Here is a 57,671-nt window from a genome sequence, read left to right on the forward strand (position 1 = left end):
CCCGGCCCCTCCCGCCTGCGGGAGGGGAGGAAGAAGAAGGCAGGCTTTATTCGACCTCCACCACCTCCACCGCATCGGCCTTGCCCCCGAACGCCACCGTCTCGCCCGCCATTGCACCCATCAGCGCGCGGGCCAGCGGTGCGGCATAGGCGATGCGGTCATGGGCGGGGTCGGCTTCGTCATGGCCGACGATGGTCAGCGTTCTGGTCTGGCCGTTGAGGCGGATCGTCACCACGCTGCCGATGCCGACCTCATCCTCGGCGGGTGCGGGGGCGATTTCGGCGGTGGCGGCGCGGGTGTTCCAATAACGGAGTTCGCGCTGGAGGCGGGTGCGCTCCTCCTCCTCAGTCGCGGCGGCGACGGCGGCTTCGACCTCCGCCACTTTCGCGCGGGTCAGCTCGAGCCCGCGGGCGGTGACCAGATTGGGGCCGGGCGGGATCGGCAGCTCGAACTTGGGTTCGAGATGTTCCTCATCGGATTCGCGGCGGAAAGCGACACTCATCGGGGCTGAACGTTCCAGGTCATGGCCAGGCTCCATGACGGGCGCAACGCTTCGTCGCAAGCACCGTCGGCGGGCGCTTGAGTTTTCAATGCAATCGTGTATAGGGCCACGCTTTCACGGAACGCTAATATTCACCCGTGCCGCATGGGTGTATCCGCCAACCGAGAGGGATGGGTCCCTTGGTTCGGCGGTACGCGCTCCTTTTTCTGTTGGAGTCCCCATGCCTTTTTCTGCTTTGCCGCCGGTCCTGTCGGCTGCCCTTTCCGCGCGTGGCTATACCGCGCCGACCCCCGTCCAGGCCGCCGTTATCGAGGATGACGCGCAGGGCCGCGACCTGATCGTGTCCGCCCAGACCGGTTCGGGCAAGACCGTCGCCTTCGGCCTCGCCATGGCGAGCGAGCTGCTGAATGGCGGCGACCACCTGCCCCAGCCGGGCGCGCCGATGGCGCTGGTCATCGCGCCGACGCGCGAACTGGCGCTGCAGGTCAGCCGCGAGCTGGAATGGCTTTATGCAGGGGCGCGTGCCCGCATCGCCACCTGCGTCGGCGGCATGGACGCCTCACGCGAGCGTCGGGCGCTCAGCCATGGCACGCACATCGTCGTCGGCACGCCGGGCCGTCTGCGCGACCATCTGGAGCGCGGCGCGCTGGACCTGTCGTCGCTGAAGTTCGTCGTGCTCGACGAGGCGGACGAGATGCTCGACATGGGTTTCCGAGAAGATCTGGAGCAGATTCTCGACGGCACGCCGTCCGAGCGTCGCACGCTCCTCTTCTCGGCGACCATGCCACGCCCGATCGTGCAGCTCGCCAAGCGTTACCAGACCAACGCCAAGCGGATCGAGACGATCAGCGAGGATAAGGGCCATGCCGATATCGCCTATCAGGCGGTGACGGTGGCCCCCGCCGATATCGAGGCGGCGGTAGTCAACCTGCTGCGCCTGCACGAGGCCGAAGTGGCGATCCTGTTCTGCGCCACCCGCGACAATGTCCGCCATCTGCATGCCAGCCTGGTCGAGCGCGGCTTTTCGGCGGTGGCGCTGTCGGGGGAGCATTCGCAGAACGAGCGCAACCATGCGCTTCAGGCGCTGCGCGACGGCCGTGCGCGCGTCTGCGTCGCGACCGACGTCGCCGCGCGCGGTATCGACCTTCCCGGCCTGACGCTGGTCATCCATGTCGAAATCCCCCGCGATGCCGAGGCGTTGCAGCACCGTTCTGGCCGTACCGGTCGCGCGGGCCGCAAGGGCACCGCGATCCTGATCGTGCCCTATCCCCGCCGTCGCCGGGTCGAGGGCATGTTGCGCGGCGCCCGCATCGACGCCGAATGGCGGCGCGCGCCGACGCTGGAGGAAATCCGCGAGCAGGACCGCGAGCGTCTGCTGACCGCGCTGCTCGCGCCGGTCGAGGTGGACGAGGGCGATCGTGAACTGGCCACGCGCCTGCTTGCCGAGAAGTCGCCGGAGGACATCGCCGCCGCGCTGGTCCGCGCGCACCGTGCCGCGCTGCCCCAGGCCGAGGAACTGGTCGAAGGTGACGCGCCGCCGCCGCGCGAGCGTCGCGAAGGCTTTGACGATACGGTCTGGTTCCGCATGAATGTCGGTCGCCGCCAGAATGCCGATCCGCGCTGGCTGCTGCCGCTGATCTGCCGTCGCGGGCATATCACCCGCAACGAGATCGGCGCGATCCGCATTCAGCCGACCGAGACGCTGTTCGAGGTGCCGACCGCGCTGGCTTCGCGCTTCGTCGCCGCGCTCAAGCGGACCGAGGCGGATCAGGCCGAGGACGATATCGCGATCGAGCAGGCCGATGGCCCGCCCGCCGGTGGTGCACCCAGCGGTGGCGCGCGTCGTGGTCCGGGGGGCGGTGGCCGTCCCGGTGGCGGCGGTCGCCCGAATGGCCCCGGCGGCCCGCGTCGCTATGCGCCGCGTCCCACGGGCGGGGCACCGCGCGGTCCGCGTCGCGGCTGAGCAGATTTCGGAACGGCCGGGCATGTCCCGGCCGTTTTGCTGTCAGGGCCCGACCCGATAGAGCGCGGTGTCGAAGGTCGCATAGATCGGCCGGTGACCAGGCCAGATCGGCCCCAGCCCGCGTCGGTCCAGCACCCACAGATACCCGATCCGCCCGCGCGGCAGGATCGCGATGCGCCGATGCAGCGCCCCTAGATCGACCTTGCCGCAGCCCCAGGCGGGTATCTGTTCGGACGGATCGTTGCTGATCTCCGGGGGCAGCGGATAACGAACGCGGAGCAACGGCGCGCCCAGCACCCGCCACTGGCTGTTCACCAGCGCGTCGCGCCGGTCGATCGCCAAGTCGGGCAGATGCGACCAGGCTTGCGTCGTCCAGCCCGCATGGCAACCATCGGTCAGCGTGACGGCATGGATGCGCGCACCCATGGGTACGAAATCCAGGGCCTTGAGCGCGGCCTCATAGCGCATGCCCTCGCGGTGCCAGCGCACACCCATCTCGCCGCAGCGGAGCAGGAACAGCGCGATGGCGATCGCCGCCAGCACCTGTCCCTCCCGCGCGCGTCCAGTCGAGCGGAGCGACACGAGCGCGGCCATCACCGCCACCGGCACCAGTCGCTCGTCGGCGGCCCAGCTGCCCATCAGCGTGGTCGGCATGACGAGGCAGAGCAGCGCCAGCAGCGCCGCCCCCAGGCCTATCCGCTTGTCGACCTTCACCGACCCCCGCCACCAGAGCGCACCGATGACCAGCCCCAGGATGATCGGCGTGCCGATATCGATCACCGGCGATCCGCCGCGCAGCATCGCGACCCAGCCCATCAGCTTTCGCGTCAGCAGATGGTCCTGATATAGTCCGACGGCGCTGCCGCTCCCCCCGCTCCAGGCCAGCGTCAGGACCAGAGGCGACAGCAGGGCGAGGCCGGGCGGGATCGATGCCGCCACGCTCCGCCAGCGCCGCTCGCGCGCCCAGCGCTCGCCCTCATACCCGGCGACGAGTGTGACCAGCACGACCCACCCCATGGCATGGGCCAGCCAGGTGATGAACGCCAATGGAGCCACCACGATCAGCAGTCGCCACCATGGCTCGTCGCGCAGCCTGATCCAGGCGGCGAAGCTGAGGAAGGCGAGGCCGATGGCCAGCCCGTAATTGACGAAGCCGAAATGGAAGGGATTGCCCAGTACGAAGATCGCGGCGGCCAGGGCCGAGGGCTGGATACGACCGTGCAGCGCCCGACTGACCGCTGCCACGCCGGCAATTCCCAGCACGGGCATCAGCGCGGCGGCGATGATCCCGGCGCCCTGCGCTCCTATCCATGGGCCCAGGCCCCACGCGATCAGGTCGCCGCCCAGATTGCCGACCAGATGCCAGTGGAAGTCATAATAGGCCGACAGCCAGGCCGAATGCTGGCCGCGCAGCATTACCGCATAACGGCCGATATGCCCGTACAGGTCGGTCATCACCGGCAACGGCGCGACCCAGAAGGGGATCAGCGCCGCGACCAGCAGCAATAGCAGCGGCCACGCATAGGAGCGGCCGCTCGGCGGGGTGGTATCGGGGTGGGCGCGCGGTGTCACAGCCTATGCTGGAACAGCGACGGCCCCGATGCCAGCCCCATCGCGCGCGTCAGGCGATCTCTCGCCCGGCCTTCCACAGCCGCAGGGCGCGACCCTGGACCGGGAAGCCGTCGAACGGCGTATTGCCCGCCGAGGCAAAGGCGTCGCCCGACACCATCCACGGCGTCTCCGCGTCGAACAGCATCAGGTCGGCGGGCTTGCCCGGCTCCAGCGTGCCGGTGTCGAGGCCAAGGATCTTGGCCGGGTTGGTCGCCAGCAGCGCGAACAAGCGGGGCAGGGTGATCCGCTCGTCGCGCACCAGCATCAGCGCCAGTGGAAGGAGCGTCTCGGCCCCCGCCATGCCCGCCTCGGCATCCACGAAGGGCAGGCGCTTGGACTCCGGGCCGTGCGGGTCATGGCCCGATCCGATGACATCGACCGTCCCGTCCGCGACGGCCGCCAGCGCCGCCTGCCGGTCGCTCTCGTCGCGCAAGGGGGGCGAGAGCCGGGCATAGGTGCGGAAATCGGTGACCGCGATGTCGGACAGGTGGAGATGCGCAGGCGTGATGCCGCACGTCACCTTGACCCCGCGCCGCTTGGCCGCGCGGATCAGGTCGAAGCCCGAAGCGGTCGTCACCTGCCGGATGTGCAGCCTCGCGCCCGTCTCCTCCGCCAGCATCAGGTCGCGCGCGATGGCGAGCGATTCGGCGATGGCGGGGGCGGAGGGCAGGCCCAGGCGGCTGGCCGTCTCGCCCTCGGTCGCGACCGCATCGGCGGCCAGGCCACCATCCTCGGCATGGGAAATGACGGTCAGGCCGAGATCGCCCGCATAGGCCAGCACCCGGTGCATCACGCCCGAATCGGCGATCCAGCCGCGCCCGGTGCCGACCGCCTTCGCGCCTGCCGACACGCACACCGCCATTTCGGCCAAGTCGGTCCCCGCCAGCGAACGGGTTGCCGCCGCGATGGGGTGAATCCACAGGTCCGGCCGCCCGATCAGCGCGGCGCGCTGCACCACGCCGGGATCGTCGAGCACCGGTGACTGATCGGGCATCAGGCCGATGCGCACGATGCCGCCTGCGCGGAAGGCCGCATGGTCGACCTTGAACACGCCCAGGTCGACGATACCGGGGGCGAGCATCTTGCCGCCGCAGTCGACGACCGTCGCGCCTTCCGGCGCATCGCCCATGCCGGTGACGACGCCGTTTTCGACCAGCAGCGTCTGGCCGCGAGTCTCGCCGCCGACCGGGCAGATCAGGACAGCATTGGTGAAGGCGGTGATGCTCATGCCCAGCCCTCCAGCTTGCGGGCCCGGCGGGTCAGCACGTCCAGGCACGCCATGCGCACCGCGACGCCCATCGCCACCTGTTCGGTGATCGCCGATTGCGGGCCATCGGCCACCTCCGAGTCGATCTCGACCCCCCGGTTCATCGGACCGGGGTGCATGACCAGCGCATCGGGCTTGGCGCGCTTCAGCCGTTCGGCGGTCAGGCCATAGCGCATCCGATACTCGCGCGTGGAGGGAATGTATCCGCCCGCCATCCGCTCGTTCTGGACGCGTAGCATCATGACGACATCGGCATCCTGGATCGCTTCGTCGAAGTCGGTGAAGGGGGTGACGAACATCCGCTCGATCCCCTTGGGCATCAGCGTCGAGGGCGCGCAGACCCGCACCTCGGCCGCCAGCGCGGTGAGGGCGAGAATGTCCGAGCGTGCAACCCGGCTGTGCAGGATGTCGCCGCAGATCACGACCTTCTGCCCTGCCACGCTGCCCCGGCGGCGGCGGATGGTCAGCATGTCGAGCAGCGCCTGGGTCGGATGCTCGTGTCGCCCGTCGCCCGCGTTCAGGACCGGGCAGTCGACCTTGTCGGCGATCAGGCGGACGGCACCGCTCGCCATGTGGCGGATCACGATGACGTCGGCGCGCATCGCGTTCAGCGTCATCGCCGTGTCGATCAGCGTCTCGCCCTTCTTCACGCTCGACTGCGCCGCATGCATGTTGACGACGTCGGCACCCAGCCGCTTGCCAGCGATCTCGAAGGACAGGAGCGTCCGGGTCGAGTTCTCGAAGAACGCGTTGATCTGGGTCAGGCCTGCCAGCCGCGTGTCGGGCGTATCGGTCGCGTCGCGATCGAGCCAATGTTCCGCCTCGTCGAGCAGGAACATGATCTCATGCGGTTGAAGGCCGTCGATACCGGTCAGATGCCGGTGCGGAAAAACGGCGCCACCCTGAATGAGCGTGCCGGGGCGATGATCCGAGGTCTGCATTAAAGCCGCCGGGTAGCGGCCGGGACGGCATTCGGCAAGGCTCCTGTGGTCGTCGGCCACGCCTCCAGCACATAGCCATAGCCGACGCGCCGCAGTCTTGCCCGGCCGATGGGGAAGCCTTGCTGGCGCAGCGTCTCCGTTAGGCCGTCCACCGTGACCGGCTGGCCCGCCGCATGTTCGGTCCAGAACAGGGTGGGACAGTCGCTTGCCATGTCGTGGCCGCTGCCGATCGGAAAGCCGAAATGCGCCGCGACGATCCGGTAGGCGAAGGGGAAGACGACGCGATTCTCGACCGGCGGGGCGGCCATGGCGATGCTGTTGCCTGCCGCATGGACATGGATGCGGGTGGTGGGGCAGGCGCGCCGGATCGCGGCGATGGTGCTTCCCGTACCGTACCAGCTGGGTTGAGCCACGGTCCGGGCCCAATTCTCGCGGATCGCCATCATCGCCGCCAGGGTCATCGCCGCCGACAGCAGGACAACGACCACAGGCCGCGCCCGGTCGAGCAATGCGGTGACGCCCAGCGCCAAGATCATCGCAATGGGAGGATGGAGCGTGACCAGATAGCGGCCGATGATGAAGGGCCGCCACAGATGGATCGCGACCATCACGAACACGGCGATCCCCAGCCCGACCGCCAGCGTCAGCGCCAGATCGGCCGGAGCCGTGAGGCGGCGGTCGCGCCGGCTCCGCCAGGCCAACATCGCAAAGCCGATTGCCGCCAGGACCGTCACCGCCGGATTAGCGGTCAGGCTGCCCAGCACCTCGATCTCGATCGCCCAGCGCGCGGCGTCGAGACCACCGGGTATCCAGAAGCTGCGCGTGTTGGCTTCGATCTGTCCGAACGACCAGAGCAGGTGGACCAGCATTGGGATCGCCGCCAGCGCCGCCGCCGCGAAGAGGTGGAACGCGCCTTGCCTGTCACGGGCCAGCAGGCGGCGCAGGATCATCGCGGCGGCCAGCGAGCCGACGACGATGCTCGCGGCCAGATGCACGTTGAACGCGATGAGCAAGGCGAAGGTCAGCATGACCCATTCCGCCCGCCTACGGCTGCTCTGGCCCCGGTTGAACGCAATCAGCGCGGCGACCGCAACCGCGGCGGATGCGAAAGCCAGATAATTGGAGCGCAACTCGGCCGCCCGGTCGATCGCAGGCCACGCGCTGGCGAGGGCGATGGCGAACACCCAGCCGAGCCGCCGCAGCGGATGCGGGATCAGCCACCATGCGAGTTGGACGGTCGCGCCGAGCAGGACGAACAGATTGACCCACCGCCGTTCCTCGACCGTCGCCCCCAGCCAGCTGGTCGCGCGGGCCAGCGCGTAGAAGAGCGGCGGATGATTGTCGGCCAGCCAGCGGCTAAAGGCGTAGGGCAGGGGGACGCCCGGCCGGGTGACATAGAGCGTGTAGAACTCGTCATACCAGGGCCCGCGCAAACGCATCGCGGCGACCATGGCGCTGACCAGCATGACGAGGACGATGGCCAGCATCCCGCCGGTCCATAGGGACGTCTTATTCCAGGGGCGGGAAAGCCGTGGCGACGCGATGGGCGGGTCCGATGTCATGGGACCGCGACCCTGCACGGTCGCCCCCCAGGCGGCAAGCGGCCGTACCGGATCGGAAGGTCCACACCTCCCGATCCGGTACGGCCCTTCGCTTAGAACGCGCCGGACAAAGTGATGAAGCCCATGCGCGGCGGCTGGGCATAGCTGTTCCAGGTCTTGGACGCCGCGCCGACGACCAGTTCGTAAATGCCCTTGCGGTTGGTCACGTTGGTGACGTTGACCGACAGCTTCAGGTCCTTGACGCCGAACCCGTCAATCTGCGGCAGGCTGTACCCCGCCTGCAGGTTCAGCAGGTAGCGCCCGCCGATGCCCTGGTCATTGGTGTAGGTGGCAAAGCGCGGGCCGACATAGTCGCCGATCGCCTGGATCTCGAACGGGCCGTCATTGATCGACACGACGGTCTTGTTCAGCCAGCGCGCGGTGTTGGGTACATATTTGCCTGCGGTCGCGATGGTGGTGGTGCCGCTGACATAATTGTCGCGATACTTCGAGCTGTTGTACGACAGCGCATTATAGACCGACAGGTGCGGGCCGAAGCGCAGGGTCGCCGCCGCGTCGACGCCGTTGGTCCGCACGCGACCGACATTCTGCAGGATCGACACGCCGCCGATGACCGAGGCGATGACCGGCGTTGCGCTGATCTGAAGCAGGCGATTGTCGAAATCGACATGATAGGCACTGACCTGCGCCTCGATCGCGGTCAGCGGGCCGAGGTCGAGCGCGTGGTGCGAGCGCAGGCCCGCCTCATAGGTCCACGACGTCTCGGGCGAGGTGTTCGCCTTGATCTGGTCGAATGCCTGCTGGCTGCCCACCGCGAAGGGCGACAGGCCTGCGGCGACCGAGGCTTGGAACTGGCGGACATTCTTCTGGACATGGCCGAACAGCTGGTCGTTGGTCGTGATATCCCAGATCGCGCCGATCGCGGGCAGGAACCACTTCTTCGTGTTCAGTCGTCCTTCCGGATAGCCGGTCGAGGTGCCGGGCAGCGCACCGGGCAGCGGCTGTGTCGGCACGCGACCATCGGCGAATTGCAGGCTGGACTTGAAGCCTGCCTCGACCGTCACCGTCGGGGTGATGTGCCAGCGATCCTGGATATGCGTCTGGATCAGGTCGTATTTGGTGATCGCGGCATATTGGGTGAGACGGCGAAGTGACGGATCGGCCCATTCATAGGGCGAGGGCGGGTTATCGATCGGCGCGGCGTACCAGCGGCGAAAGATCGTGTTGCGGTTATGCTCGTACCAGGCGCCCAGTTCGATTTCATGGTCGCCCGCATGGATCGCCAGCGTCGAGATCGCTCCCTTCCGATCGATGCCATATTCGGTGGTGCGCAGTGCATAGCCCGAGCCGCCGAACACGGTCTTCAGATTCTGGCCCGGATAATAAATGCGGAACAGGCCCGGCAGGCCGGCTGCCGCGATCGGGCCGGTGATCTGACCCTGGCCCTCGTCATGATGGTAATAGACCTGATTGGTCCACGTCACGGCATCGCCGAAGCGGTGCTCGTACTTGATGTAACCCAGATAATCGGTGCGCTGCGCATCGCCGAAATAATTCATGTAATTGTTGGGGTTGTTCGACGGCGGCGCACCGTTCGCGTCGACATAGGCGAGCGCGCCCTGCCAGTTCGGGTAGAGTACCGAGCGATAATAGGGCTCCAGTCCGCCCGCATTGTGCGCGACCGAATCCTGGTTGGGCTCGGCCTTGTCGGAAATGTTGAAATAGCCGGTTAGCGTGCCGTTCTCGCCCTTGTGGACGAACTTGGCATTGCCCTGCCATCCGCCCTGCTTGGCGTTGAATTCCCAGGCGCGGGCCTTTTGCCGGACGACCGAGAGATAGCCGCTGTTGGTGCCGCCCAGCCCCTCGACCTCGCCGCTGTCGATACGCAGGAAGGTGCGGCTGGCGTCATAGCTGCCCAGCGTCTGGGCGAAACGCACGCCCAGGGTGGCGGCCGGATCGCTCGAATAGGTCTCGATGCCGCCGCCCAGATTGCTGGCCGAGGCGGTGCCCAGGTCGGCGGCACCAGCGGTCAGCCGGACGCGCGCAACGTTTTCGCTGATGACCGCGCGCTGCGGCGTCAGGCCGTTGTAATTGCCATAGGACTGATCGCCGAGCGGCACGCCGTCCATGGTGAAGCCCAACTGGTTCTGGTTGAAGCCATGGACGAACAGCGCGATATTCTGTTCGTTATTGCCCCAGGGGTCGGCGGTCTCGAACTGCACGCCGGGCAGCGTCTGAATCGCCTTTACCGGATTCGCGCCGGGCAGCACCTTCTGGATTTCCGCCGCGCCCAGCTCGACCGAGGAGCGCGTGGTACGGGTCGCGGTGACGACGATCTGGTCGCCATTGGTCGCGGACTCCGTCGACGATGCACCGGATCCCTCCTGCGCCCAGACGGGCATGGCGACGACGGCCGCACCGATCATCAGCGTCGAACGAAACAGTAATGAAAACGATTGCATGAATAGACCCCCCACAGGCACCGGATGGAACGGCGCAGCTAGAGGGTGCAAATGACGATTTAGGGACCGGATAAAGACCGATCTATTACATTTCAGGCGATCAGGGTGGGTTTGCGGTCAATCGCGTCGCAAAATGATCACGCCATCACTAGAGCATCGATCGCGGCCTGCAGGATATGGGCGGCGGCCAGATTGTCGATCCGCTCGGCGCGTTTCGCGCGGCTCATATCCTGTTCGATCATCGTGCGTTCGACCGCGACGGTCGACCAGCGTTCGTCCCACAGCAGGATCGGGCCCAGATCGGCACAGTTGCGGGCAAAGCTGCGGGTCGATTGCGAACGCGGGCTTTCGCTACCGTCGAGGTTCAGCGGCAGGCCGATGACCAAGCCCTGTACCCCTTGCTGCGCGATCATCGCGATCAGCTGTTCCTTGTCCTTGGTGAACTTGGTCCGGCGGATAAGGGTGGCGGGACTGGCGAAGCTCCATCCGGCATCGCAAAAGGCAGTGCCGACCGTTTTCGTGCCGACGTCCAGCCCGATCAGCCGCCCGCCGGAGGGGAGGGCAGCGCGGAATTCGCTACGGTCGGTGGTAATCAGGCTCATCGAAAGGCTTTCAAACGGCGATCCGCATCGGCGCGGACATTCGCCCAGAACAGGCTGTAGTCATAGACGTGGTAGTTGTTGCCCGGCAGCACATAGGGCCCGACGCTCGGCCCCTCGCCGATGGTCAGGATGCCGCGCCCCTCGCACTTGGCGGGGACCTTGCCGGCCGCGATCGCGGCGGTCTTCAGGTCGGCGGACGGGTAGAGCGTACCGAGATTGGCGGTGGCGGGCGCGGCGACGCCGGGTGTGCCGGTCAGCGGGTTGGTGCACAGCATCGCGGTGTCCTTGCGGGACGCGCCCGTATAGCCGTTGGTCTTGTCGAACACGTCGAGGATCAGCGACGGGTCGGCAGGCTCGCCGAAGCTCTGCCAGCTGAGGATGCAGCCGGTCTGGTCGGGCTTCTCGCACGCCGGCAGGCCCATGGCGGGCAGGTCGGCGGTCATCGAGATCGGCCAGCCGACGACATAGGCCGCGACGATCCGCCGCTTGAGTGCCGGGTCCTTCGCCACCCGGTCGGTCAGCAGCCGCGACAGGTGTAAGCCGCCCTGGCTGTGCCCGGCCAGGATCAGCGGGCGGTTGGGATCGACCTGTTCGAGAAAGGCGGTGAAGGCGGCGTCCACGTCGCGATAGGCGAGGTCGAGCGCCTGCTCGGCATCCGCCACGCTGGTCAGAAACGCACCGAAGGTCGCCTGGCGATAGCGTGGTGCCCAGATGTCACCCGCCTCGTTGAACGCGCTTGCCTGACCACGCAGAAACAGCTCGGCACGGGCATTGGTCTCGGGATCGTCGATCGGCGCGTTCCAATGCGCCTTGTTGATGTAGGAGGTCGGGTGGATGAAGAACACCGCCGCGCCCTGGCCGGGCTGGCCGGGGGTATAGCCGGTCGGCGTCCACAGAGCCGGGTTATTCGGAATATCGGGCCGCGCCAGCCACATCACCCGCCGCTTGTAGATTTCCGCTGGCGGAGCCGCCTGCGCCTGGAACGACTCGGAGGGGACGGTCGACCAGCGGAGCAGCTGGTTGCCGAACATGCGATAGGCAAAGGCCGCCGCGATCGTCAGCACGATGAGGGTCGCCACGACATAGAGGAATTTGCGCGCCAAATCGTCACTCCGTTGTGCGGTGCAGCAAAACCGGACGGCCCGCAATTGCTATCCATGATGCCCCACTTGCCCCCATTGCAATCGCCGAGGCGGCAAAAGCGTTGCGCGAAGCCGCGCGGCGATGCTAGCCGCAAATCCATGTCCGTAGATACCGCAACCGTGAAGAAGATCGCGAGCCTTGCCCGCATCGCGATCACCGAGGAGGACGCGACGCGCCTCGCCCCCGAGCTTGGGAACATCCTGGGCTGGATCGAGCAACTGGGTGAGGTCGATACCCAAGGGGTCGAGCCGATGACCGCGGTGATCCCGAACCAGCTTCGCCTGCGTGACGACGTCGTCAATGACGGCGGCATCCGCGACCTCCTCATGCAGAATGCGCCGCAGGCCGAACATGGCTTCTTCACGGTGCCCAAGGTGATCGAATAATGACTGATCTCACCACACTCGGCATCGCCGCCATCCGCGACGGCGTGCGCGACGGCCAGTTCAAGGCGCGCGAAGTCGCCGAGGCGTTCAACGCCAAGGTCGCGGGTGCCCGCGCGCTCAATGCCTTCCTGGTCGAGACCCCGGAGCATGCGCTGGCCGCCGCCGATGCGGCCGATGCGGCGCGTGCCGCTGGCGAGACGCTCAAGCCGCTGGCCGGCGTGCCGATCGGCATGAAGGACCTGTTCGCGACCAAGGGCGTCGCGACCACCGCCGCCAGCAAGATCCTGGAAGGCTTCGTTCCGCCCTACGAGTCGACGGTTTCGCAGAATCTGTGGAACGCAGGCGCGGGCATGCTCGGCAAGCTGAACCTCGACCAGTTCGCGATGGGTTCCTCCAACGAGACGAGCGCCTTCGGCAATGTGATCTCGCCTTGGCGTCGCCCGAACGACACCGCGCCGCTCGCCCCCGGCGGGTCGTCAGGTGGGTCGTCGACGGCGGTGTCGGCGGGGCTGGCTCCCGGCGCGACCGGCACCGACACCGGTGGCTCGATCCGCCAGCCTGCCGCCTTTACCGGCATTTCGGGCATCAAGCCGACCTATGGCCGTTGCTCGCGCTGGGGCACGATCGCCTTCGCCTCCTCGCTCGACCAGGCGGGGCCGATGGCGCGTGACGTGCGCGACTGCGCGATCATGCTGGAGGCGATGGCGGGCTTCGACGCGAAGGACGCGACCTCGCTGAAGCTCGACGTGCCCAACTGGGAAGCCGCGCTGTCGACCGACCTGAAGGGCAGACGCGTCGGCGTGCCCAAGGAATACCGCGTCGACGGCATGCCCGCCGAGATCGAGGCGCTGTGGCAGCAGGGCATCGACTGGATGCGCGATGCGGGGGCGGAGATCGTCGAGGTCTCGCTGCCCCACACCAAGTACGCGCTGCCCGCTTACTACATCATCGCGCCTGCCGAGGCGTCGTCCAACCTCGCCCGCTATGACGGCGTGCGCTACGGCCTGCGCGACCTGCCTGAAGGGGCGGGGTTGCAGGACATGTACGCCGCGACCCGCGCCGCCGGGTTCGGCGACGAGGTGAAGCGCCGTATCCTGATCGGCACCTATGTGCTGTCGGCGGGCTTCTACGATGCGTACTACACCCAGGCGCAGAAGGTCCGCACGCTGATCGCCCGCGATTTCGAGCGCGCGTTCGAGCAATGCGACGTGCTGCTCACCCCGACCGCACCGTCGGCGGCGTTCGCGCTGGGCGAGAAGCAGGCCGACCCGCTGGCCATGTATCTCAACGACGTGTTCACGGTGCCCGCCTCGCTGGCCGGGCTGCCCGCCATGTCGGTGCCGGGCGGTCTGGACAAGGACGGGCTGCCGCTCGGCCTTCAGATTATCGGCAAGCCGCTGGACGAGCAGGGCGTGCTGAACGCTGGGCTGGCCATCGAGCAGCGTGCGGGCTTTACCGCCCGTCCGCAGGCCTGGTGGTAAGCGACCGCGCCTTTTCGGCCCGCAACATCGCCGTGTTGCGGGAGGCGCAGGGCGCCCTGAACGTCGCGTTCGGGGCGATCCTGAGCGCCTATGTCGGCGTGTCGCTGAGCCATATGGAAAGCCAGCCTTTCGACCATCACACGCTGGCGCGCTTCTTTCTAGGCGTGGCGGGTTTCATCCTGTGCTTGTGCGTGGGCAACAGCGTGATCCTGCGCGGTGAGGTCCGGCTGGGCATTCTGTTCCTGCTGCTGGGCGCGGGCGCGGCCTATATCGGGTTGCGGGAGGCGCGGCATCTCGGCTTCGAGACGTCCGTCCTGCGCATCCTGTCGAGCTGCTGGATCGTGGCCCTGCTGGGCAGCAACGCCGTCCTGACGGCGATCAACTATCTTCATCATCGAGATCGAACATGAGCGAATATCGCATCCAGGGCGCGACGGGGGAATGGGAGGTCGTGATCGGCCTGGAAGTTCATGCCCAGGTCACCACCAACGCCAAGCTGTTCTCCGGCGCAGCGACCGCGTTCGGCGCGGAGCCGAACACCCAGGTCTCGCTGGTCGACGCCGCGATGCCCGGGATGCTGCCCGTGCCCAACATGGAGTGCATCCGCCAGGCGGTGCGCACCGGCATGGCGATCGACGCGCAGATCAATAAGTGGTCACGCTTCGACCGGAAGAACTACTTCTACGCCGATCTGCCGCAGGGCTATCAGATCAGCCAGCTCTACCACCCGCTGGTGGGCGAGGGCGCGATCGAGATCAGCCTGGACGAGAAGAACCCCGACGGCCCCACCAAGTCGATCGGCGTCGAGCGTATCCATGTCGAGCAGGATGCGGGCAAGCTGATGCACGACCAGCATCCGACGCGCTCCTATGTCGACCTGAACCGCTCGGGCGTGGCGCTGATGGAGATCGTCAGCCGCCCCGACATGCGTTCGCCCGCCGAAGCAGGGGCTTATCTCCGCAAGCTGCGCGCCATTCTCCGCTATGTTGGGTCGTGCGATGGCAATATGGAAGAAGGCTCGATGCGCGCCGACGTGAACGTGTCGGTGCGCAAGCCCGGCGACGAATTCGGCACGCGCACCGAGACGAAGAACGTCAACTCGGTACGCTTCGTCATGGCCGCGATCGAATATGAGGCCAAGCGCCAGGTCGCGGTGCTGGAGGATGGCGGCAAGATCGTCCAGGAAACCCGCCTGTTCAACGTCGAGAGCGGCACCACCCGGTCGATGCGGTCCAAGGAAGATGCGCATGATTACCGCTACTTTCCCGATCCCGACCTGCTGCCGCTGGAGCTGACCGACACGTTCCTCGAGGAATGCCGCGCCAGCCTGCCCGAGCTGCCCGACGCCAAGCGTCGTCGCTATGAAGCCCTGGGCCTGACCGCCTACAATGCGGGTGTTCTGACCGCCGAGGTCGAGACGGCTCGCTGGTTCGACGGGCTGCTGGACGCTCTGGAGGGCACGAGCGCCAAGCCCGCGCAGGCGGCGAACTGGGTCGCGGCCGAGCTGTTCGGTGCGCTCAATCGGCTGGGCAAGGACATTACCGAGAGCCCGGTATCGCCTGCCCAGGCGGCGGAGCTGCTGGCCCTGGTCGCCGACGGCACGCTGTCGGGGAGCCTCTCCAAGCAGGTGTTCGAGATCATGCTGGAGACGGGCGATGGTCCGTCCAAGATCGTCGAGGAGCGTGGCCTCAAGCAGACCAGCGACACCGGTGCGATCGAAGCGGTGATCGCCGAGGTGCTGGAGAAGAACCCGAACCAGCTGGGTCAGTACCGGGCGGGTAAGGAAGCGCTGTTCGGGTTCTTTGTGGGGCAGACGATGAAGGCGATGGGCGGTAAGGCCAATCCGGCGGTGGTGAACGACCTGCTGAAGAAAGCGTTGGCGGGGTAAGGGCTCCCACAAGAACTCCCCCTCCCGCAGGCGGGAGGGGGTTGGGGGAGGGTAGGAAGCCTCGCAGAGCCCATCGCTCGTGGCTTTCCCTTCCCCATCCCCTCCCGCCTGCGGGAGGGGTGCGCTTTGGGCGAGCGGCGCGCGCTATCGAAAGCTTTTCGTCTTGGCGAGTGGCTTGCGATAATCTCCACACCTCACCGCGAACTGCTCCCCTCTCGCAGGCGGGAGGGGCCGGGGGAGGGCAACGGTGTCTCACCGAGCCAACCCCCTCAATCACTGCGCATCCAAATCCTGGTTACGCACCACGCCGCCGGTGCCGCCAACACCGTCATGCTCACCCGTATCGGTAAACGTCACCGGCTCCTCACCGCCTTCGCCACGCGCGACCGCGTCCGACCGCGCCTCGACGGCCTGTTCGATGTCACTGCGCGGGTCCTCGCGCGGCGGGCTGTCTGGGTTATTCTCGGGTGCCTCGCTGGGCGGGCTGTCGGGATGGTTTTCGGGATTGTTCGCCATGATCGGCTCCTCTCAAATCTGGGGCGGCTGGGCGGTGCCGGGATCGCCCGGGCCGACGCCGGGGGCGGGCTGGTCGATGTCCGGGCCGGGCGGCACGATTTCGGGCGGCGGCGCATCGGGTTGCGCCGGTTGGGTCGGCGTCGGGCTTTCGGGCGGGGGCTGGGTGGCCATTCTCGCTCTCCTTTTGGGGGATTGAGGGGCATAAACGCACCGGATACGCCGATGTTGCCTGTTGTCCCTTGCCGAAGCCGCCCAGGGTGATATAGACGCGCGCCCATCGGCGGTGTCCTCGTGCGGGCGTGGCGGAACTGGTAGACGCGCTGGATTTAGGTTCCAGTATCGTAAGATGTGGGGGTTCGAGTCCCTTCGCCCGCACCAGTCCCCGGTCACAACGGGGCGACAGCCACACGGAATTTCTCCAGATTGAAGGCCTTTAGATGCAGACTGTCGAGACGCTGAACGAGGGGCTGAAGCGCGCCTACACGCTCACCATCACTGCCAAGGATATCGAGGGCAAGGTCGATGCCGAGCTGAAGCGGATCGCTCCGCAGATGAAGATGCCCGGTTTCCGCCCCGGCAAGGTGCCGACGAACCTGGTTCGCAAGATGCACGGCCCGGCGCTGCTGCAGGACGCCCTGAACACCGCGCTGCAGGAAGGCGTGCAGTCGCTGATCGCCGAAAAGAACCTGCGTCCCGCGATGCAGCCCCAGGTCGAGCTGGTCGGTGAGTATGAGCAGGGCCAGGACGCCACGCTGAACGTCACGCTCGAAGTGCTGCCGCAGGTCCCGACCCCGGCGATCGACGCGCTGAAGCTCGACCGCCTGACCGTGCCGGTCGCTGACGAAGCCGTTGACGAGCAGCTGCAGAAGTTCGCCGATCAGCAGAAGCGCTGGGACGATGCGGGCGACAAGGCCGCCGAGCAGGGCGACCAGGTCACCGTCGACTTCGTCGGCAAGACCGCCGATGGCGTTGCCTTCGAGGGCGGCTCGGGCGAGGACATGGCCGTCGAGATCGGCGGCGGTCGCCTGATCCCCGGTTTCGAGGACCAGCTGGTCGGCGTGAAGGCCGGTGAAGAGAAGCAGATCTCGGTCACCTTCCCCGAGGACTATCCCGCCAAGAACCTGGCCGGCCAGCCCGCGACCTTCGACCTGACGATCAAGTCGGTGAAGATCGCCGGCGAAGCCAAGATCGACGACGAGATGGCCAAGAATCTGGGCCTCGAGAGCCTGGAGCAGCTGCGCGGCTTGCTGAAGGGGCAGATCGAGCAGGAGCATAACGGCCTGACCCGCACGTACATGAAGCGCAAGCTGCTCGACCAGCTGGCCGATGGTCACGACTTCGAAGTGCCGCCATCGATGGTCGAGGCCGAGTTCTCGCAGATCTGGGCGCAGCTCGAGCATGAAGCGACCCATGAGGAAGACCCCGAGGCCGCCAAGGCAGAGATGGAGAAGGAGCGCGGCGATTATCAGAAGATCGCCGAGCGCCGCGTCCGTCTGGGCCTCCTCCTCTCGGAGATCGGTCAGGCGAACGGCGTCGAAGTGACTGCGCAGGAAATGAACCGCCTGATCGCGCAGGCCGCGCAGCAGTACGGCCCGGAAGATCGCCAGCGCTTCATCCAGTATGTCCAGCAGGAGCCGATGGCCGCCGCCCAGCTGCGCGCCCCGCTCTATGAGGACAAGGTCGTCGACTTCCTGTTCGGCAAGGCCGAGATCACCGACCGCGAGACCACCCGTGAGGAGCTGGAAGCCGCGATCGAGAGCGAAGACGGCTTCGCCACCGGCACGCACGTCCACAACCATGATCACGACCACGATCATGACCACGGCGCCAAGAAGTCGAAGGCGAAGGCCAAGAAGGCCGACGTGACCGATGACGCCGCGTCGGAAGACGCGACCGCCGAGGACGCGCCGAAGAAGACGACCCGCGCCAAGAAGGCCGCTCCGGCCGAGGGCGAGGCGGCAGTCGCCGAAGAGGCGCCGAAGAAGACCACGCGCGCCAAGAAGGCCGCTCCGGTCGAAGGCGAAGCGGAGGCCGCCGAGGCTCCCGCCAAGAAGCCGCGCGCGAAGAAGGCTGCGCCGACCGAATAAGGACGGCATCGGATTTTGCGTTCGTGACAAACGGGAAGGGCGGTCGCGCAAGCGGTCGCCCTTCCTGCGTTGTGATCCTCCCCTGCAAGGGGAGAAATGGCCAACGGGCTGTCCCGCCCGGCCTTGTCGGCGCATAGGGGCATGGGCTGTGACGGGGGGCGGATCGCCCGCCTTTTGACTGAGGATAGGTTGTGAACGAACCCCGGATCGCGGTGCTGCTGCCCTGCTACAATGAAGAGGCGGCGATTGCGCAGACCATCGCGGGGTTCCGCGCGGCGCTGCCGTCGGCGGCGATCTATGTCTATGACAATAACAGCAAGGATCGGACGATGGAGGTCGCGCGCGAAGCCGGGGCCATTGTCCGGTCGGAACGTATCCAGGGCAAGGGCGCGGTGGTGCGCCGCATGTTCGCGGATATCGATGCCGATATCTATGTGATGGCCGATGGCGACGCGACTTATGACGCCGCCTCCGCCCCCAGCCTGGTCGCGCGCATGGTCGAAGAGCAACTCGACATGGTGGTGGGCCAGCGGGTGAGCGAGGCCGAGCTCGCCTATCGCCGCGGGCACCGGTTCGGCAATGCGATGCTAACGGGCATGCTCGCCAAGCTGTTCGGGCGGAGTTTCACCGATATCCTCTCGGGTTACCGCGTCTTCTCGCGACGCTTCGTCAAGAGCTTTCCCGTGCTGTCGGTCGGCTTCGAGATCGAGACCGAGATCAGCGTCCATGCGCTGGAGCTGAAGATGCCCTGTGCCGAGATCGCGACGCCCTATTATGCGCGGCCGGAAGGGTCGACCTCGAAGCTCAGCACCTATTCGGACGGCTGGCGCATCCTGCGTACGATCATCAAGCTGTATCGGATCGAGCGCCCGCTATGGTTCTTTGGGGCGATTGCCGGGCTGTTCGCGGCCCTGGCGGTGCTTCTCTCCGCGCCGTTGATCTTCACCTATCTGGAAACGCATCAGGTGCCACGCTTCCCGACCGCGATCCTGTCGACCGGGCTGATGCTGCTCGCCGCGCTGAACCTATTCACCGGCCTGATCCTCGATACGGTGGTGCGTGGGCGGCAGGAGGTACGGCGGCTGGCCTATCTGGCGCTGCCCGCGCCGGGGAACGAACGCTAATCGGATTTTCATGCCTGAAAGCGATAAACGCTGCACGGCACCATCCGCGGATGTCGCCGGGGCTTGAATATGCGCGGCCATCACGCGACATAGGGGCTCTTCTGGGCATAAGAGAGATTTCCATGCACAATCCGTTCGAGACCGGCGATTTCGCGAGCCCGCTGGCGATGGCTGGCGTCGGGCTCCGGCAGACGCAGGCCGGTCTGGTTCCGATCGTCATCGAACAGTCGAACCGCGGCGAACGCTCGTTCGATATCTTCAGCCGCCTGCTGCGCGAGCGTATCATCTTCGTCACCGGCGGTGTCGAGGACGGTATGGCTTCGCTGATCTGCGCGCAGCTGCTGTTCCTTGAATCGGAAAATCCGAAGAAGGATATCTATATGTACATCAACTCGCCGGGCGGTGTCGTCACGGCGGGCATGGCGATCCATGACACGATGCAGTATATCCGTCCGCGCGTCGGCACGCTGTGCATCGGTCAGGCCGCCTCGATGGGCAGCTTCCTGCTGTCGGCCGGTGAGCCGGGCATGCGCGTCGCGACCACGAACAGCCGCATAATGATCCACCAGCCCTCGGGCGGGGCGCAGGGCATGGCGGCCGATATCGAGATCCAGGCGCGTGAAATCCTGCGCATGCGGCATTTCCTGAACACGCTGTACGCCAAGTACACCGGCAAGCCGCTCGAGGAGATCGAGCGCGCGATGGACCGCGACAAGTTCATGAGCGCCGAGGAAGCTAAGGAGTTCGGCCTGATCGACCAGGTGTTCGACAAGCGTCCGACCCCGGCCGACGACGCGTCGACCGCTGCGTAAGGCGGATCGTTCACGATGAACGGTTTATTTCGATTGTGACTTTATAGGGGTGCGGTACGATGCGCACCCCGGCAACGGTAGCGCACCGGTATCGGGTGCGAGAGGTGATTGATGGACAAGGTGAGCGGTGGCAACTCGAAAAGCACCCTCTATTGCTCGTTCTGCGGCAAGTCGCAGCACGAGGTGCGCAAGCTGATCGCGGGGCCAACCGTCTTCATTTGCGACGAGTGCGTGGAGCTGTGCAACGACATCATCCGTGAGGAGACCAAGTCCGCGCTGGTTTCCAAGAAGGATGGTGGCGTCCCGACGCCCCAGGAAATCTGCAACGTGCTCGACGACTATGTCATCGGGCAGAAGCAGGCCAAGCGTGTCCTGTCGGTCGCGGTGCACAACCACTATAAGCGCCTGAACCATGGCGCGAAGGGTGCCGACGTCGAACTCGCCAAGTCCAACATCCTGCTCGTCGGCCCGACCGGCTGCGGCAAGACGCTGCTGGCGCAGACTCTGGCACGCATCCTCGACGTGCCATTCACCATGGCGGACGCCACGACGCTGACCGAAGCCGGTTATGTCGGCGAGGATGTCGAGAACATCATCCTGAAGCTGCTCCAGGCGTCGGATTACAATGTCGAGCGGGCGCAGCGCGGCATCGTCTATATCGACGAGATCGACAAGATCAGCCGCAAGGCCGAGAACCCCTCGATCACCCGCGACGTGTCGGGCGAAGGCGTTCAGCAGGCGCTGCTCAAGCTGATGGAAGGCACGACCGCCAGCGTTCCCCCGCAGGGTGGCCGCAAGCATCCGCAGCAGGAATTCCTGCAGGTCGATACGACGAACATCCTGTTCATCTGCGGCGGCGCATTTGCGGGGCTCGAGAAGATCATCGGCGACCGTCTGCAGGGCAAGTCGATCGGCTTCGGCGCCTATGTCGCGGCCCCTGAGGAAAAGCGGACCGGCGAATATCTGCGCCAGACCGAGCCGGAGGATCTGCTCAAGTTCGGCCTGATCCCCGAATTCGTCGGTCGTCTGCCCGTCATCGCGACACTGGAAGACCTCGACATCGCGGCGCTGGTCAAGATCCTGTCCGAGCCGAAGAACGCGCTGGTCAAGCAGTATCAGAAGCTGTTCGAGATGGAGAATGTCGAACTCGACTTCACCGACGACGCGCTGACCACGGTCGCCAAGAAGGCGATCGAGCGCAAGACCGGTGCACGCGGGCTTCGCTCGATCCTGGAGGGCATTTTGCTCGACACCATGTTCGACCTGCCTGGCATGGACGGCGTCGATGAGGTGATGGTCGACAAGGACGTGGTCGAGGGCCGCAAGGAACCGATCCGCGTCTATGCCGAAAAGGCCAAGAAGACGGACGGCGCGGCGGCCTGACCGGTCCTGTGACGTTGTGAATGGATGGCGGGCGCTTCCCTGAGGGAGGCGCCCGTTTTCATTTGGCGAATGCGGTTGGTTGGCGAAGAGGCCAAAGCCGAGACCTTTTGGCGCCCGCCGGGGCAGGCGCATGTGCCGACCATGGCCTTTGTCCGGCGTCTGATCCCGATACTCCGTGCTCTGGGGCGTTGCTGCCGCGTGCAATGCAACTGGGCTTCGAGTTGACCGGGGAATAGTCAGTGCCCAAGGGCGGTCCCCGCTTCTGGACGATGATGCGGCAGGTCGGCGGGCGCTGAATTTCCTCCCCTTGCAGGAGAGGAATGAGATAGGCGTTCGAACCCCTCTGCTTCACCACGCGTTGCCGCTCCGAACAGGAGACGTCGCGATGAAGCCCCATATGATCTGCCACATGATTTGCAGCCTGGACGGGCGCATCCTGCAAAGCCGCTGGCGGCCCAAGAGCTATAAGCCCGGGGATCTGTTTGAGGACCTGCACGACCGCATCGGTGGCGATGCCTGGATCGTGGGGCGCGTGACGGGGCAGGAATTTGCCAAGGGCGACCGCTACCCGGAAACGAGCGAAACCTTCCCGCGCGAGCCTTGGTTTGCCACCCGCAAAGCCGATGCCTTTGGCGTCGTGCTGGATGAACAGGCGAAAATCGTGTGGGGGCGGGGCGATATCGGCGGCGATCCGATCGTGGTCGTGCTGACCGAGGCGGTATCGGATGCGCATCTGGCCGGGCTGCGGGCGGATGGGGTGTCCTATATTTTCGCAGGATCGGACGCGATCGACCTGCGCGCGGTGCCCGACATCCTGAACCGCGAGCTGGGCGTGGAAACCCTGCTGGTCGAGGGTGGCGGCACGGCCAATGGCGAATTCCTGCGCGCCGGGTTGATCGACGAGATCAGCATGGCGCTCTGTCCCGCGATCGACGGTGCTTCGGGCGCGCCCAGCCTGTTTCATTCGGGGGAGGAGGATGCGGATACGCCCGCGCCGCTGACGGGGCTGACGTTGACGCATTACGAGGTTTTGCCGGGCGGTGAGCTGTGGCTCCGGTATCGCGTAGAGAATGCGGCGGGTTGAGTCTCTATCGTCTAGCGACCCTCACCCTTCCCACCCGCCAAAGCGGGCGGGCCCCTTCCCTCTCCCGGTGGGAGAGGGAGGGAGGCACGAAGCGCCGGAAGGGTGAGGGTGTTTATTGCCCGATCGCAACGAATCTCGGACGTGGCGGGACCCAACCGGGCGGTTGGGGCATTGGCATGACAGGAATGTCATTATTCCATGCCAAGATAAGGAGTCCAGACCAGCCATGAGCGAACCCGATGCCATCGTCACCGCCGGACAGAAGCGCGCGCTGCTCCAGCGCCTGTTGATGCCGTGGTGGACCTTGGTGTTCCCGCTGCTGGGCCTGCTCGCCATTGCGGTGTCGCTCTACAAAATGGGGACGGTGGGGGTCGTCGTTGCGGCGGTGATCCTGATCGGCTGCGTCCTGTCGGCGGTGCATCAGGCGGAGGTCGTCGCGCACCGGGTGGGCGAGCCGTTCGGTACGCTGGTGCTGGCGGTCGCGGTGACGGTGATCGAGGTGTCGTTGATCGTCAGCCTGATGCTGTCCGATGCGGGCGACGCCTCCAGCCTGGCGCGCGATACGGTGTTCGCGGCGATCATGATCATCCTGAACGGGATTGTCGGCCTCTGCCTGCTGGCGGGGGGCGTCCAGCATGGCGAGCAGCGTTTCTCGCTCCGGGGCGCGAGTGCGGCGCTCAACGTCTTGACCGCGATGGTGGTGCTGTCGCTGCTGCTGCCCAATTACGTTTCGTCCGCGCCGGGGCCGACCTATGCGCCGTCGCAGCTGATCTTCGTCGCGCTGGTCAGCGTCATTCTCTATGGCACCTTCGTGATGGTGCAGACGGTGCGCCACCGCGAATATTTCCTGCCCGCCGACGAAGACCTGCCCGCCGATGCCCATGCCGAGCCGCCAACCGATGCGGCGGCTTGGGCGGCCCTGGGGATGCTGCTGGTGGCGCTGGTCGGCGTGGTGCTGCTCGCCAAGGGGCTGTCGGGGATCGTCGAGGCGGCGATCCTGGGGGCGGGCCTGCCGCTGGCGATCGTCGGCGTGGTGATCGCGGCCCTCGTCCTCGCCCCCGAAAGCCTGGCGGCGTACCGCGCGGCCAAGCGGAACCGGCTGCAGACCAGTCTCAACCTGGCGCTCGGCTCCGCGCTGGCGACGATCGGGCTGACCATTCCGGCGGTGGCAATCGTGTCGCTGATGCTGGGCCTGCCGCTGGCACTGGGGATCGGGGCGAAGGAGATGATCCTGCTGGTGCTGTCGCTGTTCACGATAACTCTGACGCTGGGCAATGGCCGAACCACCGTGCTGGGCGGCGCGGTGCATCTGGTGATCTTCGCCGCCTATCTGTTCGTGACGGTGGTGCCGTAAGGCGGTCCTCCCCGGGGCGGGGAGGACCTTATTTCTCCGGCTTCTTCTTCGCCGCCTGCTCCGCCTTCCATGCGCGATACTCCTCGATCGCAACGGAGCGCTTCAGGATCTTGGCCCAGGGGTCGACCACGACATGCGCGCCCGCGGGCACGGTCAGCGTGCCTGTGCCGTCGGTCATCGGCAGCGTCTGCACCGTGTCGCCGACCTGCACCTCGACCGGCAGGGGGAAGGGCCCGCCGCCCGGCACCTTCCAGGTCAGCGTCAGCCGGTCGCCCACCTGCGTCTTGACGATCTCGGGCAGCGCCGCCTGGCGCAGATAGACGTTGAAGAACCAGCCATAATCCTTGCCCGTGACCTGCCGGACAAAGCCTTCATATTCCTTCGTCGAGCCATAGCGCGGCGTGAAATTGCCTGGCTTGGGGTCGGTGCGGCCATACACCGCCAGCCGCGTCACGTCCCAGAACGCCTTGTCCCCGATCAGATTGCGCAGGGTGTGGAGCATCCACGAGCCCTTCATATAGATGTCGAGGCCGGGGCCGCCCTTGGCCTCTTCATAGACATCCTGCTCGGTCATGCTGCGGTCGTGGACGATGGGAGCCTTGTTGGCGATCTGCCCGCGCTGCGCGTCCATCATCACCGCATAGCGCGCCTCGCCCTCGCGCCAGCGACCGTAACTGGGCTGCATGTAACTGCCATAGCCCTCGTGCAGCCAGAAATCGTCCCAGTCGACATTGGTCAGCTGGTTGCCGAACCATTCATGGCTGAACTCATGCTGGAACAGCCAGTCGAAACCTTCGGGCGCCTTGGCATACTCGTTGCCGTAGGCATTGATCGTCTGGTGCTCCATGCCCTTGTGCGGAGTTTCGACCACGCCCAGCTTCTCGTCGCCGAAGGGGAAGGGGCCGACGGTCGACTCGAAAAAGTCCAGGGTCGGGGCGAATTCGGCGAACAGCTTCTCGGCCTTTTCCTTTTCGCCCGGCAGATACCAGTAGAACATCGGGATCGTGTTGCCGAAGCGGCTCTTGTAGCTGCCCTCGACCACCTCATAGGGGCCGACGTTCAGCGCGATGGCATAGGTGTTGGGATGCTTGGTCCGCCAGTTCCAGCGGGTGCGCCCGTCGGGCAGCGTATCGACACCGAGCAGCACGCCGTTGGACGGCGCCTTCAGCCCCTTTGGCACCGTGATGTGCAGCGTGACGACGCCCGGCTCGCCCATCGGATAGTCGAGGCACGGCCAGAACAGGTCACAGCCATAGCCCTGCGAGGTGGTCGCGAACCATGGGTGGCCGTCCGGCGTCTTGGCCCAGACGACGCCGGTGTCCCAGGGCGCACGCACCGCAACATGCGGCGTGCCGCCATAGGTGATCTTCGCGCCGACCTTCTGACCGGCCTTGAGCGGGCGGGGGAGGTTGATGACCAACTGGCCTTGCGGGTTGCTCCACCGCGCGGGCGACAGCGGCTTGCCGTCGATCGCGATCGTCTTGACCGGCAAATTCTTGTCGAGATCGATCACCAGCCGGGCCAGCGGCGCCTTGGCGGTAAAGCCCAGCACCGCAATGCCGTTCAGTTCTTCGGTATCGGGCAAAACCTCGAACGACAGGTCGGCGCTGTCGAAGCGCATCGCCAGCTGTTCGGGCAGGCGGACCCCGCCAGAGATCATGGTCTGTGCGGTCAGCGGCGGCTCGCCCTTGCCCGGAAGGGCCTTGGGCGTCTGTGCCGCCAGCGGGGCGACCGAAAGAAGCGAGGAGGCGAGCAGCGCGGCGACGCAGTTCCGTATACGATCCATGATGCATGGTGTTGCGCAAGCGAACCGGCTTGGCAAGCGCTCTGGCGCATCGCCTTATCGCACCGGTGATTGATGGATCGGCAACCCTCCCCATATAAAGACCAGAATGAGGCCCCGATCAGGGCCGACCGGAGTTTGCATGAACCAGTCCTATCCCGTCCTTCCGCTGCGTGACATCGTCGTCTTCCCGCACATGATCGTGCCCCTGTTCGTCGGCCGCGACAAATCGGTCGCAGCCCTGGAAGCGGCGATGGCGGCGGACAAGGAAATTTTCCTGGTCGCTCAGCTCGATCCGGCCGAGGACGACCCCTCGCGCGAGGATCTGTACGAAATCGGCGTAACCGCGAGCGTCCTGCAATTGCTGAAGCTGCCCGATGGCACCGTGCGCGTGCTGGTCGAGGGCAAGACGCGCGGCCGCCTGGTCGAGGTGGACGAATCGGGTGCTTTCCTGACCGCGACGATCGACGCGACCGTGGTCGAGTCGGACGAATCCGCGCTCGAAGAGCAGGAGCACGACGTCCAGGCGCAGATCGCGGCGCTGATGCGCTCGGTCGTCGACCAGTTCGAGAATTACGCCAAGCTCAACCGCAAGCTGCCCGCCGAAACGGCCGTGCAGCTGGCCGAGATCGAGGATGCCTCGCAGCTGGCCGATGCGGTTGCCGCGAACATTTCGGTCAAGGTCGCCGACAAGCAGGCGCTGCTGGTGGAGACCGATCCGGCCAAGCGGCTGGAGATGGCCTATGCCCTGATGGAGGGCGAACTGGGCGTCCTGCAGGTCGAGAAGAAGATCAAGAGCCGCGTCAAGCGTCAGATGGAGAAGACGCAGCGCGAATATTATCTCAACGAGCAGCTCAAGGCGATCCAGCGCGAGCTGGGCAATGAGGGCGAGGACGGCGATGGCGACGAGATCGCCGAGCTGACCCAGAAGATCGCGACGCTCAAGCTGTCCAAGGAAGCGCGCACCAAGGCCACCGCCGAGCTGAAGAAGCTGAAGACCATGGCGCCGATGAGCGCCGAGGCGACGGTCGTGCGCAATTACCTCGACGTGCTTCTGGGCCTGCCCTGGGGCAAGAAGTCCAAGGTCAAGAAGGACATCGCGGCGGCGCAGGCGATCCTCGACCAGGATCACTATGCGCTGGAAAAGGTGAAGGACCGGATCGTCGAATATCTGGGCGTGCAGGCGCGCACCAACAAGCTGAAGGGGCCGATCCTGTGCCTCGTCGGCCCGCCGGGCGTGGGCAAGACCTCGCTGGGCCAGTCGATCGCCAAGGCGTGCGGGCGCGAGTTTATCCGCCAGTCGCTGGGCGGCGTGCGCGACGAGGCCGAGATTCGCGGCCACCGGCGGACGTATATCGGCTCGCTGCCGGGCAAGATCGTGACCAACCTGAAAAAGGCCGGTACGGGCAACCCGCTGTTCCTGCTCGACGAGATCGACAAGCTGGGCCAGGACTTCCGCGGCGACCCTGCCTCGGCGCTGCTGGAAGTGCTCGACCCCGAACAGAACGCGAAGTTCAACGATCACTATCTGGAGATCGACATCGATCTGTCGGACGTGATGTTCGTCTGCACCGCGAACACGCTGAACCTGCCGCAGCCGTTGCTCGATCGCATGGAGATCATCCGTCTGGAGGGTTATACCGAGGACGAGAAGGTCGAGATCGCCGAGCGGCATCTGGTCGCCAAGCAGGTCGAGACGCACGGCCTGAAGGACGGTGAGTTCACGCTGACCCAGGAAGGGCTGCGTGCCCTGATCCAGCGTTACACCCGTGAGGCGGGCGTGCGGACGCTGGAGCGTGAGATTGCGCGGCTTGCCCGCAAGGCGCTGCGCCAGATCCTGGAGGGCAGGACGACGTCGGTGACGATCACGCCGGAAAACCTGCACGAGTTCGCGGGCGTCCAGAAGTATCGCCATGGCCTGTCCGAGCAGGAAGACCAGATCGGTGCGGTCACCGGTCTCGCTTGGACCGAGGTGGGCGGCGAGCTGCTGACCATCGAATCGGTGACCGTGCCGGGCAAGGGGCAGGTGAAGACCACCGGCAAGCTGGGCGATGTGATGAAGGAATCGGTCCAGGCCGCCTTCAGCTTCGTCCAGGCGCGCAGCCCCAGCTTCGGCATCAAGCCGTCGCTGTTCCATCGCAAGGATATCCATATTCATCTGCCCGAGGGCGCGGTGCCCAAGGATGGTCCGTCTGCGGGTATCGGCCTGGTCACCTCGATCGTGTCGACGCTGACCGGCATCGCGGTGCGCAAGGATGTGGCGATGACCGGCGAGGTGACCCTCCGGGGACGCGTGCTGCCGATCGGTGGCCTGAAGGAAAAGCTGCTGGCGGCGCTGCGTGGCGGCATCACCACCGTTCTCATCCCGCAAGAGAATGAGAAGGATCTGGCGGACATTCCGGCCAACATCCTGAACGGCCTGAAGATTGTGCCGGTTGCTCATGTCGACGAGGTGCTGCGCCTGGCGCTGGTCGGGCCGCTTGAGGCGATCGACTGGACCGATGCGGACGAGCTGGCGGCCTTGCCGCCCGCCGCGATCCCGGCCGTCGGTGGAGAGCGCCACCACTGATGGTCGCAAGGGCGGGGCCATCGGTCGACGGATCGTTGGCTCCGCCGCCCGGATTGTCATGGAGATGACACACGCATCTGTTTGCGTGATCCTTCCATTTCAATCGATGTCGGGGTTTGACACGCTCAACCGCCTCGGCATTATCGGTCCTTTAATATTTGGACGGCACCGAGTCCCGTGCCGTTTATCGTCGAAATCATAGGGGGTTATGGAATGAACAAGCAGGAGCTGATCGCTACCGTCGCCGATTCCTCGGGCCTCGCGCGCGGCGATGCGGTCAAGGCGGTCGACGCGGTGTTCGAGTCGATCACCGCCGCGCTCAAGAAGGGCGACGAGGTTCGCTTGGTCGGCTTCGGCACCTTCTCGGTGTCCAAGCGCAAGGCGTCGACCGGCCGCAACCCCCGCACCGGCGAGCCGATGACCATCAAGGCCTCGTCGCAGCCCAAGTTCAAGCCGGGCAAGCTGTTGAAGGACTCGGTCAACTAAATCCTGAAAATGGGGCTGGACAGGCGGCGGATCGCCGCCTAAAGGCCCGTCCTCCGGTTACCGGGCGCGTAGCTCAGCGGTAGAGCACACCCTTCACACGGGTGGGGTCACAGGTTCAATCCCTGTCGCGCCCACCATTCCTTTCAAGGCTTTAGGCCGGATAGGAATGGCCAGGATAGCCGACGATTTCCCCTCAGCGATATTTCGGCAAATCCTTGCCGGATGCCTGCCGCTTTAACGGCCCCTTAGCCGCTGAGTCTTATGCTGGCTGGCGAAGGAGATCGTCATGCAGCACGGGTATCGCAGCTTTTGTCCCGAGCAACCGCCCTTTGCCATCGCCATGGCCTTTCAGCCGATCCTGGACGTCCAGACCGGCCGTGCCATCGCCTATGAGGCGCTGGTCCGTGGACCCAAGGGCGAGGGATCGGCGGACATCTTGGCGCGGGTGACCCCGGACAAGCGCTATGCGTTCGACCAGCAATGCCGCGTGACGGCGATCGAGGGGGCGGTCGCGGCAGGTATCCTCGATACCGACGCGCGGCTGTCGATCAATTTCTTCCCCGACACCATCTATTCGCCGCTCGCCTGCCTGGAGCCAACGCTCGACACGGCGCGGCGGCTGAACATGCCGCTCGAGCGGTTGATCTTCGAGTTTTCCGAACATGCCGATACTGGTGCGCCCGAGCGTCTGAAGGCCATCCTCGACACCTATCACGGCATGGGTTTCGGCACGGCGATCGACGATTTCGGGGCGGGCCATGCGGGGCTGACGCTGCTGGCACAGGTGAGGGCCGATTATCTGAAGCTCGACATGGCGCTGATCCGCGGGATCGATACGGCGATGCCCCGGCGCATGATCGTCGAAGGCGTGATCCGTATCGCCGACAAGATGGGAATCTCCGTCATCGCCGAGGGGGTTGAGACGATCGGCGAATATGACTCGCTGCGCGCGTTGGGTGTCCGTTACATGCAGGGCTATCTGCTGGCCCGGCCGGGCTTCCGCTGCTTGGCGCAGGGGCACCTGCCGGAGGAGCCCGCCTGGGCCAATATCGCTGGATAGCGGGGCACCACCTTATGGCTTGGTAGGCGGCTCCCCCGCCAGATAGCGGGCGATGGGGTCGATCATGTCCTTCGGGATGCGGCGTGCGATGACGGGCATGGTCGCATGGCTCTTGCGCGCGTCGACCACATTCTTGTCGCCCTGCCAGCGGCGCAGACGCGCGGCGATATAGCTGGCGCGCTGTCCGGCGAGGACGGGATAGAGCTTGCCGGGCGTGTGGCAGCTGACACAGGCAGGAAGCTGCCGCTCGGGCAGGCCCTGCTCGACGATCCGCGCGGCGGCGGGATCGCCGGCGGGTGTCGCGCCCAGACCCGGCATCGCCGCGAAGCGGCGCGCGGCGGCGTCCATCTCAGCGGGCTGCATCCGCATCGCCACCTGCTGCATGACCGCGCTCGACCGGGTGCCGTTCGCATAGCCCTTCAGCGCCGCAAGCAGATATTCGGGGCTCTGGCCGCCCAGGATCGGAATGTCGGGGCTCCCCCGGCCGCGTCCGTCGGTGCCGTGGCATCCGGTGCAATTGTCGGGATCTATGGCGGGCGAAGCCTCTGCCACCAGCGCGCGATACTGCGCGGGACTCATGCCGGGCAGGCGGCGGACGAAGGCGACCATGCGACGCACCTCGTCGGGGCGGTCCTGCACGGCCCAGGCGGGCATGCCGGTATATTTGACGCCGTGCTGGAGAATCCAGAACAGCTGCTTGTCGGTCCATTCGCGCGCGTTGACCGCCAGGTCCGGCGCGGGCGGCGTCGCGGCCTGCATCACGGGGGCGGGCTTCTGCCCCGGCGCGCCGTGACAGATCGCACAGCTATTGGCGAAATGCCCTGCCGCGCTGACCAGGCCGCTGGCATCGGCGGGGTCCTTGGGCGCGGTGAAGGCGGCATGGGTGCGCACCGAATTGCGCATCGTCCAGTGGAGGAACCAGTCGGTGATCGCCCAGTGCCCGCTCGACGCCGCGAGGCCGATGACGCCCGACCAGGCGACCGCCATGCCCAGCGCGGCGAGCCCGACCAGGGTTGCCAGCACGCGTTTCCAAGTGATGCGGATCGTCATGCGTGCACCTCTTCGTGCCCCTTCAGCAGGCGACCGAGCATGGCAAGCCCGCCGCACAGATAGGCGATGCCACCGACCAGCAGCATGATGACCCCCGCCAGCTGCTGATCCTCCAGCGCGCCCGCGCCGTGATGGCTGTAGAGCGGACGTGGCGCGAGGCCGATCAGCGCGCCGAGCAGAGTCATGTGCATCGAGGTGATCAGCAGCGCCGCGATCCCCGCCGCACGGTGGCGTGGGGCCAGCACCGCCGACCAGAGCAGCAGTCCGGCGGCCAGGAAACTCACCTGCTCGACCGCCAGCCAGAGCGGCGTGTGATCCGCCAAGCGGCGCAGGGCGGGCACATGCCAGCCCCAGACGATCACCGCCTCGACCAGCGCGGCGATCAGCGGCGTGGCGAGACGCGGCCAGCGCTCGGCAGGGTCGAGGCGGGTGCCCTGCACGCCGAAAGCGAGGAAGGGCGCGGCCACCGCCACCGCGATCATGTGCGCGACCATATGCCCCGTCATGCCCCAGCCACTGAACGCCCAGCCCAGCGGGAGCAGCACCAGCCCGGCGATGAGCGATCCCCGCCTCATCGGCAATCGTTCAGCAGGAGGACGGGCATGGCGGTGAAGATCACCGCGACAAAGCTCAACGCCGCCAGCAGCAGGGTGGAATAGGCCAGGAAGCGCAGGCGATCGATATCGGTGCCCTCATTATGCGGGGGCGGGTCGCCGGGCGTGCGCGATTGTTGCCAGGCGATCAGGCCCGAGGCGAGGATGACGATCAGCGCCACGGCAGTGCCAATCGCGAAGGCGGTGGGGAAGAGCGCCCACTCGCCGATCTTCTCGCAACTGATCGCCGCCCAGAGATAGGAGAACAGGAAGTGCACCGCCCAGGTCGTCGGCGGCACGATCAGCGTCCACAGGGTGACGCGTAACCGGTGCGCGCCTTTCAGCCAGCGCTTCACAGCCCGCTCTCCGGGAACAGGCCGATGGTCAGATAGGTCACGATCGCGGTCAGTGCGAAGAAATGCGCATAGACGGTGATGTTGCGGATATCGGCGTCATGGGTCGGCGTCATCCGCCCGGCGATGCTGCGCGCCAGCGTATAGAGCTGCATGATCGCGGCGATGGCGGCGTGGACGACGGTCCAGACCACCAGCACCCAGACGATGGCCGGATAGGCATTGGCGGTTGGGTCGAGCCCGTCGAGACAGGCGATCCCGGCGAAAAGGCTGGCGATGGCGGTGGCCGCGCCCGCGATCAGCAGCCCACGTGCGGCGTTGACCGAGCCCCAGCTATGCACCTCGCGCGCCGCCAGCGTCGCCGCCCAACTCGCCAGCGACAGCACCAAAGCCGTGATAGGCCCGCCGACGCCCGGCCCGTCGAACGCGTCACCAAAATCGGGATGGATGGTCCAGAAGAAATAATAGCCGAAGACCAGGCCCGAAAAGGCCGTCGCGTCCGCCATCATCGTGATGAACATCGCCCACCATCCCGGCGCGGCAGGGCCGGAGATATAGAGGGGCAGATGGATGCCGTGGCCGATCGGCTTTTCGGGTTTTTCGGGGATTTCGGCGGTGTCCCACAGCCACCACAGGACACAACCCAGCGTCACCACGCCGAACAGCGCCGCCACCATATAGAGGTGATAGGTGGTCAGGATGAACACCGCGCCCAGCGCGACGGCGGTCATCATCGGCTTGACGCTGGGCGTGCCCAGACGGATCACCGAGACGGGCCTGGCGTCGAGCACCGAGGTGATGATCGTCTCGCGACGCCCTTCCTCGGCGTCGGGCAGGAAGAAGCGGCCTTCATCGACCTTGGCGACGAAGTTCTTCTGGTCCCAGATCGGATAGCGGCTCTCGACCAGCGGCACCGAGCGGATGCCCCAATCTTCGTCATCGGGGTGAGCCAGCCATTCGAGCGTACCCGCGTTCCACGGATTGCGCGGCGACTTGGCGCGCGTCGGCGACAAGGCGAGGTCGACGACCAGCACCAGCACCCCGGCCGCAAACATGTACGACCCGGCGGTCGAGGCAAGGTTCAGCCAGCCGATGCCCAGTTCTTCCGGATAGGTGAAGACACGGCGCGGCATGCCCTCCAGCCCCGACAGGTGCATCGGGAAGAAGGTCAGGTTGATCCCGACGAACATGATCCAGAAGGCGATCCGCCCCAGCCGGTCGGACAGCTTCTTACCCGTAATCAGCGGCCAATAATAATAGAGCCCACCAAACAGCGGCATCAGCGTGCCGCCGATCAGCACATAATGCAGGTGTGCGACGATGAAATAGGTATCGTGCGCCTGCCAATCGAAGGGCGCGACCGCGACCATCACGCCGGTCAGGCCGCCGATGACGAACACGGCCAGGCTTCCCGACGCATAGAGAAGCGGCGTCGACCACTTCACCTTGCCCGCCCATAGCGTGGCGATGAAGGCGAAGATCTGAACGCCGGTCGGGATCGCGACGGCCTCCGACGCGGCAGAGAAGAAGGCGAGGCTGATTTTCGGCAGGCCGGTCGCGAACATGTGGTGGACCCACAGGCCGAACGACAGGAATGCGGTGCCGACCGCGGCCAGCACGATCCAGGGATAGCCCAGCAGATGCCGCTGCGCGAAGGTCGGGATCATCATCGCGAATAGCGCGATGGAGGGCAGGAAGACGATATAGACTTCCGGATGGCCGAAGATCCAGAACAGATGCTGCCACAGCAGCGGATCACCGCCGCGCGCGGCATCGAAGAATGGCCAATTAAGCAGCCGCTCCATCTCAAACAAAAGATCGCCCGCGATCAGTGGTGGGAAGGCGAACAGGATCATCACCGCCACAACCAGTATGTACCAGGCGTAGAGCGGCATCAGGTTCAGCCGCATCCCCGGCGGGCGGCATTTCAGCACGCCGACGATCAGCTCGACCGCGGCGGCCACCGACGACACCTCGATGAAGGACAGGCCCAGCATCCAGATATCCGCACCCAGCCCGGACAGGTCGGTGCGCGTGGTCAGCGGCGGATACATGAACCAGCCGCCATCGGGCGCGGCGTTGAAAAAGATCGAGCCGCCGACGAACACGCCGCCCAGCAGGAAGCTCCAATAACCGAACGCCGACAGGCGCGGGAAGGGCAGGTCGCGCGCGCCCAATAGCTGGGGCAGGAGGATGATCGACACCGCCTCGAACATCGGCACGGCGAACAGGAACATCATCATCGAGCCGTGTAGCGTGAACAGCTGGTTGAAGGTGTTCGCCGAGACGAGGTCGTTGTCCGGCACCGCCAGCTGCGTCCGCATAATGAGCGCCAGCACGCCCGCAAACAGCATGAAGCCGAACGCGGTCAGCGTGTACCAGACCCCGACCCGGTTGTTGTTGGTGTCGGTCCAGCGCAGGAACAAGCCGCTGGGCGGCTTCCACACTTCGCGAAGCCGTTCTTCCTGTGCCGCGCGAAGGGCGGGATCGTCCTGGGCGTGGAGGCTCATTGCAGGCCCTGAAGATAGCGGGCGAGGGCCATGGCCTTGTCATCCGACAATTGGGGGAAGGAAGGCATTCGCACGCCCGGCTTGGTCTTTTCGGGGTGGCGGATGAAAGCGGCGACATTGGCGGGCGTCATCGGCAGGATGCCCGCCGCCAGCGTACGGCGCGATCCGAAATGGGTCAGGTCGGGGCTGATCCGGCTGGGCGCGGTGACGCCTGCGACGCCGTGACAGCCGCCACAGCCATTCTCGGCGAACAGGCGCGCGCCCTCCGCGTTGCTTGGTCGGGCGGGGCGCGCTTCGTTGGCCAGCCAGGCGTCGAAGGCGGCGGGCGGCATGGCGATGACGTCGAACGCCATCAGCGCGTGGCTCAGCCCGCAGAACTCCGCGCACTGCCCGCGATAGCGGCCGGGCTTGTCGGCTCGCACGACCAGCGTGTTGGTGCGGCCGGGGATCATGTCCATCTTGCCCGCCAGCCCCGGTATCCAGAAGCTGTGCACCACATCGCCCGCCGTCAGCTGGAAGGCGACGGTGCGGCCGACGGGCACACGGATTTCGTTGGCGCTGGTGACGGCGGGGCGGCCGGGCGGTCGATAGGCGACGCGCCACCAGAATTGCTCGCCATCGACCGCAATGGTCAGGTCGGTGGGCGACACCGGCCGTGGTTTCATATAGGGTAGCGAATAGGCGAGAAGGCCGAGCAGGACGATCGTCGGGATCACCCCGCCCAGCCAAAGAACGATCCGCATTCCCCGACGATGGTCGATAGACCCTTCCGGCGCACGCACCGCGTGGCGCATCAGCAGGGCGACACCGGCCGCAATGACGACCGCCCCGACCAGCATGATGATGAAAAGATGCCGGATGTCGGCCGCATCCGCGCCGAAAGGGGCCAATGTCGACTGATGCGTGTTGCATCCTGCCAACAGACCGGCCGTGACGGCAAAAACGACGATGCTGATCCCCCGCATCGCCCCCGAACGTTTCCTACGCGGAATAGTTCATGATGGCGTCATCTGAATTTCATGTTTCGGGGGCCTCATCCCGTTCGCTCGGCAGGATAAGGCCGCCCGACGCCTTATTCTGCCGCGTTGCGCCGCCAGACCTCGCCCGCCAGTATCGTGGCAAAGCCCAGCCATGCGGCCAGTGGCAGGACGCTGACCGCCGCCGGACGGTCGACCTTCCAGGCGGTCGCGGCCAGCGCCGTCGTGCCCAGCGCCATGGCCCCGGCGGCGGCGGTGCTCGCGCCGGTCCGCCGCTCGCGGAAGAACAACTCGGTCCAGCCACCGATCATCGCGCTATTGCCCAGCCAGAGCGCGACTGCCGCGTTCCGGCGGGGCGAAGCGGGGCTGCGGAGCAGGCGATAACCGCCGACCGCTGCCAGTGTCTCCAGCACCGGCCACACCGCGCCAAACACCGCGTCCGGCGGGGTGAAGTCCGGCTTGTCGAGCCGCCGATACCAGCGGCGGATGCGGGGGTGCGAGGGATCGGGCGCGTTACGCCGTCCGATCAGCGCGCTCAATCCCAAGACCCCTGCGGCGATGCCGCCCGCGAGCAACGGCGAAAATTCCTTTTTCGTCATGACCATCATCCTTCCCGTTCGCGGGGAGATAACGGTCCTGTCTCATCCGCGTTCAACGGCCAGGCGTCGTCCCCATAGGACCAGCCGGTCGAGCAACCCGATCACGATCAGCGAGACCCCGAACAGCGGCAAGGCGATCCCCGCGACCAGCAACGACGCGATCAGGCTGCCGACCCGCGCGCCGGAGAGGGGAGGCGGCGCGCCGATCTGGCCCGCGGGGCGACGCTTCCACCACATGGCGACCCCGCTGATCGTCAGGACCCAGATGGCGATGCAGGGGAGCAGCATGACCAGCTGGTTCGCCCGTCCGAAATAATTGCCCATGTGAAGCTGCACGCCGGACTCCACCGCGCGACCGACCACGCCGTAATCGGCATAGCGGACCTCGGGACCTATGGGGCGAAAGCTGTAGCGATCGATATAGAGCGTCTTCTGCCCGACCGGCTGATCGGGATAGGTGAAGGCGGTATAGACGCCCTCAGGGCCGTTGGGCAGAAATAGCCGGTAGCTGCCCGACCAGCCATGCGCCTGCAGCACGCTCATTACCCGGTCGGTGCCGCGAATGACGGCGGGATCGCGGGTCGTGCCGGGGCTTTCGGGACCGTGTCCGGCATGATCACCCGCCATGCTCGGCATGGTGGAATGCGGCATGGGCGCATCCTCCAGCGTCCAGGGCGCGTCGCCGAGCGCGGCCTTCATCGGCACGCTGTGCGGGATATTATATTGGCGGAAGGACGGCGGATAGCCGACCCCCAGGGCGGCACTCGCCCGGTGGAGCCGCGGCCCGCTGATCCCGGCCCAGGGCAGGCCGGTGAGGATCAGGAACAGTATCAACGCGCCGCTCCACAGGCCGACCGGCCCGTGCAGATCGCGCCAGAACCGCCGCCCGCGCCCCGAAAGCCGGGGCCAGAGCGTGCCCGCCGCGCGAAACCCACCACGCGGCCACCATAAGATCAGTCCGGTGACCAGCAGCACCAGCGCCCAGGACACCGCCAGCTCGACCAGCCGCTCGCCAAACACCCCCATCAGGATCGACCGGTGCATGGCATCCGCCCAGCCGATCAACGTGCGGTCATAGACGACGCTGCCCAGCACGCGCCCCGTTCCGGGATCGACCGCGACGCGGCGGGGCGGACCGGCATCCGGCTGGACGAAGACGACCGCCGAACGATTGTCGGTGGCGGGCATGTCGACCCGCGACGCGCTACCCGGATAGGCGGTGAGCGCCGCCTGGATCATGTGCGACATCGGCACCGTTTCCCGGTGCGGCGCCACGAAGCGAAGCTGCGGATAGAGGGCGTCGTTCAACTCGTCGTTGAACAGATAGAGGGCGCCGGTCAGGCTGAGCATCAGCAGGATCGGCGCGACGAGCAGTCCGGCCCAGAAATGCCAGCGCCAGATGGTGCGGTGAAAGGCCGCACGGTGGGACACCCGCATCGGCGCGGGCGGAACGAACAGGGGCATGGAGATCGGCTTTCGACCAGAATCATGGGGACGTCGCGACCATGGCGACGCCGGATGAAGTTCGGTCAGGAAAGCGCGGGCGGCCCTCGCAGCGGCGGTCGCAGATAGGGGGCGGCGTCAAGCCGGGGCAGGGCGAGCGGGACGCGGGCGACCGCCATGACGAAGGCGATCAGCAGCGCCAGATGAACCGGATCGGTCGCCGCCAATCCGGCCGCGGCCAGCCCGGCAAAGGCGCAGGGCATGTCACGCCCATGCGAGCCACCGGAATGGCCCACCGGATGCGCTGTTCCTGCCTTCGGCAACATCTCGTGACCGTCCATCGCCATGGCGTCATGCGTCGTCGGCGCAGCCTGGGGCATCGGTCCGCCGCTAGGGCACAGGATGATCGCCGCGCGGCCCTGAACGGTCCCGATCATATAGCCCGTCGGCACGATCAGCTTGAGCAGCAGCGCCGCCGCGCAGAGCAGCACGGCGAGATGGCGTTGCGCGAGCAGGCATCGAATCGCCGTCACGCCTCTGGGGTTAGTCGCCCGCACCAGGCTTGTCACCCGGACAGATCGGCCCACCCCCGCTGCCCCGCTTTGGCGGATTCTTCGATCATGGTGCTGCGATTGCGTGGGATATTTCCTGTTTGTTCGTGTGGGGCAGTCAGATAACGGCGGCTGGCGTCGGGTGGCGTGCTGTTGCAGGATGGAATCATGGCTCACTCCCCGGCTTTTGCATTTCTGGACGGCATTTCCGGCCAAGTGGTCGATGAGATCAGGACTCTCGACTGGACGGAGACGAGCCTGGGTTGTCCCCAGACCTGGCCTGCGGCGCTGCGGTGCCATCTGGCAACGATGCTCGCCTGTCCGGCACCCATGTATCTGGTCTGGGGGGAGGAATCGGTCTCCTTCTACAACGATGCCTATCGCCCGATGCTGGGTTATCGCGCGCCGCATGCGATGGGTGCGCCGTTCCGCATCCTATGGGGCAGTATCTGGGACGACATCTCGCCGCTGGTCGATACTGCGTTGTCGGGCCGCGTGGCGAAGGTGACGGACATGCGCCTCGACCTGGCGCGCGACGGCAAGCCGGAAGAAGCCTATTGGTCCTTTTCCTACTCGCCGGTCTATGACGATCGGGGGCGGATCGCGGGCATGATCTGCGTCACCGGCGAGACGACCGACCGTGTGCTGGCCGAACGGCGGCAGCGCGAAGCGGACGAGCGGCTGGACCTGGCGCTCAACTCGGGCGCGCATGTCGGTCTTTGGGACTGGGACGTATTGACCGACTCGGTCCGTTCGGACCGGCGCTTCGCCGCGATGTACGGCGTCGACCCGGCCGCGGCGGAGGCGGGGATGCCGATCGCCCAGTTCTTCCAGGGTATTCATCCCGAAGACCGCGCGCGCGTCGAGGCGGAAATCGCCGAGGCGATGGCGGGAACGGGTGAGGGAGACAGGAGCGGGCGGTTCGCGTCCGAATATCGCCTGGTCCAGGCCGATGGCTCGATCCACTGGGTTGCGGCACGCGGGCGCTGCATCACCGACGATAGCGGGCGCTGCGTGCGTTTCCCCGGCGTCAGCTTTGACATCAGCGACCGGATCGCGGTCGAACAGCAACTGCGCGAGAGCGAGGCGCGGGCCCAGCGTCATGCCGAGCGGGTGCAACTGGCGCTGGAGGCCGGGGCGATCATCGGCACCTGGTTCTGGGATTTGCGGACAGAGCGCTTTACGGTGGACGAGCCCTTCGCGCGTCATTTCGGTCTCGATCCGGTGCTCGGTCATGACGGGCTGGACGTGACGGATGTCGTCGGGGTGGTCCATCCCGACGACCGTGCCGGGCTGTCGGAGGCGGTGCGGGAGGCCATCGCGCGGGGCGGTCCCTATGCGCACCAATATCGCGTGCGCCGGCCCGACGGTCGGTATTATTGGGTGGAGGCCATCGGCCGGGTCGATCACGCGCCCGACGGCACCCCAGTGCAATTTCCCGGCGTGATGATCGATGTCGGCGTCCGCCGCGCGCTGGAGGTCGAGCGGGATACCGCCATCGCCGAGCTGCGCGCGCTGACCGACCAGCTGGAGCAGCGGGTCGCCGACCGCACCGCCGAGTTGATGCGCGCCGAGGAGGCGTTGCGTCAGAGCCAGAAGATGGAGGCGGTGGGCCAGCTGACCGGCGGGCTGGCGCATGATTTCAACAACCTGCTCGCCGGGATTTCGGGTTCGCTGGAGCTGATGGCGCTGCGGCTGGCGCAGGGCCGGGTGGCCGATGTCGATCGCTACATGGATGCGGCGCAGGGGGCGACGCGGCGCGCGGCGGCGCTGACCCACCGGCTGCTCGCCTTTTCACGGCGGCAGACCCTGGCCCCTCGGCCGACCGACATCACCGCGCTGGTCAGCGGCATGACCGACCTGATCCAGCGTACGGTCGGCCCTGCCATCACGCTGGAAACGCAGGGGCATGACGGCTTATGGACCGTGCTGGTCGATGCGCCGCAGCTGGAGAATGCGCTGCTCAACCTGTGTATCAATGCGCGCGACGCGATGCCCGATGGCGGGCGGATCACGATCCAGATGGCCAATCGCCATCTGAACGGCGAAGACGTGCGGTTCGGCGATATCCCGGACGGCGAGTATCTGGCGCTGTCGGTCACCGATACCGGCACCGGCATGACACCGGACGTGATCGAAAAGGCGTTCGATCCTTTCTTCACCACCAAGCCGCTGGGGCAGGGGACGGGACTGGGCCTCAGCATGATCTATGGCTTTGCCAAACAGTCGGGCGGGCAGGTGCGTATCCAGTCTACGCCGGGCGAGGGGTCGACGGTCTATCTCTATCTGCCACGCCATCATGGCCCGGCCGAGCACGACCGGATCGATCGGACCGCGCTGCCCGAAGAGCCGCTCGGCGCGGGCGAGACGGTGCTGGTCGTCGATGACGAGTCGACCGTGCGTCTGATGATCGCCGACGTGCTGCGCGACATGGGGTATCGCGTGATCGAGGCGGCGGACAGTCCGGCGGGCTTGGCCGTGCTGCGCTCGGAACAGCGGATCGACCTGCTGGTCACCGATGTCGGCCTGCCCGGCGGGATGAACGGGCGTCAGCTGGCCGAGGCGGGTCGCGACTTGCGACATGAATTGAATGTCATGTTCATCACGGGCTATGCGGAAAGCGCGGTGCTGAACAGCGGGCATCTGTCGGCGGGTATGCAGTTGCTGACCAAGCCCTTCACGGTGGATGCGCTGGTCATGGGGGTTCAGGCCGCGATGGGCGCGGGCGCGCGGCGGTACGAGCCACACGCCTGATCCCGTCGCGGGCAGAACTAGCCGGCACCGCGGTAATGCGTATCGCCGGGAGTATAATCATGTCCATCATCCGCCGCCAAAGCCTTTGTGCCATGGCGCTTTTCCTGTCCGCCGCCAGCGGTCCGGCCCTGGCACAGGACGGCCCCGACATTCCCGAGCCGATGGTGTTCGACATGATCCGCCCGCTGACCGCGAAGGCGGGCGAGATCGAGGTCAATGCGCTGGCCCAGCGCGACCTGACCGGCCCGCGCGGCGAGCTGGAATGGGCGCCCGAAGTCGAGCTGGCGGTGGCGGACGGCTTTGCGGTCGAGCTGGAGCTGCCGCTGATCAACAACCGCATCGTCCAGTATAAGATGGGGCTGCAGAAACGGTTGGGCACGTTCCGGGGCGGTCGCAGCGTGCACGGCGTCCAGTATCTGGGGCTGCACGACCGCGAGGAAGGCGGCTGGACTTCCACCCTCCTCTGGCTGCTCGGCAATCGGTTCGGCGAGCGGTGGAGCACGATGACGATGCTGGGCGTCGGCGACGTGACCCTGCGCGAAGGCAATGAGACGGGCACGATCATCAACCATTCGACCTTTTACGACGTGAACCCCGACACGGTGCTGGGCCTGGAGGTGAACCGCCAGAATGGCCAGGGCGCCTATTGGCTGTTGATGCCGCAGGTCCACCGCGCGATCGGCAAGCTGGGCGTGCAGGGTGGTGTCGGCGCCGAACGCGCGCGGGGCGAGCGGTTCCGGCCGCGTCTGGGGTTGCGGATCATCCGCGAATTGTGATGTCAGGATCGCGACCCATGGGAGACACGGCATGAGCATCGAACTGATCTGCCTGGATGCGGACGACACGCTCTGGCACAATATGCGCCATTTCGCGGCGACCGAGGAAGCCTTGATCGGCCTGCTCGCCCCCTTTGCCGAGGCGCGGGTGGCGCGCGCCACGCTGGAGGCGTGCGAGGCCCGCAACCTGCGGCTCTATGGCTATGGCGCGAAGGGCTTCACCCTGTCGATGATCGAGACAGCGGTGGAACTGGCGGGTGAGACACTGCCCACCGACCTGATCGCGCGGCTGCTGGAGGCGGGGCGGCAGCTGTTGGCGCATCCGGTCGAGCTGCTCGACGGCATCGCCGAGACGATCGAGGCGCTGGGGACGCGCGGGCGGCTGGTCCTGGTGACCAAGGGCGACCTGCTGCACCAGGAAGCAAAGCTGGCGGCATCGGGGCTGGGTTCGCACTTCGCCGATGTCGCGATCGTCAGCGACAAGACGCCCGACACCTTCCGCCAGATCTTCGCCCGCCATGGCGTCGCCCCTGAACAGGCGGTGATGGCGGGGGATTCGATGCGATCCGACGTGCTACCTGCACTGAAGGCGGGGGCATGGGCAGCCTATATCCCCCAGCCGCTGGCCTGGAGCCATGAGGCAGGCGAGATGCCGGTCGACCATCCGCGCTTCCGGCAGCTGGAGCGGCTGGGCGATCTGCCCGACTGGATCGACGCGATCGGGTGAGACCCGGCGGACGGTTCAGCCCGGATCGCGCTCCTCGCCGATGACGACGCCGTGGACCATGTCCGGGCCGTCATGGCCGAAGCTGTTGCGATGCACGCGCACGCCCGCCGTGGTGACGGGGGCGATCGAGGGCGAGGATGGGACGGCGGCGGCAGCTTCGGCGGCCTCTAACCGCTGTTCGCCGCGATGGATCGTCACGCCGTTCACCATCTCCGCCATCGGAGCGGCGTCGGGTGTCGGCATGGGCGCGGGCACGGGGATGCTGGGTTCGATCCCTGCATAGTCCTGGCGGAAGGACAGGTCGCGCTCCAGCGCGCCTTTCCAGCGATAGAAGATATGGCTGCCGATTGCGCCGATGCGGTTCAGGCTGCTCGCCCACCAGGGCAGCACGTAATTGGCGTGGTAGAAGGTCGCGGCCCCTACCGGCGCATAGACCAGGCCTGCCAGCGCGGCCTGCGCCACGGCGGCGGCGCGGCTCCAGGCGGCGGGATCGCGCGGGCGGAGCATCGATCCGTCGCAGGTGAAGCTGAACTGGCATCCCGTCTGGCGGCCGGAGCCCTGATAGACGACGCCGCAGATGCTCTTGGGAAAGGCGCGGTCGCGGACACGGTTGAGCACGACCTGCGCCACGGCGCGCTGGCCGTCGACCGGTTCGGAGCGGGCTTCGTAATAGATGGCGGCGGTCAGGCATTCGGCCGCGCGCGCCGCATCGGTGGCGGTCCGCGCGACGCCGGTAAAGGCCGGGGCGGCGGCCATCTCGATCGGAGTGTTGCCGACAATCGTGTCGGGCAGATCCTCGTCGGGCACGTCGAGCGCCAGCTGTCGCAGCAGCGTCCGTGCAGTCGGTGGCGGCACGTCCAGCGTCAGACGGGCGGGCGGGTGCCGGGTCGGCGTGCACGACGTCGCGACCGCGAGCGTCGCCACCAACATCAACCAGCGCAGCACGTTATCCGCTTCCCAACCCATGGTCCCCAAGATGCGTTTACGGCGCAGGGGGTTAGGAAGCGGTTAAGTGGCGATAACCAAGCCATGGAAGAATTCCTCCCCTGCAAGGGGAGGTGGCAGGCCGGAGGCCTGACGGAGGGGTGTCGCCCTGTCGAGAGCGGGATACCCCTCCACCATGCTGCGCATGGTCCCCCCCTTGCAGGGGAGGAAAAAAACACACTCAGAACCGCGCGCCCAGCTCCACGCCGTAGAAGCGCGGTTCGCCCGCGATATAGGTCGGCGTGCCGAACGTGCCGCCGGTATTGCCCGCGTCGATCAGATACCGCTTGTTGGTCAGGTTGCGCGCGAAGCCGCCGACATGAAAGCGGCCCTGATCGCCGAACTCGACCCCGGCGCGCAGGTTGACCAGCGTATAGCCGCCCTGCGAGATCGCCTCGCTATTGGGCAGCTCGAAATACACCTTCGACCGGTAATTGGCGCTGGGCGTGGCGTAGAAGGTCGCCGACGACCCGACCGGAATGCGCAAGGTGGCACCGCCCGAAGCGGTGATCTCCGGCTGCAGCCGGAAGCGATTGCCCGCGAACACGCCGTTGGCCGGGTCGTTGGCGATCCCGCCATCGATATAGGCAAAGCTGCCGAACAGGCTGAGCCAGCGGTGCACCGCGACATTGCCTTCCAGCTCGACGCCGAGATTGTTCGCCGACCCCGCACTGCGCGTCACCGCCAGCCCGTTCTCGAAGGTCGAGACCTGGAACCCGCGATAGCGCTGATAGAAGATCGAGGCCGCGCCGGTGAACGGGCCGACCCGCCCCTTGATGCCGCCTTCATAGTTCCAGACATCCTCCTCCGGCACGATCTGAAGCCGGGGAATGGCACCCGAATTGGCGACGGTCAGCGGGACGATGCGCTGCGCATCCAGCTGCACCACCGGCGAACGGCGGCCCTTGCTGACCGTGGCATAGAGGTTCACGTCGTCGCTCAGGCGATAGAGCGCGTTGAAGCGCGGCAGGATCGCGGCATAGCTGCGCTGCGCCTCGAACAGCTGGCCCTTGGTATTGGCCGCGCCGAGCAGGCTGGTGAAGACGCCCGCACCCGCCAGCAGGCGGCTGTCGGGCATGACGTTGCTATAGCGGGACGTGCGATCCTCGATCAGGATGCGCGCACCGGCGGTCAGCTCCAGCGCCGCGCTCGGAATCCAGGTCGCGTCGGCGAACACCGAATAGGTGTTGTTGCGCCCGTAATTGGCGAAGCTGGCGCTGTAGGGCAGCACGGTCGCCGCCCCGCGCGACAGGACCGCGGTGGCGCGGGTCGCCGGGATGGTGCCGTTCGCGGCGACGCATCCGGTGCCGGTGGGTATCCCGGCGCCGTTCAGAATCTGGCGGATGGGGGCGAAGAGCGGGGTGACGGAACAGGCGAGATAGGTGCCTTCCTCGGTCGAGAAGGGCACGCGCTGCTGGCCATTCTCGAAGAACGCGTTCCAGCCGAACGAGGCGCGGTAATGCTTGCCGTCAAAGGCGAAGCGGCTTTCATGGCTCCACTGGTCGCCCTTGGCATCCTCGGCGAACTCCAGATACCAGGCCGGGCCGCCGTCCGCGTCGAAGATTTCCAGCGCGTCGAACCGGCGATAGCCGTTGACCGTGGTGAAGGTGATGCCCGGCGCGACATCGACCGCGACCGTCAGGTTCGCGTCATAGACGTTGCGGGTCAGCCCCAGCTTGCGGGCGCCCAGCACTTCGGCGGAGAAGGGCGAGCCCGACAGCTCGGCATAGCCATAGTCGCCGGTCTGGCCGCCGGTGGGGGCAAAGACGCGGCTCTTGAACGCGGTGCCGGGATTGCGCTGTCCGTCATAGGTCAGGATCAGGTCGGCGGTGACCGAGCTATTGGGCGTCCAGCGCAGCGATCCGCGCACCCCGCGCTGGTCCTGGCCGTTCAGATCGTCCTGGTCGACGCGGCCCTGGTTCTGGTTGGGGACATTGGCATCGCCCGCGATGTTGCGGACATAGCCGTCGCGAAACTTGTACGCGAAGGCGATGCGCCCGGCAAGCGTGTCGTTGCCCGCGTTGAGGTAACCCGACACCTGGGTCCGGTTGAAATTGCCATAGGAGGCCAGGATGCCGCCCTCGGTGCCGGCATGGGGGCGGGCGGAGATGATGCTGATCGCGCCGACCGCGGCGGCGGTGCCGAACAGGGTCGCCTGCGGCCCCTTCACGACCTCGATCCGCTCGATATCGTACAGGTCCTGATAGGCGCCGCGCGTCCGGCTGATGTCCACGCCGTTATAATAGAGCGTGACGCGCGCGCCCTGCTGCGCCGAACCCGAGTCCGAGGTGATGCCGCGAATGACGAAGCCGGGATTGTTCGCGCTCTGCTCCTGGATCTGCAGGCCGGGGATATATTGCGCGACCTCGGACAGCGAGTTGACGCCGATATCGGCCATGCGTGCACCGGACACCGCGCTGACGGTCAGGGGAACATCCTCGATCCGCTGTTCGCGCTTCTGCGCGGTGACGATGACGTCGGGATTGTCGTTGGCGTCGCGGGCATCCTGTTGCGGCTGGATCATCGCCTGGGCACTTGCCCCCTGGGCGAGTGCCAGCTGGCTCAGACCCGCAAGCAAGGTCGCCAGCGTCACGCGGCGCACGATCGAATTCATCTTGGTCCCCCCGGAAAATCCTTCTGTCGCCGCCGACTAGGTTAAAGGGATTACCAGTTGGTGTCCTGCGCATGTCGTTTCTGTGACAGCTGGCACCCTGTCGCCAAACCGTCACAGCACCGCCATCGCTCTGTCGTTCACCGGGCCTAGCGACGGCGGCGAAAGGACCGATACGATGACGATGATGAACCGACGCCGCGCCATGGTGCTGATGGGAAGCGGGGCAACCCTGGCCCTGCCGACGATGGCGGAGGCCGCTCCCCCGGCCGCCCGGTTCGATCACGGCGTGGCGAGCGGCGATCCTTCGCCCGATGGCGCGATCCTGTGGACCCGCGCGACGCCAGCCGAGGGGCAGGGGGCTGATATCCCGTTGACCTGGCATGTCGCGCCGCTGGACGGCCGCGATGCGGTGGGCCTGCGTACCGGCCGGGTCGCGGCGCGCGCTGCGCGGGACTTCACCGCCAAGGTCGAGGTGACCGGCCTGCGGCCGGGCCGCGATTATCGCTACTGGTTCGAGTCGGCGGACGGTCGGCGTTCGGCCGAGGGGCGTTTCCGCACCCTGCCGCGCGGTCGGGTGGAGGATCTGGTTCTGGCGGTCGTGTCCTGCCAGCTATATCCGGGCGGCCTGTTCAACGCCTATGACGCCATCGCCAAGGCGGAGCGGATGGATGCCGTGCTGCATCTGGGCGACTATATCTATGAATATGGCGCGGACGGTTATGGCGCGGCGATCGGGCGCAAGCTGAACCGCCTGCCCGAACCCGCGCACGAGATCGTGACGCTGGCCGATTATCGTATGCGCCACGCCCAGGTAAAGCGCGATCCCGACATGCAGGCCGCGCATGCCCGCACCGCCTTCATCTGCGTCTGGGACGATCATGAGGTCGCCAATGACGACTGGATCGGCGGCGCGGAAAACCACCAGCCTGAAACCGAGGGTGATTGGGGGCAGCGCAAGGCGGCGGCCATGCAGGCCTATTTCGAGTGGATGCCGATCCGCGATCCGCTGCCCGGTAAGCCGTGGGAGGCGATCAACCGCAGCTTCGAGTTCGGCGACTTGGCAACGCTGGTCATGCTGGAGACGCGCTTGCTGGCCCGTTCCAAGCAGGTTCGCGCCAAAGGGGAGGCGCCCGAGCCCGACGAATATGCGACGATGATGGCCGAACGCGCGCGGCCCGACCGCGAACTGCTGGGGGCTGGCCAGCTCGACTGGATCGAACGGACGCTGACCCGCTCGGTCCAGGCGGGCACGCCGTGGCAGGTGATCGGCAATCAGGTGGTGATGGCCCGGATCGATGGGCCCGACCTGGAGAAGCAGATGGGTGCGGCGGGCTATGCCAAGCTGACCGAGCGGCTTTCGGAGGACGCACGGCGCCAGCTCGGTGAGGCCCAGGCGTCGTATCGGGCGGGCCTGCCGCTCAATTTCGACAGCTGGGACGGCTATCCGGCGGCGCGCGAGCGGCTGTACGCGGCGTTCCGGCGGGCGGGCAGCCGTCCGGTCGTGGTGTCGGGCGACAGCCATGCCGCCTGGGCCAATGACCTTTATGCTGCGGACGGGACGCTGGTCGCGGCGGAGTTCGCTGGCACCTCGATCACCAGCCCGTCCTGGGGCGACCTGATGCCCGGCATCGGCCGCGAGATCGCCGCCGCCAATCCCAAGGTGGTCCGCTTCTGTGATCAGGATGACAAGGGCTGGCTGCACCTCACCCTGACCCGCGAGGCGGCCACCGCGCGCTACATGACCGTCTCGACCGTCCTGGCCAAACCCTATGAGCAAGGCGTCGCAGCGGTCTGGCGGACCAAGCCGGGCACCGCCGCGCCGATCGAGCCGGTGAGCGCCTGATCGGTTCCTGAACGTCGCCCCGACCTACCGGGCTCGCCGGGCGGCGGCGAGGACATGGGCGGTCAGGGCGGCGTCGTCATGGTTCATGTAATGGCCGCCCGGCAGCGCGATCACCTTGGCATTGGGTTGCTTCAGCAGCGGGCAGAGACTGTCCCTCTCCTTGATGCCGTAGATACAGGTCAGCGGGGCCCAGTCGATCGTTCGCGCGGTCGTGATTCCCCAGCTGTCGGGCTTGCCGCGATAGGCGAGCCCGGACGGATCGGAGCGGAAAAAGGCGGTCTCGCCCGGCACGACCAGGATGATCGCCGCCACGCGCGGGCGCAGATCGGCGGGCAGGCGGGCGAGGCCGGTCTGCAACATATCCGCGCCATAGGACTGGCCGAGCAGCACCAGCCGACGCGAGCCTGCTTCCTGCGCGGCGCGGCGGACCAGATCGGCGATCAGCGCGTCGACCTCGCCCCGCGTGCGGGGATGGCGGAACAGGACCGGCGAGTTGACCCCGCTGACCGGGATTCCCGCCGCGCTCAAGCTGCGCGCGATCACGCCGCCCATGCCATAGCGAAGCCCCATATCGCCCGACAGCGATAGTACCAGTATCGGCTGGGCCCGGCCCTGCGCGGGAAAGCGGACAAACGGGTCTCGGTCGAAATAACTTCCCGAATAGAGAAGGATAGCGACGCCGGTGATGACCAGCAGCAGGATCGCGGCGACAATATTGCGGCCGTTGCGGCGGTGGCGCGCCAAGAGATCGGACATGACCTGTCCTACCGCTATTGTCCGCCCATTGTCACGGGCCCCCAACACCGCTTCACGAAGCGTTATGAAAAATCTGTAATGTTGCGATCACGCGCTCTATGCGCGTGATCTGCCATCGGGCAGCGCGATAGGGACCGTCGGATGGCGGAATGCCGCTTTCCCGCCGGACCCATGCACCAAGGACCAATGCCCGTGACCAAGCCGATCTTTTTCGATCCCACCGGACGCCGGGGCACATGGGCCCGGCGCGGGGTCGCGGTCATGATCCTGTCGGTGGTGATCGCGGCGATCGCCTTTGCGACGACGCTGGTCGCGGTGCCCAATTCGGGCGTGTTGCCCTTGCCCTTCGCGCGCCGCCAGCCGATGACGCTGGAGCCCACCGCCCAGTTGAAGGGGCGGCGCGGCCAGTGGCTGCCGCGTAAGGCGGTGGCGCAGGGGCATACCCCGCTGACCATTGCCTTCTACACGCCGGGCAACGACTCGGCGCTGTCGTCGCTGCGCGCGCATATGGGCCAGATCGACTGGCTGGTCCCCTCGCTGATGAACGTTGCGGGTCCCAAGGCCGAGCTGCAGATCAACAACGATCCCAAGCTGGCGACGCTGATTGCCCGCGCCGCCAAGCCGCCGCGTCTTCTTCCCATGGTCCAGAATCTGGCCAATGACGAATGGGACGGCCAGGCGATCGCGCGGATCATCGCCAGCCCCGCCGCCTCCGAAAAGCTGGCGACCCAGCTGGGCCAGTCGATCACGGCCAATCGCCAGTCGGGCATGGTCATCGACTTCGAGAATCTGCCCGCCAGCGCGATGCCCGGCTATCCGCGCCTGCTCCAGCGGATCAAGGCGCACCTGCCCAAGGGCGCGGTGCTGGCCGTGACCGTGCCCGCCGAGGACGAGGCGTGGCAGTTGCAGCGGCTGGCCAAGGTCGTCGATCGGGTCATGCTGATGGCCTATGACGAGCATTGGCAGACCGGCACCCCAGGCCCGATCGCGTCGCAGCCCTGGTTCCTGCAGGCGACCGAAAAGGCGCTGCGCGAGGTCGGTCGCGACAAGCTGATCGTCGCGCTGGGCAGCTATGCCTATGACTGGCCGACCAAGGCCGACGGCCCGGCCGAACCCGCCGAAGCCAAGTCGATCGAGGAGGCTTGGCTGATGGCGCATGACAGCCAGGCCAAGGTGACGTTCGACCCGGCCAGCGGCAATGCGGGTTTCGCCTATGACGAGAATGGCGAGCATCATACCGTCTGGATGCTCGACGCGGCCACCAGCTGGAACCAGCTCCAGGCGCTGAAGCAGCTGGGCATCGACGATGTCGCCTTCTGGCAGCTGGGCAGCGAGGACCCTGGCCTGTGGGCCGACTTCGCGGCGTTTCGCAGCACGGCGCGCGGCGTCATTCCCCGGCTGGGTTCGATCACCTCGCCGCTGAATGCCGATGTCGAGGGGCCGGGGGAAATCCTGCGCATCACCGCGCAGCCGACCGATGGACAGCGCGCCCTGCGCTACGACAAGGACGGCATCATCCGGAACGAGGTCTATCAGACGCTTCCGACTCCCTATGTCGTCCAGCGGGCGGGCGCGGTGCCCAAGACGATCGCGCTGACCTTCGACGATGGGCCCGATCCCGAATGGACGCCCAAGATCCTCGACGTGCTGGAGCGCGAGCGGGTGCCGGCGACCTTCTTCGTCATCGGCGAGAATGCGCTGCAACATCCGCAACTGCTCCGCCGCATCGTCGATGGCGGTAGCGAGCTGGGCAATCACAGCTATACCCATCCCAACATGGCGACGACCAGCGACCGGGGCATCAAGCTGGAGCTGAACGCCACCCAGCGGCTGATCCAGGCCTATACCGGCCGTTCCACGACGCTGTTCCGCGCGCCCTATTTCGGCGACGCCGAGCCGACCACGGGCGACGAGATCGGCCCGGCCCTGGTCGCGCAGAATCTGGGCTATACCGTCGTCGGCCTGCACGTCGATCCGAACGATTGGCAGCGGCCGGGCGTCGACCAGATCGTCCAGCAGACCATCGATCAGGTCCACGGCGCGACCGAGGAGAATTCGGCCAATGTCGTGCTGCTCCACGATGGCGGCGGCGACCGTGAACAGACGGTCGAGGCTCTGCCGCGCATCATCGATACGTTGCGGGCGCAGGGGTATCGCTTCGTCCCCGCGTCGCAACTGGTCGGGATCAGCCGCGACCAGGCGATGCCGAAAGTCGAGGGCAGGGACCTGCTGGCGGTGCGGACCGATGTCGCCATCTTCGTCTTCCTGGCCTTCGTATCGGCCGCGCTCGCGTGGCTCTTCTATCTCGCCATCGCGCTTGGCATCGCACGCGCCGTCGTCATGGCGGGTCTGGCCTGGTTCCAGGGCCGCAAGTCGAAGCCCGTGCCCCCCGAATATACGCCCAGCGTCTCGGTCATCATCCCCGCCTTCAACGAGGAGCGGGTGATCGTCCAGTCGGTGTCGCGCGTGCTGGAAAGCCATTATCCGGGGCTGCAGGTCATCGTGGTCGATGACGGGTCGAAGGATCGCACCAGCGCCGTGGTGCGCGAGGCCTTTGCGGGCGAACCGCGCGTCCAGCTGCTGACGCTGGTCAATGGCGGCAAGGCGGCGGCGCTGAACCGCGCGCTTCAGGATGCGACCGGCGAGGTGCTGATCGCGCTCGACGCCGATACCCAGTTCGAGCCCGAGACGATCGCCAAGCTCGCCCGCTGGTTCGCCGATCCCAAGCTGGGCGCGGTGGCGGGCGATGCGCGGGTGGGGAACCGGGTGAACCTGGTGACCCGCTGGCAGGCGGTCGAATATATCACCGCGCAGAATCTGGAGCGCCGGGCGCTGGCCGGGTTCGACGCGATGACGGTGGTGCCGGGCGCGGTCGGCGCATGGCGGCGCACGGCCCTGGATGCCGTGGGCGGCTATCCCGAGAACACGCTGGCCGAGGATCAGGACCTGACCATCGCGATCCAGCGGGCCGGGTGGCGTGTCACCTATGATCCGCGCGCGGTGGCGTGGACCGAAGCGCCCGAGAGTTTCAAGGCGCTCGCCAAGCAGCGCTATCGCTGGGCGTTCGGCACGCTGCAATGCCTGTGGAAGCACCGTGCCGTGCTGCGCACGGGCAAGCCCGCCGGGCTGGCGCGGGTCGGTCTTCCCCAGGCCTGGTTGTTCCAGATCATCTTCGCCGCCATCTCGCCCCTGATCGACCTGGCGCTGATCCTGTCGGTCATCGGCACCGCGATGCGCGTCGCGCAGCATGGCTGGGCGCAGACCAGCACCGACGTGTTCCAGATGGCGGCTTACTGGGTAGCCTTCACCTCGATCGACGTGCTGTGCGGCTGGCTGGCGTACCGGCTGGACGGTAACCGGGTGCGCTACCCCGCGCATCTGCTGGTCGCGCAGCGGCTGGTCTATCGCCAGATCATGTACTGGGTCGTGCTGCGCGCGATCAGCTCGGCGATCGGCGGGTGGATCGTCGGCTGGGGCAAGCTGGAGCGTACGGGGAACGTCGCGGCGTAAGCGGCGTCCCCGTCGCTCAGGCGGCGGAACGCGTGTCGGGCGTCAGCGTCAGGCGGACGCGCAACCCCGGCGCATTGTCCTCCAGCGCCAGCGTTCCGCCATGGAGATGCGCCACCGCGCTGGCGAGCGATAGGCCGAGCCCTGCGCCACTTTCGGTCCGCGCCGCGTCCAGCCGGCCGAAACGCTTCAACGCCTCGTCGCGGCGTTCCTCCGGGATGCCGGGGCCGTCATCGGCGACGATCAGGACCGGGCCCGGCTCGACCCGCACGGTGATCTCGCCCGCGCCATATTTCAGCGCATTGTCGATCAGATTGGCGGCGGCCTGCCCCAGCAGCTCGCGGTGGACCCGCGCGACCAGCGTCTCAGGGCCCTCGGCGCGGATGGTCATGCCCCGATCCTCGGCCAGCGGCTCGAACATGTCGGCGACATCGCGCACCATCTCTGCCAGGTCGGCGTCGACAAAGGCGTCGCGGCCGAGGCCCGCTTCGGCCCGGCTGATGCGCAGTGCGGTGTCGAGCATGGCGAGCAGCCGGTCGCCTTCCTCCAACGCGCGGCCGACCGCGACACGCGCATTCTCGTCCCTACTCTCGGCCAGCGCGCGGTCCAGCGTCGCGCGCAGCCGGGTGAGGGGGGAGCGCAGGTCGTGCGCCAGCCCGTCGGTCGCGACCTTCAATTCGGTCATCAGCAGGGCGATCCGGTCGAGCATCGCATTGACCGCCTGGGCCAGCGCGTCGAACGCGTCGTCGCCGCCATTGGGGATGACCCGGCGCGACAGGTCGCCGCCCGCGACCGCATGGGCGGTGGCGACCGTATCCTCCAGCCGCCGCTCGATCATCCGTGCAGCGGCCCATGCGGCGAGTGCGGCGAGCACGATGGCGGCGGCCATGCCGACCCCCATCGCCTCTTCCATTGCCAGCGCGACGCGCAGCTCGCTCTCGATGACATGGCCCGCCAGCATCCGCGAGCCATCGGGCAGGCGGGTCGCCATCACCCGCATCCGTTCGGGTTGGGAATGGCCGATCCGAAAGATCTCAATCGTCGCCGAACCGGGCGCGGGGACGTTGGGCGGCCAATCGGCGATGTTGCCCGCCACGAACCGTCCGCGCGGATCGGTCAGCAGGATGACCGACAGCGGCAGGCGGTCGGTGGTCATCCGCCGGTCGACCGCGGCACGGACCGCCGCTTGGCCCCCCGACAGCCATACGCCCGACAACTCGTCGCGCAGATCGCTGGCGGCGTCCTCGGCCTGATCGGCGATCTCGCTGCGCGTCAGATGGCGCACGGTCGCCACCATCGCGCCTGCGCCGACCAGTTGCAGCGCAAAGACCAGCAATGCGAAGCGCAAAGTGGTCGAGCGGAGGACCGCCGGTGCTATTTCTCGACCCCCAGCTTATAGCCCGAGCCGCGCACCGTATGCAGGAGCGGGCGGGCAAAGCCTTCGTCGATCTTCTTGCGCAAGCGGCTGATATGCACGTCGGTGACGTTGGTGTTGGGATCGAAATGGAAATCCCAGACCCCTTCCAGCAACATGGTGCGGGTCACCACCTGGTCGACATGCTGGAGCAGATATTCGAGCAGCCGATATTCGCGCGGTTGCAGGTCGATCGGCTTTCCGGCGCGGCGCACCCGGTGGGCAAGCAGGTCCATCTCCAGATCGTCACACACCAGCTTGGTCTGCGGCGCGTTGCCGGTGGTGCCGCTGCGCCGGATCAGCAGGCGGATGCGGGCCAGCAACTCGGCAAAGACGAACGGCTTGGTCAGATAATCGTCCGAGCCGGAGGTCAGCCCCGCCACCCGGTCCTCGGGCGAGGACAGCGCGGACAGGATCAGTACCGGCGTTTGGATGCCCGCCGCGCGGATCGCGGCCAGCACCGACATGCCGTCCATGCCGGGCAGCATCCGGTCCAGGATGATGCAGTCATAGGTGCCGTCGGTCGCATGGAACAGGCCATCGCGCCCGTTCGCGGCATGATCGATCAGGAATCCTTCTTCCCGCAACCCGTTGGCGATGTAATCCGCCGTCGAGCGATCATCTTCGATCAGCAAAATCCTGTTGGCCACGCTGTCCTCCCGACGCGCTCCTTAGCAGCGTGATCGTAAGGAGGCCATGGTCGCGCGCGACTTCCAGCTGGACGGGAGAATCGATGCGCCGCGCGGCCTCGTCGCGCAGCATCGCGAAGGATGTCGCGGGGTGGCCGTCGATGGTCATGACCGTATCGCCGACATGCAGCGGGGGCTTCACCGGCGGCATGGGATCGCCCTCGACATCGCTGCGCAGGCTGGTGACGACCAGGCCCGGCCGATCGTCACCGACGGGGGCGAAGGTCGCGCCGTAGAGGGTCGATGGCCGGTGCGGCCCGGCACGAAGCGGCATATGCCCGACCAGCAGCGCCGTCGCGGTGCCACCGACCAGCGCGACCAGCCCCGCGCCCCAGCCGACGATCCTTAGCCCCTTCATATCGGCCACTTTCCTGCGGCCACCGGCAGCGCACGCGGCGCGGCGATCATGGGGGCCTGGACGGCGGGCAGGGGCGATGCGTTCACCCTGTCTGCATAGCCGCCATGACCTGAGCGAAGCGTGGGCGAAGCATGACGCTTCTGTCATGTGAAGGGCAGGTGGCGCGTGACGAACTTGTCATGTGCCCGTAAGGCAGCGGGGCCGGGCGGCGCTTTATGCCGCCGGGTTCCGTGATGGCGGGGTCTGAAAACGGAAGTGGTAGGCGTGTGACGCAAGGGCATGGGGTGGCGGAACCGACCTTTGGTTCGATGGTGGCGGGGGTGATGGCGTGACATCGTCCTCCCGGCTCGCGACCATGGTCGACCGGATCATCGCCTATGGCCGGGCCAAGCGCGGCTATCTGGCGGTCGGCGCGGTCGTGCTGCTGGTCGCACTGGGGCTGTCGGCGCTGCATCACCTGACGCGTTCGGTCCGGCTGTCCGATGTGCGCGGCGCCTTTTACGCCATCGATCCGCGCCAGATCATCCTGTCGGTCGGCTTCACCATCGCCAGTTATATCGCGCTGACCTTCTACGACGTGATCGCGCTGCGCGTGATCGGCAAGCCGTTGCGCTGGCGGACGGCGGCGACCGCCTCGTTCACCAGCTATACGCTCAGCCATAATCTGGGCCTGGCGCTGCTGACCGGTGGGTCGGCGCGTTACCGGGTCTATGCCACCGCCGGGCTGGACGGGCCGGACATCGCACGGGTCATCGCTATTGCCAGCGCGACCTTCTGGTTCGGGGTGTTCACCGTCACCGGGCTGGGCCTGTTGTTCCATGAGGGACCGATCACGGTCGAGACGCTGGTGCTGGGCCAAACCATGGTCCGCTGGTTGGGCGGCGCGGTGGTCGCGGGCGCGCTGGGGCTGATCCTGCTCTGCGCCTTGCGCCCCGGCCAGCGGATTGGCTGGCGGGCGTGGAGCGTGCCGCTGCCCACGCCCGCCCAGGCCCTGGCGCAGGTCGGCATCGCCTCGCTCGACCTGGGGTGCGCGAGCGCGGCGCTGTTCGTCCTGTTGCCGGGCGCGTCGATCGACCTGCTGCCCGCCTTCCTGCTCGCCTATGCGCTGGCGATCATCGTCGCTCTGGTCAGTCATGTGCCCGGCGGCATCGGCGTGTTCGAGGCCGTCGTGCTGGCGACCGTGCCGGTCGACCGCACCGAGTTGTTCGCCGCGCTGATCGCCTATCGCGTGCTCTACTACCTCGCGCCGCTGGCGTTAGGGATCGCGCTGCTGGCCTGGGACGAGGCGCGGCGGCGGCCGATCAAGGCGTTGCGCGATGTCCGCCGCGTGCTGCTGGGCATCGCGCCGACGCTGCTAAGTGCCGCCTGTTTCGGCGGTGGCGCGATCCTGCTGCTGTCGGGATCGCTGCCCGCCATTCCGCAGCGCGTGCACCAGCTCGTCCATATCGTGCCGCTGCCCTTTATCGAGGCATCGCATTTCGCCGCCAGCCTGGTCGGCACCGGCCTGCTGCTGCTGGCACCGGGCCTTTACCGGCGGCTCGATGGGGCGAGCCTGGCGGCGCGCGCGCTGCTGGTCGCGGGGGCGATCTTTTCGCTGGCCAAGGGTATCGATTATGAGGAAGCGGCGGTCTGCCTGACCATCGCGCTCCTTCTCCAGATGAGCCGCCGCGCCTTTTACCGGCGGACGTCGCTGGTCGCGCGGCCGCTGTCGCCCGCCTGGCTGTTCAGCGTGGCGGTGGTGATCGTCGGCACCGCCTGGATCGGCTTTTTCGCGTACAAGCATGTCGATTACCGGGAGTCGCTATGGTGGCGGTTCGCGCTGTCGGACGATCCCTCGCGCTTCCTGCGCGCTGGTTTGGGCGTCGCGGTGATGCTGGCAGGGGCGGGGCTGTGGCGGCTGTTTCTCGCCGCCCCGCCGGGCGAGGCGGACCACCCCGCGATGGAGCAGGTGCGCGCCGTGGTCGACCAGGCCGAGCGGACCGATGCCGCGCTGGCGCTGCTGGGCGACAAGCGTTTCCTGTTTTCGCCTGAGGGCGACGCTTTCGTGATGTACCAGGTGCGCGGCACCAGCTGGATCGCGATGGGCGATCCGGTCGGCCCGCGCGCGGCCTGGGCCGACCTGTTGTGGCAGCTGCGCACCATGGCGGACGCCGCGCAGGGGCGGCTGCTCCTCTATCAGATCACGCCCGAAGCGCTGGAGATCGCCATCGAGATGGGGCTTCAGATCATCAAATATGGCGAGGAAGCGCTGATCGACCTGCCCGGTTTCGCGCTGGAGGGTGGACGGATGCGCGGGTTGCGCCAGACGCTCAACCGCTTTCGCACGCGCGAGAATGCCAGCTTCGCCATCGTGCCCGCCGCCGAGGTGCCCGCCATCCTGCACGAGCTGAAGTCGGTGTCCGACGACTGGCTGCTGGAAAAGGGACATGGCGAAAAGGGGTTCAGCCTGGGCCGGTTCGACCCGGCCTATCTGGCGCTGACCGACTGCGCAGTGGTGCGGGTGGGGGGGCGGATCGTCGCCTTCGCTAATCTCTGGAAGGCGGGCGAGAAGCGCGAGCTGTCGGTCGACCTGATGCGTCATGTCGAGGACGCGCCCGGCGGGGTGATGGATTATCTGTTCGTGGAACTGATGCTGTGGGGGCAGGCGGAGGGCTATGGCCGCTTCGCGCTGGGCCTGGCGCCGCTATCGGGTGTCGGCGGGCGGCGCATGGCCCCGACCTGGGCGAAGGTTGCCGCGCTCGTCTTCCGGCATGGCGAGCGCTTCTACGGATTCCGGGGGTTGCGGGCCTATAAGGAGAAGTTCCAGCCCGAATGGGCACCGCGCTATATCGCGGGTCCGCGCGGGCTGGGGTTGGTCAAGGCGCTACGCGACCTGAACGCGCTGATCGCCGATGGGGGTGAAGCGAATTGATCCTTCCCGGCACGGGGAGGGGGACAGCCGCGTAGCGGTGGTGGAGGGGGCTTTCCGCTGGGTGTGGCCTTTGAGGAAGCCCCCCTCCGTCAGGGCTGCGCCCTGCCACCTCCCCCTGCCGGGGAGGATTTTAAGCCTTGAACAGCGACGGGGCCTTTTCGACCCGTGTCGTGCCGGTCGCGTCGGTCACCGCATA

At 66.8% G+C, this 57,671-nt stretch carries 46 protein-coding genes and 2 tRNA genes (1 of these 48 running past the window's edge); 22 read left to right on the top strand and 26 right to left on the bottom strand.

Going from position 1 to position 57,671, the window contains the following annotated elements:
* Positions 1-46: 46 nt before the first annotated feature.
* Positions 47-502: a GreA/GreB family elongation factor gene (locus tag SSA01S_RS06380; RefSeq protein ID WP_061779693.1), complete on the bottom strand. Its 456-nt coding sequence runs from the start codon at positions 500-502 to the stop codon at positions 47-49.
* 220 nt (positions 503-722) lie between these two features.
* On the opposite strand from SSA01S_RS06380, the gene SSA01S_RS06385 reads away from it, so the two are divergent.
* Complete coding sequence (locus SSA01S_RS06385; protein WP_061779694.1) at positions 723-2,465, top strand: DEAD/DEAH box helicase; 1,743 nt, start codon at positions 723-725, stop codon at positions 2,463-2,465.
* A gap of 42 nt (positions 2,466-2,507) precedes the next feature.
* Here SSA01S_RS06385 and SSA01S_RS06390 read toward each other — a convergent pair whose 3' ends face one another.
* From SSA01S_RS06390 to SSA01S_RS06420, 7 genes are all read right to left on the bottom strand, one after another.
* Positions 2,508-4,037 (bottom strand): hypothetical protein, encoded by a 1,530-nt coding sequence (locus SSA01S_RS06390; RefSeq protein ID WP_061779695.1) that lies wholly within the window; start codon positions 4,035-4,037, stop codon positions 2,508-2,510.
* A 49-nt stretch (positions 4,038-4,086) separates the two neighbouring features.
* A complete protein-coding gene (locus SSA01S_RS06395) occupies positions 4,087-5,304 on the bottom strand; it encodes a dihydroorotase (RefSeq protein WP_061779696.1) in 1,218 nt (405 codons plus the stop codon).
* On the bottom strand, positions 5,301-6,284 hold the full coding sequence (locus tag SSA01S_RS06400) for an aspartate carbamoyltransferase catalytic subunit (protein WP_061779697.1): 984 nt from the start codon (positions 6,282-6,284) through the stop codon (positions 5,301-5,303). Before SSA01S_RS06400 ends, SSA01S_RS06395 begins: the two co-directional genes overlap by 4 nt.
* Positions 6,284-7,771, bottom strand: a complete 1,488-nt coding sequence (locus tag SSA01S_RS06405; RefSeq protein WP_061779698.1) for a hypothetical protein — start codon at positions 7,769-7,771, stop codon at positions 6,284-6,286. The genes SSA01S_RS06400 and SSA01S_RS06405 overlap by 1 nt, the downstream gene beginning before the upstream one ends.
* A gap of 167 nt (positions 7,772-7,938) precedes the next feature.
* Entirely contained in the window at positions 7,939-10,308 is a 2,370-nt protein-coding gene (locus SSA01S_RS06410; RefSeq protein ID WP_061779699.1) for a TonB-dependent receptor, read from the bottom strand.
* A 137-nt stretch (positions 10,309-10,445) separates the two neighbouring features.
* The gene (ruvX, locus tag SSA01S_RS06415; protein ID WP_170171407.1) at positions 10,446-10,910 is read right to left on the bottom strand and encodes a Holliday junction resolvase RuvX; all 465 of its coding nucleotides are present in this window, start codon (positions 10,908-10,910) and stop codon (positions 10,446-10,448) included.
* Positions 10,907-12,013: a DUF3089 domain-containing protein gene (locus SSA01S_RS06420; protein WP_061779700.1), complete on the bottom strand. Its 1,107-nt coding sequence runs from the start codon at positions 12,011-12,013 to the stop codon at positions 10,907-10,909. The genes ruvX and SSA01S_RS06420 overlap by 4 nt, the downstream gene beginning before the upstream one ends.
* A 138-nt stretch (positions 12,014-12,151) precedes the next feature.
* Between SSA01S_RS06420 and gatC the strand changes: the two genes are divergently transcribed.
* Genes gatC through gatB form a run of 4 tightly spaced genes read left to right on the top strand, consistent with a single transcriptional unit; the run spans position 12,152 to position 15,808 of the window.
* Positions 12,152-12,439: an Asp-tRNA(Asn)/Glu-tRNA(Gln) amidotransferase subunit GatC gene (gene gatC / locus SSA01S_RS06425; RefSeq protein WP_037568622.1), complete on the top strand. Its 288-nt coding sequence runs from the start codon at positions 12,152-12,154 to the stop codon at positions 12,437-12,439.
* Positions 12,439-13,920 carry an Asp-tRNA(Asn)/Glu-tRNA(Gln) amidotransferase subunit GatA gene (gatA, locus tag SSA01S_RS06430; protein WP_061779701.1) on the top strand — a complete coding sequence of 494 codons (1,482 nt, stop codon included), beginning with the start codon at positions 12,439-12,441 and terminating at the stop codon, positions 13,918-13,920. Before gatC ends, gatA begins: the two co-directional genes overlap by 1 nt.
* Positions 13,914-14,330, top strand: coding sequence for a hypothetical protein (locus tag SSA01S_RS06435; protein WP_170171408.1), 417 nt, complete (start codon positions 13,914-13,916; stop codon positions 14,328-14,330). Before gatA ends, SSA01S_RS06435 begins: the two co-directional genes overlap by 7 nt.
* Positions 14,327-15,808 (top strand): Asp-tRNA(Asn)/Glu-tRNA(Gln) amidotransferase subunit GatB, encoded by a 1,482-nt coding sequence (gatB, locus tag SSA01S_RS06440; protein ID WP_061779702.1) that lies wholly within the window; start codon positions 14,327-14,329, stop codon positions 15,806-15,808. The genes SSA01S_RS06435 and gatB overlap by 4 nt, the downstream gene beginning before the upstream one ends.
* A 273-nt stretch (positions 15,809-16,081) precedes the next feature.
* Here gatB and SSA01S_RS06445 read toward each other — a convergent pair whose 3' ends face one another.
* On the bottom strand, positions 16,082-16,324 hold the full coding sequence (locus SSA01S_RS06445) for a hypothetical protein (RefSeq protein WP_061779703.1): 243 nt from the start codon (positions 16,322-16,324) through the stop codon (positions 16,082-16,084).
* A gap of 12 nt (positions 16,325-16,336) precedes the next feature.
* On the bottom strand, positions 16,337-16,495 hold the full coding sequence (locus SSA01S_RS19775) for a hypothetical protein (protein WP_167348893.1): 159 nt from the start codon (positions 16,493-16,495) through the stop codon (positions 16,337-16,339).
* A gap of 122 nt (positions 16,496-16,617) precedes the next feature.
* Between SSA01S_RS19775 and SSA01S_RS06450 the strand changes: the two genes are divergently transcribed.
* From SSA01S_RS06450 to SSA01S_RS06480, 7 genes are all read left to right on the top strand, one after another.
* Positions 16,618-16,702: transfer RNA gene (locus SSA01S_RS06450), tRNA-Leu, on the top strand.
* 59 nt (positions 16,703-16,761) lie between these two features.
* Positions 16,762-18,411: a trigger factor gene (tig, locus tag SSA01S_RS06455; RefSeq protein WP_061779704.1), complete on the top strand. Its 1,650-nt coding sequence runs from the start codon at positions 16,762-16,764 to the stop codon at positions 18,409-18,411.
* A 191-nt stretch (positions 18,412-18,602) separates the two neighbouring features.
* Positions 18,603-19,535 (top strand): glycosyltransferase family 2 protein, encoded by a 933-nt coding sequence (locus SSA01S_RS06460; protein WP_061779705.1) that lies wholly within the window; start codon positions 18,603-18,605, stop codon positions 19,533-19,535.
* Positions 19,536-19,657: 122 nt separating this feature from the next.
* Positions 19,658-20,347, top strand: a complete 690-nt coding sequence (gene clpP, locus SSA01S_RS06465) for an ATP-dependent Clp endopeptidase proteolytic subunit ClpP (RefSeq protein WP_061779706.1) — start codon at positions 19,658-19,660, stop codon at positions 20,345-20,347.
* A gap of 111 nt (positions 20,348-20,458) precedes the next feature.
* Positions 20,459-21,730, top strand: coding sequence for an ATP-dependent Clp protease ATP-binding subunit ClpX (gene clpX / locus SSA01S_RS06470; protein ID WP_042489865.1), 1,272 nt, complete (start codon positions 20,459-20,461; stop codon positions 21,728-21,730).
* Positions 21,731-22,115: 385 nt separating this feature from the next.
* The gene (locus SSA01S_RS06475) at positions 22,116-22,814 is read left to right on the top strand and encodes a RibD family protein (RefSeq protein WP_061779707.1); all 699 of its coding nucleotides are present in this window, start codon (positions 22,116-22,118) and stop codon (positions 22,812-22,814) included.
* A gap of 226 nt (positions 22,815-23,040) precedes the next feature.
* On the top strand, positions 23,041-24,168 hold the full coding sequence (locus SSA01S_RS06480; protein ID WP_061779708.1) for a calcium:cation antiporter: 1,128 nt from the start codon (positions 23,041-23,043) through the stop codon (positions 24,166-24,168).
* Positions 24,169-24,196: 28 nt separating this feature from the next.
* Here SSA01S_RS06480 and SSA01S_RS06485 read toward each other — a convergent pair whose 3' ends face one another.
* Positions 24,197-25,954 carry a M1 family metallopeptidase gene (locus tag SSA01S_RS06485; RefSeq protein ID WP_240954535.1) on the bottom strand — a complete coding sequence of 586 codons (1,758 nt, stop codon included), beginning with the start codon at positions 25,952-25,954 and terminating at the stop codon, positions 24,197-24,199.
* A gap of 139 nt (positions 25,955-26,093) precedes the next feature.
* Here SSA01S_RS06485 and lon point away from each other — a divergent pair, with 139 nt between their 5' ends.
* The 4 genes from lon to SSA01S_RS06505 all read left to right on the top strand — a co-directional run bounded on the left by lon (position 26,094) and on the right by SSA01S_RS06505 (position 30,066).
* Positions 26,094-28,520 carry an endopeptidase La gene (gene lon / locus SSA01S_RS06490; protein ID WP_061779709.1) on the top strand — a complete coding sequence of 809 codons (2,427 nt, stop codon included), beginning with the start codon at positions 26,094-26,096 and terminating at the stop codon, positions 28,518-28,520.
* Between the two features lie 186 nt (positions 28,521-28,706).
* Positions 28,707-29,006 carry an HU family DNA-binding protein gene (locus SSA01S_RS06495; RefSeq protein ID WP_272867546.1) on the top strand — a complete coding sequence of 100 codons (300 nt, stop codon included), beginning with the start codon at positions 28,707-28,709 and terminating at the stop codon, positions 29,004-29,006.
* Between the two features lie 62 nt (positions 29,007-29,068).
* Positions 29,069-29,143: transfer RNA gene (locus tag SSA01S_RS06500), tRNA-Val, on the top strand.
* Positions 29,144-29,292: 149 nt separating this feature from the next.
* A complete protein-coding gene (locus SSA01S_RS06505; RefSeq protein WP_244885586.1) occupies positions 29,293-30,066 on the top strand; it encodes an EAL domain-containing protein in 774 nt (257 codons plus the stop codon).
* Positions 30,067-30,078: 12 nt separating this feature from the next.
* Here SSA01S_RS06505 and SSA01S_RS06510 read toward each other — a convergent pair whose 3' ends face one another.
* The 8 genes from SSA01S_RS06510 to SSA01S_RS06545 all read right to left on the bottom strand — a co-directional run bounded on the left by SSA01S_RS06510 (position 30,079) and on the right by SSA01S_RS06545 (position 38,124).
* Positions 30,079-31,116 carry a c-type cytochrome gene (locus SSA01S_RS06510; RefSeq protein ID WP_061779710.1) on the bottom strand — a complete coding sequence of 346 codons (1,038 nt, stop codon included), beginning with the start codon at positions 31,114-31,116 and terminating at the stop codon, positions 30,079-30,081.
* Positions 31,113-31,691: a cytochrome c oxidase assembly protein gene (locus SSA01S_RS06515; protein WP_061779711.1), complete on the bottom strand. Its 579-nt coding sequence runs from the start codon at positions 31,689-31,691 to the stop codon at positions 31,113-31,115. The genes SSA01S_RS06510 and SSA01S_RS06515 overlap by 4 nt, the downstream gene beginning before the upstream one ends.
* A complete protein-coding gene (locus SSA01S_RS06520; protein ID WP_061779712.1) occupies positions 31,688-32,065 on the bottom strand; it encodes a hypothetical protein in 378 nt (125 codons plus the stop codon). Before SSA01S_RS06520 ends, SSA01S_RS06515 begins: the two co-directional genes overlap by 4 nt.
* Complete coding sequence (gene ctaD, locus SSA01S_RS06525; RefSeq protein WP_061779713.1) at positions 32,062-34,572, bottom strand: cytochrome c oxidase subunit I; 2,511 nt, start codon at positions 34,570-34,572, stop codon at positions 32,062-32,064. Before ctaD ends, SSA01S_RS06520 begins: the two co-directional genes overlap by 4 nt.
* Positions 34,569-35,537, bottom strand: a complete 969-nt coding sequence (coxB, locus tag SSA01S_RS06530; RefSeq protein ID WP_061779714.1) for a cytochrome c oxidase subunit II — start codon at positions 35,535-35,537, stop codon at positions 34,569-34,571. The genes ctaD and coxB overlap by 4 nt, the downstream gene beginning before the upstream one ends.
* 107 nt (positions 35,538-35,644) lie before the next feature.
* Positions 35,645-36,148 (bottom strand): TspO/MBR family protein, encoded by a 504-nt coding sequence (locus SSA01S_RS06535; RefSeq protein WP_240954537.1) that lies wholly within the window; start codon positions 36,146-36,148, stop codon positions 35,645-35,647.
* A gap of 42 nt (positions 36,149-36,190) precedes the next feature.
* Positions 36,191-37,612 carry a PepSY-associated TM helix domain-containing protein gene (locus SSA01S_RS06540; RefSeq protein WP_240954538.1) on the bottom strand — a complete coding sequence of 474 codons (1,422 nt, stop codon included), beginning with the start codon at positions 37,610-37,612 and terminating at the stop codon, positions 36,191-36,193.
* Between the two features lie 65 nt (positions 37,613-37,677).
* Positions 37,678-38,124, bottom strand: a complete 447-nt coding sequence (locus tag SSA01S_RS06545; protein WP_061779715.1) for a hypothetical protein — start codon at positions 38,122-38,124, stop codon at positions 37,678-37,680.
* A gap of 186 nt (positions 38,125-38,310) precedes the next feature.
* Here SSA01S_RS06545 and SSA01S_RS06550 point away from each other — a divergent pair, with 186 nt between their 5' ends.
* The 3 genes from SSA01S_RS06550 to SSA01S_RS06560 are packed head-to-tail and all read left to right on the top strand — an operon-like array spanning position 38,311 to position 42,399.
* Positions 38,311-40,896, top strand: coding sequence for a PAS domain-containing hybrid sensor histidine kinase/response regulator family protein (locus tag SSA01S_RS06550; RefSeq protein ID WP_061779716.1), 2,586 nt, complete (start codon positions 38,311-38,313; stop codon positions 40,894-40,896).
* 59 nt (positions 40,897-40,955) lie between these two features.
* Positions 40,956-41,672: a hypothetical protein gene (locus SSA01S_RS06555; protein WP_240954539.1), complete on the top strand. Its 717-nt coding sequence runs from the start codon at positions 40,956-40,958 to the stop codon at positions 41,670-41,672.
* Between the two features lie 31 nt (positions 41,673-41,703).
* Entirely contained in the window at positions 41,704-42,399 is a 696-nt protein-coding gene (locus SSA01S_RS06560) for an HAD family hydrolase (protein WP_061779718.1), read from the top strand.
* 15 nt (positions 42,400-42,414) lie between these two features.
* On the opposite strand, the gene SSA01S_RS06565 is transcribed toward SSA01S_RS06560, so the two are convergent.
* Both SSA01S_RS06565 and SSA01S_RS06570 read right to left on the bottom strand, forming a co-directional pair.
* The gene (locus tag SSA01S_RS06565; RefSeq protein ID WP_240954934.1) at positions 42,415-43,365 is read right to left on the bottom strand and encodes a cell wall hydrolase; all 951 of its coding nucleotides are present in this window, start codon (positions 43,363-43,365) and stop codon (positions 42,415-42,417) included.
* Positions 43,366-43,564: 199 nt separating this feature from the next.
* Positions 43,565-45,997, bottom strand: coding sequence for a TonB-dependent receptor (locus SSA01S_RS06570; RefSeq protein ID WP_061779719.1), 2,433 nt, complete (start codon positions 45,995-45,997; stop codon positions 43,565-43,567).
* A gap of 175 nt (positions 45,998-46,172) precedes the next feature.
* Here SSA01S_RS06570 and SSA01S_RS06575 point away from each other — a divergent pair, with 175 nt between their 5' ends.
* Positions 46,173-47,840 (top strand): alkaline phosphatase D family protein, encoded by a 1,668-nt coding sequence (locus SSA01S_RS06575; protein WP_061779752.1) that lies wholly within the window; start codon positions 46,173-46,175, stop codon positions 47,838-47,840.
* 24 nt (positions 47,841-47,864) lie between these two features.
* Here the strand turns inward: SSA01S_RS06575 and SSA01S_RS06580 are convergent, their stop codons facing one another.
* Complete coding sequence (locus tag SSA01S_RS06580) at positions 47,865-48,596, bottom strand: AcvB/VirJ family lysyl-phosphatidylglycerol hydrolase (RefSeq protein WP_061779720.1); 732 nt, start codon at positions 48,594-48,596, stop codon at positions 47,865-47,867.
* A gap of 192 nt (positions 48,597-48,788) precedes the next feature.
* On the opposite strand from SSA01S_RS06580, the gene SSA01S_RS06585 reads away from it, so the two are divergent.
* Positions 48,789-52,106 carry a trifunctional glycoside hydrolase family 18/polysaccharide deacetylase/glycosyltransferase family 2 protein gene (locus tag SSA01S_RS06585; protein WP_061779753.1) on the top strand — a complete coding sequence of 1,106 codons (3,318 nt, stop codon included), beginning with the start codon at positions 48,789-48,791 and terminating at the stop codon, positions 52,104-52,106.
* Positions 52,107-52,122: 16 nt separating this feature from the next.
* Here the strand turns inward: SSA01S_RS06585 and SSA01S_RS06590 are convergent, their stop codons facing one another.
* From SSA01S_RS06590 to SSA01S_RS06600, 3 genes are read right to left on the bottom strand one after another with little or no spacing between them, the layout of a single operon-like run.
* Positions 52,123-53,451 carry a sensor histidine kinase gene (locus SSA01S_RS06590; RefSeq protein WP_240954540.1) on the bottom strand — a complete coding sequence of 443 codons (1,329 nt, stop codon included), beginning with the start codon at positions 53,449-53,451 and terminating at the stop codon, positions 52,123-52,125.
* A 26-nt stretch (positions 53,452-53,477) separates the two neighbouring features.
* Positions 53,478-54,167: a winged helix-turn-helix domain-containing protein gene (locus SSA01S_RS06595; protein WP_061779722.1), complete on the bottom strand. Its 690-nt coding sequence runs from the start codon at positions 54,165-54,167 to the stop codon at positions 53,478-53,480.
* Positions 54,136-54,564 carry a PDZ domain-containing protein gene (locus SSA01S_RS06600; RefSeq protein ID WP_156477692.1) on the bottom strand — a complete coding sequence of 143 codons (429 nt, stop codon included), beginning with the start codon at positions 54,562-54,564 and terminating at the stop codon, positions 54,136-54,138. Before SSA01S_RS06600 ends, SSA01S_RS06595 begins: the two co-directional genes overlap by 32 nt.
* A gap of 355 nt (positions 54,565-54,919) precedes the next feature.
* Here SSA01S_RS06600 and mprF point away from each other — a divergent pair, with 355 nt between their 5' ends.
* Positions 54,920-57,475, top strand: coding sequence for a bifunctional lysylphosphatidylglycerol flippase/synthetase MprF (gene mprF, locus SSA01S_RS06605; RefSeq protein WP_061779724.1), 2,556 nt, complete (start codon positions 54,920-54,922; stop codon positions 57,473-57,475).
* A 130-nt stretch (positions 57,476-57,605) separates the two neighbouring features.
* On the opposite strand, the gene SSA01S_RS06610 is transcribed toward mprF, so the two are convergent.
* Positions 57,606-57,671, bottom strand: partial view of a glycosylasparaginase gene (locus SSA01S_RS06610; RefSeq protein ID WP_061779754.1) — the 3' portion only. Its footprint extends 972 nt past the window's final position; the window shows 66 of its 1,038 coding nt (coding positions 973-1,038); the start codon falls outside the window, past its right edge — the gene reads right to left on this strand; the stop codon is at positions 57,606-57,608.

It is taken from the genome of Sphingomonas sanguinis NBRC 13937, from assembly GCF_001591005.1.
Taxonomy (GTDB): Bacteria; Pseudomonadota; Alphaproteobacteria; order Sphingomonadales; family Sphingomonadaceae; genus Sphingomonas; species Sphingomonas sanguinis.

What these genes read in the sequence shown, in the direction of transcription:
- SSA01S_RS06380 (WP_061779693.1), bottom strand. Translation starts at nt 502, where the DNA reads ATGAGTGTCGCTTTCCGCCGCGAATCCGATGAGGAACATCTCGAACCC.
- SSA01S_RS06385 (WP_061779694.1), top strand. Translation starts at nt 723, where the DNA reads ATGCCTTTTTCTGCTTTGCCGCCGGTCCTGTCGGCTGCCCTTTCCGCG.
- SSA01S_RS06395 (WP_061779696.1), bottom strand. Translation starts at nt 5,304, where the DNA reads ATGAGCATCACCGCCTTCACCAATGCTGTCCTGATCTGCCCGGTCGGC.
- SSA01S_RS06400 (WP_061779697.1), bottom strand. Translation starts at nt 6,284, where the DNA reads ATGCAGACCTCGGATCATCGCCCCGGCACGCTCATTCAGGGTGGCGCC.
- SSA01S_RS06405 (WP_061779698.1), bottom strand. Translation starts at nt 7,771, where the DNA reads ATGCTGGCCATCGTCCTCGTCATGCTGGTCAGCGCCATGGTCGCCGCG.
- SSA01S_RS06410 (WP_061779699.1), bottom strand. Translation starts at nt 10,308, where the DNA reads ATGCAATCGTTTTCATTACTGTTTCGTTCGACGCTGATGATCGGTGCG.
- ruvX (WP_170171407.1), bottom strand. Translation starts at nt 10,910, where the DNA reads ATGAGCCTGATTACCACCGACCGTAGCGAATTCCGCGCTGCCCTCCCC.
- gatC (WP_037568622.1), top strand. Translation starts at nt 12,152, where the DNA reads ATGTCCGTAGATACCGCAACCGTGAAGAAGATCGCGAGCCTTGCCCGC.
- gatA (WP_061779701.1), top strand. Translation starts at nt 12,439, where the DNA reads ATGACTGATCTCACCACACTCGGCATCGCCGCCATCCGCGACGGCGTG.
- gatB (WP_061779702.1), top strand. Translation starts at nt 14,327, where the DNA reads ATGAGCGAATATCGCATCCAGGGCGCGACGGGGGAATGGGAGGTCGTG.
- SSA01S_RS06445 (WP_061779703.1), bottom strand. Translation starts at nt 16,324, where the DNA reads ATGGCGAACAATCCCGAAAACCATCCCGACAGCCCGCCCAGCGAGGCA.
- SSA01S_RS19775 (WP_167348893.1), bottom strand. Translation starts at nt 16,495, where the DNA reads ATGGCCACCCAGCCCCCGCCCGAAAGCCCGACGCCGACCCAACCGGCG.
- tig (WP_061779704.1), top strand. Translation starts at nt 16,762, where the DNA reads ATGCAGACTGTCGAGACGCTGAACGAGGGGCTGAAGCGCGCCTACACG.
- clpP (WP_061779706.1), top strand. Translation starts at nt 19,658, where the DNA reads ATGCACAATCCGTTCGAGACCGGCGATTTCGCGAGCCCGCTGGCGATG.
- clpX (WP_042489865.1), top strand. Translation starts at nt 20,459, where the DNA reads ATGGACAAGGTGAGCGGTGGCAACTCGAAAAGCACCCTCTATTGCTCG.
- SSA01S_RS06475 (WP_061779707.1), top strand. Translation starts at nt 22,116, where the DNA reads ATGAAGCCCCATATGATCTGCCACATGATTTGCAGCCTGGACGGGCGC.
- SSA01S_RS06480 (WP_061779708.1), top strand. Translation starts at nt 23,041, where the DNA reads ATGAGCGAACCCGATGCCATCGTCACCGCCGGACAGAAGCGCGCGCTG.
- SSA01S_RS06485 (WP_240954535.1), bottom strand. Translation starts at nt 25,954, where the DNA reads ATGGATCGTATACGGAACTGCGTCGCCGCGCTGCTCGCCTCCTCGCTT.
- lon (WP_061779709.1), top strand. Translation starts at nt 26,094, where the DNA reads ATGAACCAGTCCTATCCCGTCCTTCCGCTGCGTGACATCGTCGTCTTC.
- SSA01S_RS06505 (WP_244885586.1), top strand. Translation starts at nt 29,293, where the DNA reads ATGCAGCACGGGTATCGCAGCTTTTGTCCCGAGCAACCGCCCTTTGCC.
- SSA01S_RS06510 (WP_061779710.1), bottom strand. Translation starts at nt 31,116, where the DNA reads ATGACGATCCGCATCACTTGGAAACGCGTGCTGGCAACCCTGGTCGGG.
- SSA01S_RS06515 (WP_061779711.1), bottom strand. Translation starts at nt 31,691, where the DNA reads ATGAGGCGGGGATCGCTCATCGCCGGGCTGGTGCTGCTCCCGCTGGGC.
- ctaD (WP_061779713.1), bottom strand. Translation starts at nt 34,572, where the DNA reads ATGAGCCTCCACGCCCAGGACGATCCCGCCCTTCGCGCGGCACAGGAA.
- coxB (WP_061779714.1), bottom strand. Translation starts at nt 35,537, where the DNA reads ATGCGGGGGATCAGCATCGTCGTTTTTGCCGTCACGGCCGGTCTGTTG.
- SSA01S_RS06535 (WP_240954537.1), bottom strand. Translation starts at nt 36,148, where the DNA reads ATGACGAAAAAGGAATTTTCGCCGTTGCTCGCGGGCGGCATCGCCGCA.
- SSA01S_RS06540 (WP_240954538.1), bottom strand. Translation starts at nt 37,612, where the DNA reads ATGCCCCTGTTCGTTCCGCCCGCGCCGATGCGGGTGTCCCACCGTGCG.
- SSA01S_RS06550 (WP_061779716.1), top strand. Translation starts at nt 38,311, where the DNA reads ATGGCTCACTCCCCGGCTTTTGCATTTCTGGACGGCATTTCCGGCCAA.
- SSA01S_RS06555 (WP_240954539.1), top strand. Translation starts at nt 40,956, where the DNA reads ATGTCCATCATCCGCCGCCAAAGCCTTTGTGCCATGGCGCTTTTCCTG.
- SSA01S_RS06560 (WP_061779718.1), top strand. Translation starts at nt 41,704, where the DNA reads ATGAGCATCGAACTGATCTGCCTGGATGCGGACGACACGCTCTGGCAC.
- SSA01S_RS06565 (WP_240954934.1), bottom strand. Translation starts at nt 43,365, where the DNA reads ATGGGTTGGGAAGCGGATAACGTGCTGCGCTGGTTGATGTTGGTGGCG.
- SSA01S_RS06570 (WP_061779719.1), bottom strand. Translation starts at nt 45,997, where the DNA reads ATGAATTCGATCGTGCGCCGCGTGACGCTGGCGACCTTGCTTGCGGGT.
- SSA01S_RS06575 (WP_061779752.1), top strand. Translation starts at nt 46,173, where the DNA reads ATGACGATGATGAACCGACGCCGCGCCATGGTGCTGATGGGAAGCGGG.
- SSA01S_RS06580 (WP_061779720.1), bottom strand. Translation starts at nt 48,596, where the DNA reads ATGTCCGATCTCTTGGCGCGCCACCGCCGCAACGGCCGCAATATTGTC.
- SSA01S_RS06600 (WP_156477692.1), bottom strand. Translation starts at nt 54,564, where the DNA reads ATGAAGGGGCTAAGGATCGTCGGCTGGGGCGCGGGGCTGGTCGCGCTG.
- mprF (WP_061779724.1), top strand. Translation starts at nt 54,920, where the DNA reads ATGGTCGACCGGATCATCGCCTATGGCCGGGCCAAGCGCGGCTATCTG.